The 42,070-nt window shown below is 42.8% G+C and carries 30 protein-coding genes; 21 read left to right on the forward strand and 9 right to left on the reverse strand.

The window, feature by feature from the left end; translation table 11 throughout:
- Nucleotides 1-204, forward strand: a 204-nt coding sequence (locus CLV98_RS21610; protein ID WP_146202321.1) for a transposase, incomplete at its 5' end; no start/stop codon positions are given.
- A gap of 444 nt (nt 205-648) precedes the next feature.
- Here the strand turns inward: CLV98_RS21610 and CLV98_RS21615 are convergent.
- On the reverse strand, nt 649-1,683 hold the full coding sequence (locus CLV98_RS21615) for a GntR family transcriptional regulator (protein WP_109677948.1): 1,035 nt from the start codon (nt 1,681-1,683) through the stop codon (nt 649-651).
- Nucleotides 1,684-1,881: 198 nt separating this feature from the next.
- On the opposite strand from CLV98_RS21615, the gene CLV98_RS21620 reads away from it, so the two are divergent.
- The 9 genes from CLV98_RS21620 (at nt 1,882) to CLV98_RS21660 (ending at nt 15,453) form a co-directional block, all read left to right on the forward strand.
- On the forward strand, nt 1,882-4,968 hold the full coding sequence (locus CLV98_RS21620; protein WP_229203522.1) for a SusC/RagA family TonB-linked outer membrane protein: 3,087 nt from the start codon (nt 1,882-1,884) through the stop codon (nt 4,966-4,968).
- A gap of 12 nt (nt 4,969-4,980) precedes the next feature.
- Complete coding sequence (locus CLV98_RS21625) at nt 4,981-6,726, forward strand: RagB/SusD family nutrient uptake outer membrane protein (protein ID WP_109677951.1); 1,746 nt, start codon at nt 4,981-4,983, stop codon at nt 6,724-6,726.
- Nucleotides 6,727-6,774: 48 nt separating this feature from the next.
- Nucleotides 6,775-8,331: a hypothetical protein gene (locus CLV98_RS21630; RefSeq protein ID WP_158281308.1), complete on the forward strand. Its 1,557-nt coding sequence runs from the start codon at nt 6,775-6,777 to the stop codon at nt 8,329-8,331.
- A 46-nt stretch (nt 8,332-8,377) separates the two neighbouring features.
- Entirely contained in the window at nt 8,378-9,667 is a 1,290-nt protein-coding gene (locus CLV98_RS21635; protein ID WP_109677955.1) for an MFS transporter, read from the forward strand.
- Complete coding sequence (locus CLV98_RS21640) at nt 9,651-10,964, forward strand: DUF4380 domain-containing protein (protein ID WP_158281309.1); 1,314 nt, start codon at nt 9,651-9,653, stop codon at nt 10,962-10,964. Before CLV98_RS21635 ends, CLV98_RS21640 begins: the two co-directional genes overlap by 17 nt.
- Nucleotides 10,952-11,704 carry an SDR family NAD(P)-dependent oxidoreductase gene (locus CLV98_RS21645; RefSeq protein ID WP_109677958.1) on the forward strand — a complete coding sequence of 251 codons (753 nt, stop codon included), beginning with the start codon at nt 10,952-10,954 and terminating at the stop codon, nt 11,702-11,704. The genes CLV98_RS21640 and CLV98_RS21645 overlap by 13 nt, the downstream gene beginning before the upstream one ends.
- Before the next feature lie 36 nt (nt 11,705-11,740).
- Entirely contained in the window at nt 11,741-12,658 is a 918-nt protein-coding gene (locus tag CLV98_RS21650) for a glycoside hydrolase family 16 protein (protein ID WP_109677961.1), read from the forward strand.
- A 17-nt stretch (nt 12,659-12,675) separates the two neighbouring features.
- Nucleotides 12,676-13,845 (forward strand): galactonate dehydratase, encoded by a 1,170-nt coding sequence (gene dgoD, locus CLV98_RS21655; RefSeq protein WP_109677963.1) that lies wholly within the window; start codon nt 12,676-12,678, stop codon nt 13,843-13,845.
- A 192-nt stretch (nt 13,846-14,037) separates the two neighbouring features.
- Nucleotides 14,038-15,453 carry a glycoside hydrolase family protein gene (locus CLV98_RS21660; protein WP_109677965.1) on the forward strand — a complete coding sequence of 472 codons (1,416 nt, stop codon included), beginning with the start codon at nt 14,038-14,040 and terminating at the stop codon, nt 15,451-15,453.
- Between the two features lie 136 nt (nt 15,454-15,589).
- Here the strand turns inward: CLV98_RS21660 and CLV98_RS21665 are convergent, their stop codons facing one another.
- The 8 genes from CLV98_RS21665 to CLV98_RS21705 all read right to left on the reverse strand — a co-directional run bounded on the left by CLV98_RS21665 (nt 15,590) and on the right by CLV98_RS21705 (nt 25,471).
- A complete protein-coding gene (locus CLV98_RS21665; protein WP_109677967.1) occupies nt 15,590-15,949 on the reverse strand; it encodes a helix-turn-helix domain-containing protein in 360 nt (119 codons plus the stop codon).
- Between the two features lie 3 nt (nt 15,950-15,952).
- A complete protein-coding gene (locus CLV98_RS21670; RefSeq protein WP_109677969.1) occupies nt 15,953-16,249 on the reverse strand; it encodes a type II toxin-antitoxin system HigB family toxin in 297 nt (98 codons plus the stop codon).
- 177 nt (nt 16,250-16,426) lie between these two features.
- On the reverse strand, nt 16,427-16,702 hold the full coding sequence (locus CLV98_RS24225) for a transposase (protein ID WP_109677971.1): 276 nt from the start codon (nt 16,700-16,702) through the stop codon (nt 16,427-16,429).
- 371 nt (nt 16,703-17,073) lie between these two features.
- A complete protein-coding gene (locus CLV98_RS21685) occupies nt 17,074-18,504 on the reverse strand; it encodes a sulfatase (protein WP_211320100.1) in 1,431 nt (476 codons plus the stop codon).
- A gap of 33 nt (nt 18,505-18,537) precedes the next feature.
- Nucleotides 18,538-20,055 (reverse strand): RagB/SusD family nutrient uptake outer membrane protein, encoded by a 1,518-nt coding sequence (locus CLV98_RS21690; RefSeq protein ID WP_109677973.1) that lies wholly within the window; start codon nt 20,053-20,055, stop codon nt 18,538-18,540.
- 22 nt (nt 20,056-20,077) lie between these two features.
- Nucleotides 20,078-23,377 (reverse strand): TonB-dependent receptor, encoded by a 3,300-nt coding sequence (locus tag CLV98_RS21695; protein ID WP_109677975.1) that lies wholly within the window; start codon nt 23,375-23,377, stop codon nt 20,078-20,080.
- Nucleotides 23,378-23,601: 224 nt separating this feature from the next.
- On the reverse strand, nt 23,602-24,687 hold the full coding sequence (locus tag CLV98_RS21700) for a FecR family protein (RefSeq protein ID WP_109677977.1): 1,086 nt from the start codon (nt 24,685-24,687) through the stop codon (nt 23,602-23,604).
- A 196-nt stretch (nt 24,688-24,883) separates the two neighbouring features.
- Complete coding sequence (locus tag CLV98_RS21705) at nt 24,884-25,471, reverse strand: RNA polymerase sigma factor (RefSeq protein ID WP_158281310.1); 588 nt, start codon at nt 25,469-25,471, stop codon at nt 24,884-24,886.
- Nucleotides 25,472-26,045: 574 nt separating this feature from the next.
- Between CLV98_RS21705 and CLV98_RS21710 the strand changes: the two genes are divergently transcribed.
- From CLV98_RS21710 to CLV98_RS21765, 11 genes are all read left to right on the forward strand, one after another.
- A complete protein-coding gene (locus CLV98_RS21710; protein ID WP_109677981.1) occupies nt 26,046-26,453 on the forward strand; it encodes an OsmC family protein in 408 nt (135 codons plus the stop codon).
- A 57-nt stretch (nt 26,454-26,510) separates the two neighbouring features.
- A complete protein-coding gene (gene nudK / locus CLV98_RS21715; RefSeq protein WP_109677984.1) occupies nt 26,511-27,089 on the forward strand; it encodes a GDP-mannose pyrophosphatase NudK in 579 nt (192 codons plus the stop codon).
- A gap of 168 nt (nt 27,090-27,257) precedes the next feature.
- Nucleotides 27,258-28,394 carry a carboxypeptidase regulatory-like domain-containing protein gene (locus tag CLV98_RS21720; protein ID WP_109677986.1) on the forward strand — a complete coding sequence of 379 codons (1,137 nt, stop codon included), beginning with the start codon at nt 27,258-27,260 and terminating at the stop codon, nt 28,392-28,394.
- Nucleotides 28,395-28,681: 287 nt separating this feature from the next.
- Complete coding sequence (locus tag CLV98_RS21725; protein WP_146202323.1) at nt 28,682-29,257, forward strand: hypothetical protein; 576 nt, start codon at nt 28,682-28,684, stop codon at nt 29,255-29,257.
- Nucleotides 29,258-29,414: 157 nt separating this feature from the next.
- Nucleotides 29,415-30,179 (forward strand): type I methionyl aminopeptidase, encoded by a 765-nt coding sequence (gene map, locus CLV98_RS21730; protein WP_109677990.1) that lies wholly within the window; start codon nt 29,415-29,417, stop codon nt 30,177-30,179.
- A 107-nt stretch (nt 30,180-30,286) separates the two neighbouring features.
- Nucleotides 30,287-30,826, forward strand: a complete 540-nt coding sequence (locus CLV98_RS21735) for a GNAT family N-acetyltransferase (protein ID WP_229203524.1) — start codon at nt 30,287-30,289, stop codon at nt 30,824-30,826.
- A 182-nt stretch (nt 30,827-31,008) separates the two neighbouring features.
- Nucleotides 31,009-32,043 (forward strand): serine hydrolase domain-containing protein, encoded by a 1,035-nt coding sequence (locus CLV98_RS21740; RefSeq protein WP_109677995.1) that lies wholly within the window; start codon nt 31,009-31,011, stop codon nt 32,041-32,043.
- Between the two features lie 1,887 nt (nt 32,044-33,930).
- Nucleotides 33,931-34,548, forward strand: coding sequence for a helix-turn-helix domain-containing protein (locus CLV98_RS21750; protein ID WP_109677999.1), 618 nt, complete (start codon nt 33,931-33,933; stop codon nt 34,546-34,548).
- Between the two features lie 1,446 nt (nt 34,549-35,994).
- Nucleotides 35,995-39,789: a cadherin-like domain-containing protein gene (locus CLV98_RS21755; RefSeq protein ID WP_109678001.1), complete on the forward strand. Its 3,795-nt coding sequence runs from the start codon at nt 35,995-35,997 to the stop codon at nt 39,787-39,789.
- A gap of 66 nt (nt 39,790-39,855) precedes the next feature.
- A complete protein-coding gene (locus tag CLV98_RS21760) occupies nt 39,856-40,932 on the forward strand; it encodes a T9SS type A sorting domain-containing protein (protein WP_109678003.1) in 1,077 nt (358 codons plus the stop codon).
- A 145-nt stretch (nt 40,933-41,077) separates the two neighbouring features.
- Nucleotides 41,078-41,743, forward strand: coding sequence for a LuxR C-terminal-related transcriptional regulator (locus tag CLV98_RS21765; protein WP_109678005.1), 666 nt, complete (start codon nt 41,078-41,080; stop codon nt 41,741-41,743).
- The last annotated feature ends 327 nt before the right edge of the window (nt 41,744-42,070 follow it).

Genomic DNA, 42,070 nt, shown 5'->3' on the forward strand with positions numbered 1-42,070 from the left:
GCAAGCGCGGAAGCTTCAGCACTCAAAGGATTTGCAAAAGGCATAAACCAGGATTATCAGGCAGTAAACCAAGCTGTCATTTCCACAATAAGCAATGGGCAAGTAGAAGGGCAAGTCAATAGACTCAAAACTATCAAAAGAAACATGTATGGAAGGGCGGGATTTGAACTTTTGAGAAAAATAGTATTGTCCAATTCTAGATAAATCCTTCACCAAAATTGACGAAGAACCAGTCATTGGCCCATTGATTTCCGTTATGACTGGCCCCCTATCATCCGTTTTCGCTGGCCCAGTATCGCCGTTATAGACAATTTGTTTTGAGTTCATTAATCAAGATAGCAACCGAAGGGGTACATCGATATAGTTTTTAGCAATTTTTTTTAATAGATTTATTAAGCGGTATGTTTTATGGGGTGTACTTTGGCACCCAGCTTCTATTTCAAAATCCACTGATAAGGCAAAGAGCAGGATATATAGTCAACCCGCCTGGGTTTTTGACTATATATCATGGTATGGAACAATAGGGAGTCTCACCCGGTAGTAGGGAGTTTAAAAGTAAAGCGGAGGCGCATGGTTGCGAGCAGTTACCATTCCCTCCCAACAAATATAAAAATCCTTTATTGTATAGCTGGAGCGCATAGGCTTGCGCTATAAGGTCTTTCTTACGATTAATCCAAAGGGGTTATTGATCTTGGTTAGTTTTCCGGTGATTACCATTTCGGCTGCTAGTTTACCCATTTCTTGGAAATCGGTGGAAAGTACGGTGAGCCCGTCCAGGATTATTTCGTTGATGGGGGCTTCATTATAGGAGATAATCCCGATATCTTGTCCGATTTTTAGATTTTTGGATTTGGCTTTCCGGATAAGCTCGATCAATTCGATATCCAACTGGCTATTAAGTACCAGATACACGTCCCCGGGGCTGATATCGATATGATTAATCAGCTGGTGCATCTCATGGTCCAGGGTGTGATCGGTACAAAATTTGGAGATTCCTTTTTGGATCATATGAGCATATAAACTCCCCGGAGCGGCAAGTACATGGATCTTATTGTATTTCTTGAGGTATTCCATACCCATCAATAGCCCCTTGTATACATCCTTTTCAAAGTCTTGGTAGACGGCCCCATAGTTGCCTCGAAGTTTGCCCATATGGCTATCCAGCAGAATCAACTTACGGTTGGGGACCTTTTTTAATAGTTTCAAAATGCGGTCCTGCACCTTCGGATCCTGAGAAAAGTGAGCCGTAATAATATAATAGTCGAATCGGCCTAGGTTTTCCTCTAATAGCGTTTCAAAAATATCGGGATCCTGGTTGTGCAGGTGGATGGTCATGTTGACCTGCTCCCCCACGTGCTCCGTAAATGAGCTATATAAGACGAACTTATAGGTGCTCAGCTTGTCGAAAAGCATTAATACCTTCGTTTTGTCGTCGCTTTCGTTGTGGGTGATATAAAAGCCCTTGCCATGAGCCGACTCCACCAGGCCCTTATCTCTTAATATAGAATATGCCTTTTTAACGGTTTCCTTAGAGATCGATAACTCCTGGCTCAGCTCATTCATGGAGGGTAGAAAGTCGCCATTTTGATAAGTACCCTCCTCTACAAGACTTTCGATACAACGAATAAGTTGCTTATATACTGGTACTTCTGTGAGTGTGTTGATTGAAATTTTTAGTGTCATATTGATGCTTAAAAAAAACTCTTAATGTAATGCTCTGATCCTTAGTTGTTTAGTCGATTTGTATAACAATTCAATGAAATTAAATAACATTCCTCTGGTTAATTCTATTTTTAATGTCTAGCTTTACACCACACTACACCACAGTTGTGGCGCTCTGGTGTAAAGAAATGTATAGTTAATAAATTTAACCCAAAGCATATGAAAAAAAGTATCCAATTGAAAGATTTGGGACCCAACGGCTCAAAGATGCTAAAGTTTCTTAAGGTTACAATAGTGTTTTTGTACTGTTTGAGTTTTTCCCAAGGGTTTGCGCAATCTACAGGGGTTTCCGGTACGGTGACCTATCCATCGGGAGAGGCCATTCCCGGTGTTACCGTTTTGATAAAGGGTACCGCAGTGGGTACCATTACCGATATTGATGGAAAATACAGTCTAGCGTCGGTCGATGCACAGGCCACGTTGGTGTTCTCCTTTGTAGGAATGAAAAATCAGGAGGTCCTACTAGCAGGGAAGTCTGTAGTGGACGTAAAGATGCAGGAAGAATCCAATAAATTAGAGGAGCTGGTAGTGGTCGGCTATGGTACGGTACAAAAGAAGGACCTTACGGGTGCTGTATCTTCCATAGGCGGGAAGGACGTGGCCGACAGACAGGCAGTACGGGTATCTCAAGCCCTCCAAGGGGCCATGGCTGGGGTGATGGTAACAAGAGGGAGTGGAGCCGCCGATGCTTCGTCGACTATCAAAGTGAGAGGGATAACCACCATTGGCGATAGCAGCCCGTTGGTCATTATTGACGGTATTCCCGGGACTCTTGACTGGGTCAACCCCAACGATGTGGAGAGTATCTCGGTGCTGAAAGACGCTGCTTCGGCTTCTATATATGGGTCTAGAGCCGCCTCAGGGGTGATTCTTGTAACGACCAAACGGTCTAAATCGGGCCAGTTGAGTCTGGATTATAATGCCGAATTCGGTGTGGAGAAACCCACCAGAGTGGCTCAATATGCCGGTGCGGTCGATTATATGAAGCTCACCAACGAACTAAAATGGAACGACAATAACAATACAGGTACTGAATATCCTGTATTTACTCAGGATGTGATCGAGAACTATTCTGCATTAAATGCCGAGAATCCCGACCTGTATCCTGAAACCGACTGGATGGACCTTATGCTAAAGAAACGTGCTCCACGGCAGAGCCATTCTCTGAGCCTGAGTGCAGGATCCGAAAAATTCCGGACCAAAGTATCCATGGTTTATGATAAAACCGAGGCCTTTTATACGGGCAAGAGTTATGATCGGGTGAATGTAAGTGCTAATTCGGACTTTACCATCAATCAGTTTTTGTCCCTTGAAGTGGATTTGAACGGCCTTTATTCCAAAAGCAAGAACCCATCTTCAGGTATATATCCAGCCATTGGGGTAGCGCCTATCTATGCTGCTACCTGGGCCGATGGACGCGTTGCAGAGGGTAAAACCGGTGTGAACCCCTATGCTAGGATGAATTATGGTGGATTCAACGATAATACCTCCAACGTCACTAGAGGGAAAGTAGCCTTGCATTTCCAACCGATTAAGGGCTTGAAATTGTCAGGGATATTTTCACCGCAAATGTATTCTTCTAAAGGGAAAGTCTTTAACAAACAGCTGGCGTATACGGATATGAGTGACCCGAACGTAACGGTCGGTTTTGTAGAAGGGCTCACCCAAACTTCCCTCAGTGAGTCTCGTAACGACAACTATAATATTACTACCCAATTCTTAGCCAATTATAATAAGAGCATCGGGAAGCATAATATCAACTTAATGGCTGGTAATGAGAACTATAAGTACTTCGCTGAGACCTTGAGTGCCTCTCGTAGTCAGTATGACCTTACTGCCTTTCCTTATCTTGACTTAGGTGACAGAAACTACCAGTACAATGGAGGGGGTGCCTATGAGAATGCCTATAATTCCTTCTTCGGACGGGTGATGTATAATTATGACAGCCGTTACTTCTTGCAAGTGAATGGCCGGTACGATGGGTCGTCGAGGTTCAACAAAGACTTTAGATGGGGCTTTTTCCCATCGGTCTCCGCGGGATGGGTCATTTCGGACGAAAAGTTTATTCAGCCTAATGCCGTGCTTTCTTTCCTAAAACTGAGAGCATCCTATGGTACGTTGGGTAATGAGCGGATTGGTAACTACCCTTACCAATCTACTATAGGCTTTAATAATGCGATATTCTATCAAGGAGGACAAACGGTATCGGCCCAAACGGCGGCCATTCAGAAATACGCCATCAGTGATATCTCTTGGGAAACGACCTCTTCAGTCGATTTCGGAATCGATGCTAATTTCTTAAACGACCGACTAAGCCTGACGGCCGATTATTATACCAAGACCACCCGCGACATGTTGCTCGCACTAGAAATTCCCGATTATATTGGTTTAGAGAACCCAGACCAGAATACCGGTAAGATGAACACCAAGGGATGGGAGATGGAACTTGGATGGAACGACAATATTAATGATCTAGGATACTCCGTTTCCTTTAATCTTTCCGATTCTAGGTCGACGATGGGCTACCTGGGTGGAACCCAATTCCTAGGGTCAAAAGTGAAATTTGATGGAAGTGAGTTTGACGAATGGTACGGGTACCGTTCCGAAGGGCTCTTCCAAACCCAGGACGAAGTAGACAACTCCCCAACGCTAAATGCGCAAGTAAAGCCTGGCGACGTTAAATATGCGGATATCAGCGGTCCTGACGGCATGCCAGATGGGAAAATCTCTGCCGAGTACGACCGTGTGTTATTAGGCGGATCACTACCTCGGTTCTTATACGGGGGTAACATACGACTTAACTACCATAATTTCGATTTTTCTTTGGTGGTACAAGGGATTGGTATGCAAAACGCCGAGGCAACGCAGTCGATGGTCATGCCTTTCCGTGCGGCCTATATAGAGGTTCCACAATCGATTATAGGGAATTATTGGAGTCATTATAACACGGACGAGCAGAACCTAAGAGCCAAATACCCAAGAGTGTCGAGCTTAGGGAATGGGAATAATTATTCTTTTTCGGATTACTGGCTGTTTAAGGGAGGTTATATGCGACTCAAAAACATAACCGTAGGCTATAATGTGCCCAGGGCCATCACCGAAAAAATTAAAATTAAGAATGCGAGAATCTATCTAAGTGGTTCTGACCTGTTTTCTATCGACAAATACCCTGCAGGGTGGGATCCTGAAGCTTCTTCCTATTGGATTCCTAAGTCGTTTATCGGTGGTATTTCTATCAAATTCTAGCATTAAAAATCTATGAAAATCAAAGCATTAATATATATACTCACAGGATTCTTCTTGTTTTCCTGTAACGATTTGGATCTGAATCCATTATCGGAGGGTTCTAGTGAAAGCTGGAATGCCAATGCCAGCGAATTGGACATGTCGGTCGCTTATTTATACGATATCGATTTTTGGGACGCGGAGCTTACCCGTACCAGCACCAGCACGAGTTTGTCGGGCTATGAGCTGGAATGGACCGACCGGTACACCGACGACTGGACGGCCAGGGCCTCGCTAAGCGATATTACCGGCGGAACCATCAATAGCCAGTCTAGCTTTGTAACCATTGCTTGGAAATATGCTTATACCTGCATCGCCGCCGCCAACCAGGTGATTGTTAGCCTAGATAAAGCTGCGGAGTCTGTTTCGGAAAGTAAGTTGAAGGAATATGAAGCCAAAGCACGGTTTGCACGGGCCGCCCAGTATGCCCGCTTGATATTCTTATATGGCGACGTACCCTATTATACCAACGTTTTAAGCATCGAAGAGGCTTTCTCTCTGTCTCGCACCGATAAGCAGACCATCCTGGAGGCCGTTTATGCGGATTATGATTTTGCAGCGGAGTACCTACCCATTACCTATGGTAGCAACGAACTCCTATTCCCTACTAAGGGGGCCGCTTTGGCTATGAAGTCCCGCATCGCCTTGTACATGGGCGATTGGTCGGTGGCCAGAGATGCCGCGAAGGCCTGTATGGACCTAGGTGTATATGAACTACACCCTGACTACAGTACCTTGTTTTTGTCCAAGACCAAAAATGCTACTGAAAACGTCTTCGCCATTCCTCGTTCGGTGGGGTTGGGGATTTACATTCCTAGAGGGGGACGTGCCAAAGAGCCTATTACCCGTATAGCCGGTGGTTTCTGCAATGGTGGTCCATCATGGGATCTCTTTTCGGCCTATCTATGTGAAGATGGCTTGCCTATCGATGAGTCGCCCTTGTACAATCCGCACGAACCATTCAAAAACCGTGACCCCCGTTGTACGGCTTCTATCGTCGAATTCCAAACCCCTTGGTTGGGCTTTATGTATCAGCCACATCCCGATTCGCTTACCGTACTGAATTTCAATACCGGTAAGTACCAAAGCAATGCCGACAGCCGTGGGGTGGGGCAGTATGCTTCTTATAATGCGCTAACTTGGAAAAAGAAATTGGATGAAGATTGGCTCGACTTGCTAACGGATCCTGACAATAGAATTATACGTTATGCGGATGTACTGATGATATATGCCGAAGCGAAAATTGAATTGGGCGAAACGGATCAGTCGGTGCTCGATGCTATGAATCAGGTGCGTGCTCGGGCTTACGGCGTGCCTTATACGGATACCTCGTCCTACCCGGCCATTACGGGTACCAATCAGGATGAGCTACGTAAAACCTTGAGAATCGAGAGACGTATGGAGTTTGCCTTCGAAGGACTGCGCTATGCCGACCTGATCAGGTGGAGACTGGCAGAGAAGGCCCTCAATACCCCCATTTATGGTATGTTGGAGCTGGACGATTTGCGCGAGCGGGTTGTTAAGCCTGGGTTGTGGTTCTTCCCTTCTACTCCTTCAATCGATGAGGATGGAGTGGCCGATTTCTCTGGAATGCATCAAGCCGGTCAGATAAATCTGTTAGTCGAACGTCAATTCGATCCTTCCAAACAGTACCTATGGCCTATCCCCGCCAATGAGATTCTGATCAACAAGAATTTGACACAAAATGCAGGATACTAGTCTTGCACCATGTATATTAAACCATCTACTTATCAAAATTTGGATTCGATGCACATCAGGAAAGTGTCTTTTAAATTAGTTCTCAGGATGCTGGGCTTTCTATTTTTCTTTGTTCCTACCGGGATTGTGGCCTATGGTCACGTCCCGGCAGGGCCTGGCCTTCCTGCACTACAGCGGGATACCACCACTATTAACCGGGTTGTTGACGTCGGCAGTACCAGCCGCAACTTCCCCAATCTGGTGGCTTACCGCAATACTTCGCTACAGAAAGCCCCAGCTCCCGTAATAGCAGAGGTGAGTGAAAAAGAATTGGGTAGACCCGAAATGACCCGTTGCTGGCTGAACCTAGACGAGATGTGGGATTACAGGACCGGCAAATACGACTTTAATTTTAAGATCGGAGTCGATAAGTATAAGGACGTTAAAGAAAAACATCGGGAGACTTGGGACTGGGAAATAGAAGCACCCATTAAATATTACGATTATCTAAAGTCCTTTAGCACGCGCAGCGATGAGATCATGCTCAACATTCGGCGCTATGAAAGGGATATATTAGATGGCACCCTGCCCATGACCATGCAGGATTGGAAAAAGGTGTTCAAGGAAGGGCTGAAGCATTACAAAATGCTGTATGCCAATATCCGCTACGTAGAGCTTGGCAATGAGTATGGCCACCGATTCTTTATGAAGGCTACTGATGAAGAGTATTACCAGTTCTACAGGCTAGGGTATGAGGCGGTCAATGAGGTGAATCAGGAGCTTGGGCTGGTGGGCAAGCAAAAAATACTGATAGGAGGTCCCGTGGTGACGGGAAGCTTCATCAAATCGCTTACCCGTTTCTTTGAACTGTATCAGCAAGACCCAACGGTAGGTAAGACGTTGGACTTTGTATCGTGGCACGAATATACCATTCCTGCCGTAGAGACGGCCTTTAGGGAAAAGCAAATTCGCAATCTGCTGAGCAAACATGGAATAGACGACCGGTTAGACCTCTTCGTTACCGAGCACAACCCCTATCATTATTCTGAAGACAAGCTCGAATATCACCATCAGAATGCCGCTGGACTCGTTAAGACACTTTATTTCTCGAGCCTTTACAGTCCCAACCTGAAAATAATGCCCTGGGTACTGTATCATAATTCCAAACTACAGACTCGTTTTATGTGGTTCGATGGGCCCAATGACCCGGAGACTACCTACGACCAAATCAAGATATTCCCTTCAGGGGTGTCTATGAAATGGTTGGCCATGCATCAAGGAAAGGAGATATTGGTCGACAACCTCGTAGATGGCACCGATCTGGTGATCGCCTCTCGGCAAAAAGATAAGGTTTTGGTGGAGGCCGTAAACTTTGGCTCTTCGAGACCCGTGATTTTAACTTTGAAAAATTTGAAGGAAAATTTTGGTTCCGAAAAAATATCTGTCAAAAAGTACCTCCTCGACAAGAAGCATAATAATGCACTGACGGACCCTAAGAGGACCACAAAAATCGATATTCTCGAAACTACGACCATCGACCTGAACACGGCCACCGAAGTGGTGTTAAGACAGGAGGCTGTCGAGACCGACGGTATCGTACTTTGGGAAATAGAAAAAACTAAATAGCTGGAGATTCAACTAATTTTTTGAAAACGGAACCCTAATACAATTTATGCAGGACTTATCCCCAACATCTCCAGAATCGAAAACCACCCAAGTGGATGCCAAACTACAACCCAACAAAGCCTATAAATGGGAGGTTTTGGGCTTGCTATGGGTCGCTTTTTTTATCAATCAAGCCGACCGCCAAGTCTTTAATGTAGTGTTGCCGCTTATCAAAGCCGACCTCGCACTTACCGACGTACAAGTAGGCTCTATAGCCACGGTCTTTAACCTAGTTTTTGCCTTGTTGGTACCCCTCTCAGGATATGTAGGGGATATTTACAGCCGGAAATGGATCATAGTGGTTAGCATACTGTTTTGGAGTGTGGCCACCATGCTTACTGGCCTCAGCAGTGGGGTAGTGATGCTGATCTTATTTCGTAGCGTAGCCACTGGGGGAGGAGAGGCCTTTTTTGGCCCGGCCAATTATGCCCTTTTGGCGAGCTACCACAAGAAGACCCGGGCCTTTGCCATGTCCATACACCAAACTTCTTATTACCTAGGCATCATTTTGAGTGGCTATGTAGCTGGGTATGTGGGCGAGCATTATGGATGGAGGAGCGCCTTTTATGTGTTCGGTGCCGTGGGGGTAATCCATGGGCTCATACTCATCTTTAGGCTCAAAGACAATAAGGTTTCGGACCAGCCGGTGGTTAAAAAGAAAGCCGATTTTCTGGTCGCCGTCAAGGTTCTGTTGGCTACGCCTACGGCCATTTTACTGACTGTGGCCTTCAGTGGATTGATATTCGTGCTGGTGGGCTACCTTACCTGGGCGCCTACTTATTTGTACGAAAAGTTCGGTATGAGCCTTTCGGAGGCGGGTTTTCATTCGATGTTCTATACCCATGCCTTCGCTTTTGTAGGCATTATATTGGCTGGGAAGTTCTCGGATCGGCTGGCCATCAAGGATCCAGGTAAGCGCCTCGTGATGCAGGCCGTAGGGCTGCTAGGCGCAGTACCCTTTATTATCGTTATGGGAAATGCCGAGTCCTTATTGATTATCTATATCGGCTTTGCCGGCTTCGGGTTCGCACGGGCATTCTTTGATGCCAATACCTATTCCGTCCTCTACGACGTCATTCCGGCCGAGTACCATTCTACGGTGTCCGGAATTATGATGATGACAGGATTTTCAGTAGGGTCCATTTCGCCTATGGCCTTAGGCTATCTGAAGCCTATTACGGGTCTGGCTTTCGGATTTACCCTGCTAGCAGCCGTGTGGGTGGTTTGTGGCATCGTACTGTTGGTGGCCTACCGTTATTACTTTAAAAAAGACTATGAAAATGCACACCAATCCTGATATGCTAGAAACTGCAGTACACCTGTATAAGGGATGGGAGGTCCATATACTAGAAAATAGATGGCTGAAACTATGCGTCCTACCAGCACTAGGTGGTAGGTTGATGCAAATAGAACTGGATGGCCATGAGTTTCTGTTCGTCAACAAGAAGCTAGAAGGTACCATGCCCAACGACGATGGTCTGGGTGAAAATGGTAGCTGGTTGAACTTCGGCGGAGAAAAGATCTGGCCTGCTCCGCAGGGCTGGGGGGCTACAGACCTATGGCCAGGCCCCCCCGATCCGGTGCTCGACAGCGGTGCCTATACCGTCAACGAAAAGTCGGATAACACTCCTGCTGCCTTAGACCTAACGAGCCTTTACGATGACCATACGGGACTGCAAATTGATAAAAAGATCATTCTGGCACCCAATCGATCGGAGATCACCGTTCAGGTGACCTTCAATAACAGGAGTGAAACAATAAGGGAATGGTCGATATGGCCTGTTATCCAGCTCAACACCCCCGAGGATTTTATGGGGGGGCGTTATTTTGTGACCTGTCCGGTCAATCCCATTAGCGATTTTCTGGATGGCTATAAGGTCATGCATGGGTTGGTTAATAACCCTCAAAATGGCATCGATGACCAGGGCAACTTTCTTGTCGAATACCAATATCTTACGGGAAAGGTAGGGCTCGATACCAATGCCAACTGGGTCGCTTTTTGTGATATCAAAAAGGGAAAAGTCTTTGTTACTACTTTCGAACACCAGCAAGACGCCAACTATCCAGAAGGCACATCGGTGCAGATCTGGACTCAGGGGCGAGGGATGATCTATTCGCGCAACAGAGTCTTGGAATATTCTAACGACCCCGAGCAAAACCCTCCCTACTTAGAAGTGGAATTGCTATCGCCCCTATACAAAATGCTTCCAGGTGAACAAGCTCACTTCGAATACAAAATGTCGATGTGTTCCATTCCTGCCCTGCAACAAATACATGCCGTCCATGAATATGGCGTGGTGGCAGTGCCCTTGAGGGCTGCCCTTTCTAAGGAAGGGGCGCTAACGGTGGTAGGTTCATTCGGTGTCTTTTGCCATGGGATAGCACGCTTGGTATTTAGGGATGGCGCCGGGGAGGAAATTTACATCAGCTCCCAGACTTTCTCTTGGAGAGCCGACCCCTTGGTGGGCTTGTCGGTGGCGTTAGAGACTACCGTCTCCATACCGGCAGAAGACGTCTGGGCTAGCCTGGAGTGGTACGATCAACAAGAGAATTTTATAGGAGCCCTTTATAAAACCAAAATATGCAAGAATTAAAAGATAAAATAGCGCTGGTAACAGGCGCAACCCGAGGATTGGGAAAGGGGATTGCTTTGGCACTGGCCAGGCAAGGGGCTACTATTATTGTCAATTATCCCCCTTTCGAATCGGAGCCTGTTACGGTGATCCAGGAGATCGTCGACCTGGGTGGACAGGCCAAGGCCATGATGGCGGATGTTAGCAATTATGAGCAGGTGCAACAGATGTTTCAGCGCATTAGTGCGGAATACGGCCAATTGGACATACTCGTCAATAATGCAGGAACGGCACAAGCCAAAGACATTTTTGAAATAGAAGAGGAAGATTGGCATCGGATCGTTGAAACCAATCTGTCGAGTGGATTTTATTGCAGCAAGATGGCCATGCAGATGATGCGAGAGCAACAGTCCGGGCGCATCGTGTTTATAAGTTCCATGGTAGCCCATCAGGGAGCCATTTTCGGTCATGTGCATTATTCTGCCAGCAAGAGTGGGCAGTTGGGCATGGTCAAAACCCTCGCCAGAACCGCTGCACGGCTTGGGATTACCGTCAATGCCGTGGCTCCTGGGATTATTGAAACGGAGCTGCTTTTTAAAACGCATGGAAAAGAGGAAGTAGGGAAATTGGCCGCCTCGGTACCCTTGGGGCTGGGAAGGCCCGACGACGTGGGCAATGCCGTGGCGTTTTTGTGTAGCTCCCAGGCACGCTATATTACCGGTGCTACCTTGGACGTGAACGGAGGAATGTATTTACGATAGAGTTCAAAGGAAATATAAACCCAAAAATCTAATACGATGATGCGATTAATTAAAAAAAGTTTGTTGCTAAGTGCAGTCATTGGATTGGCTACACTGGATGGGCATTCTCAAAATGAGCAGAACCAGACGGTCATGCCCGGTACGGCCCAAGGAGAAAGCCAGTTGCCTGAAGGCAAGAATTGGAAATTGGTATGGAGCGATGAATTTGATGGTGAAGAACTGGATAGGACCAAGTGGGATTACAGAATGCATATCATGCAAACACGCCATGAAACCTTTGCCAATGACGCGGCCAAGCTCGACGGCAAGGGAAACCTGCTACTGGGCCTTTACGAAAAAGATGGAAACTACTATTCTTCCCACTTACAAACGGGGAGCAACTATATGGATCGGCCGGGGAATCAGTACGGTAAATCTGCCTTAACTTGGCCCATTGCCGATCTGGAGCCTCCTAAGTTTACCCATAAATACGGTTATTATGAGATCCGTTGCAAGTTGCCTACACAGGAAGGTTGGTGGGCCGCTTTTTGGCTACAATCGCCGGTGATCGGCTCAACCCTCGATCCCCTCGATTCGGGCGTGGAAATCGATATTATGGAAAACTTCACCCGCGATGGCATCGTAAGCCAGAATATCCATTGGAATGGATACGGCACGAATCATGAGCATGAAGGTTCAGGGAAAATTAAACTTCGGCCTACCGACAACGACTTCCATACCTATGCCGTTCACTGGAGCCCTACCGGCTATGTGTTTTATATCGATGGCAAGGAATCGTGGCGTATTGCAGGGCCCGTTTCGCACCGCGAACAGTTTATATTGGTGTCTACCGAATGCAACGGCTACCGGGACGGAGGCCCTTCACCCATCTTGAAAAAAGCAAAGCTCCCCGATTATTTCGTTGTCGATTATGTACGGGTATACGATGAAATGCCCAATAAAACCAGCAAATAATATTTTAATTCAGGAATATGAAAATTACAGCCATCAAGACCTATATCTGCCATGCCTACCGCACCAACTGGGTGTTTGTGAAGGTATTTACGGATGTGGATGGCCTGCACGGGGTTGGCGAAGCCACTCTGGAATATAAGGAACATACCGTTGCCCAGGCCTGTCACGAGCTCGAAAGCCTGCTGATAGGCAAAGATCCGCACCGGATAGAGGAATTCTGGCATGCCGCCTACCGCGATGCCTATTGGCGTGGTGGTGCCGTATTGATGAGTGCTATTTCGGCTATAGAAATGGCCCTTTGGGATATTAAAGGCAAGGACCTCGGCGTGCCGGTGTACCAGTTGCTGGGGGGCAAAGTGCGGGACGCCATTGCCTGCTATGCCAACGGATGGTTCGCTCCTGCAAAAACACCGGATGAATTTGCCGAAAAAGCACGGGAGGCGGTGGCCCAAGGTTTCAGCGCCCTCAAATGGGACCCCTTTGGCTCCGCCTATCTACAAATAGGACGCCAAGAACTCAACGATGCCATGGCATGCGTGGGGGCAGTATACGACAGTATCAAGGACAAAGCCGATATCATTATTGAGGCCCATGGACGTTTCGACATACCCACGGCCGTGCGGATAGGGCAGGCCCTGGGCGATTTCGATATCCTGTGGTACGAAGAGCCCATCCCACCTCAAAACCTGGAGGGCTTGGCGGAAGTTAAAAGACGGATTTCCGTTCCTGTTTCCGCTGGAGAAAGGCTCTACAACCGCTGGGAGTTCCGTAGCCTTTTCGAGCAAAAAGCGGCGGATTTTATTCAACCCGACGTCAGCCATGCTGGTGGGATATCGGAAATAAAAAAGATTGCCGCCATGGCCGAAGCCTATCATATTCCGATATGCCCCCATAATCCTAGCGGGCCTGTGGCCAACGCCGCGACCTTGCAGCTTGCCGGCAACCTGCCCAATTTCTTTTTGCTCGAAACCATGAGTAGCGATGTGCCCTGGAGGCAAGAGATAGCCACCGAAGAAGTATCTTTTAAAGACGGTAAAATGCTGATTCCCGATAAGCCAGGTCTGGGCATCGATATCAACGAAGACGCCATCAAGAAATACCCTTATCAGGCCAAGGAGCTACGCCATTATAAGGGTACCCTGACGGACATTAGGCCTACCAATGCAAAAAGCTATTTTGAAAATTAGGCATTTCAAGATATGCGTTTAAGACGAAATCGATCCGAAAAACCGGATTGACAGAAGGACCTTAAGCCTATACGAGTATAATTGACCCGTATTCCGCTTAGAAAAAAACAGAATGTCCTATTACAGCGTCAGGCTTTGTAAGAAGACCGACACAGTTATAATGACTATTCCTAAACACCTTTAAATAATACCATGAAAAAGTACCTGTTTTGCCTTCTGATCGTCTTAACCATACCCTATGGTTTCGCTCAAACTACTGGATTTCTGGATGCCTCCACTTTCGGTTTTTCACCTGATGCCAGTGGCCTTGCCAATGTAAAGGCCCTGCAAAAGGCGGTCGATAGGGGAGGCACCATTATCGTGAGTCAGCCTGGCGTGTACCCTATGGCGGGTACCGTATATGTGGGTAGCAATACCACCCTCGACTTTGGGGACAATGTATTTCTTAAAAAAGTAAATGAAAAAGGCACCTTCACCCATGTATTTCTGAACAAAGGAGGGCTGACCAAGACCTACGACGAGCATATCACCATCAGAGGCCTCAGTATCATAGTGAACGGCCAGGACAAGGCCTTTACTGAAGTATATGGCCTGAGGGGTCAACTGGCATTTTTCTATACCAAAGACATTAAAATAGAGCGCTTTCGGTGCATGGATTTGGAACCCGCTCAGTTTTGCATTCATGTATGTACCTTCGAGGATTTGATTATCGACGACGTGATCATCAAAGGGAAGAAGGATGGGATTCACCTGGGAAGGGGCAAACGGTTTACCATCAAAAATGCCGTCTTCCAGACCTTCGACGACGCCATTGCCCTCAACGCCCACGACTATGCCACCTCCAACCCCGAGTTGGGCTGGATAGAAAATGGACTCATTGAAAACTGCCATGACCTGAATGCCGAAAATACCACCGGTTATTTTTGCAGGATTTTGGCCGGCGCATGGATCGACTGGAAGCCCGGCATGGAAGTACAGCAGTCCGATGCCGTCGTGTCCAACGGGAAGCTCTATCGGGTACAGAACAAGGCTGATGGTACCAACTATAAGTCCCTGACCCAACCCACCCACGACAAAGGAACGGTGACCCATGAAGGGATCAATTGGGGTGTGGTGCAGGACGATATTACCTATACCGCCGGGGTTCGCAACGTTACCTTTAGGAATGTATTTCTGGAAAAGCCTAGAATCGGTCTTTCCATCCATTTCGACACGGACAAATACAGCCGCTCCTACTACCCTGGTGCCGACATCCCCTTGCAAGAGCAGCTGACTTTCGACCAGATACGGGTGTTACACGACAAGCCCATCCCCTTTGTGGTGGTGGCTACGCCGGTCAATTATATCGCCATTACCAACTCCAGCATCCGCAATAATGGTATCAAATTCTATAGCAACAAGGCCATGTCCGATTACCTCAAAACGAATATATTGATTCAAGGTAGTTCCTTCGACGTGGACGGACCTATGGAACTCATCAAAAACGATGTTGCCGGGAAAGAGATTCACCTAAAGACCTTCGGCAATATGGCCCTTCATAAAAACTTTAAGGCCAAAATTGTAGGCGATACTAGCCAAATACAGGTTGAATCGGAATTGGTGGAGTAGCGGTACCCGCTTGCTGTATGGCCGGGAGGGATATTTATCCGACTCGGTTCCGCTGATATTTTAAAAGGGCCTTAATTGGGCCCTTTTTACTTTTAGAACCGCTGGGGTTCTACTTCCCAGGCTTTCACGTAAAGGGCTACACCCCTAATACGATAGAAGCTTCAATGTCCAATTTTCGACTTATTTCTCGAGCCACTTTTAAGGTCGGTTCGCTCTTTCCATTGAGATATTCGCTAATTCTCGAACTGCTGATGCCTAAATAATCAGAAAGTGCTTTTTGACTCAAGCCAAGCTCATGCATTCTCAGTTTGATGGCCTCTGGCAAAGTAGGGGGCAATACCGGAAAGTGAGCTTCTTCGTAATCCGCAACTAAATCGGAGAGGATATTCAATTCTATAAAGCCTTTCGCCTCAGGATTCTCTATATTTTCTGGGCTAGAGAGCAAATCTTCAATTCTTTCCAATATGACGTGATAGTCTTTTTCTGATTTGATCATGATTTAGATATTTCGAATGTCCTTAATTTTGTCGTATTCCTCGTGTGTTCCGATAAAACGTATATATACTTTGCTGGCTTTGAAGGAAATGATGGCAATCAGGCGATATGAATTCCCTTTGATATTGAAAACGAAGCGATTGTTTCCTACAAAATCTACTGAATTGAAATCCTTCTTGATATCGTTTATGGAACCCCATATTTTTTTACTGGTAACAGAATGCCAGAATCTTAAGGGCGTTTCTGAGTCAGGATGCTTTTCGGAAAATTCCTTTATTCGCTGGTAAGTAACAACACGCATCCTGTCGTAAGTTTTGATATTTGTAACAAAAATACAAAATATAAATCATTTGACATTCTTATGTATGAATTATTAGTCAGTACAAACGTATTTATAAATAGGAATCGTAGTTTTATTAGATACCTGAGTTCGATTATAAAGATTGGCTGATTTGATTGGTTTCTTGATTGTCGTGTCTTATGGAAGGTTTTTGGAGAAGAAGCAGGAGACAATAAGTCCAGCCAACACATTAGTCACTAATTTGGCGAATGACCCATGTCTGGAATGTTCAGTTTCACAAATGTTTTTAAGCTCATCGTTGATGGGTTCAATTATTGACCATTTTCTAAGCAGAATTTTTTCCGAAAAATCTAATAGGCAGTTCCTCATATTGGTGCGGATCCTGGCTATTACAATGAAGACCATCCATAAATAGCAGATTGGCAATTTCTTTGGAGAAAAAGCCTTTATCATTGTATAGTTTTCCAACAGTATCTTTTACACACTTAATACGATAGAAGCTTCAATATCCAATTTTCGACTTATTTCTCGAGCCACTTTTAAGGTCGGTTCGCTCTTTCCATTGAGCTATTTGCTAATTCTTGAACTGCTGATGCCTAAATAATTAGAGGTTGTTCCATACGCATAGCCGCATGATGTAGGTATTACGAATCGCCATGATCTTATCGGATTTCTGGTGAGTATCGGTTAAACGGATTTATGATTGGCAAATTCGCTCTTAGTTATTGTTTTATGCCCAAAATTCGAAATAAGAAAAGCTTGTTTGAATGATTAATTAATACCAGACAAAGTATATTTCACATACTCTGTCTGGATTAATTTGCTTAGTTACTTTGTTCTTCTTTTTGCTTGATAAAATAGGCGTTCATACTATACTCTGATGCTGCAGCCCATTTTTCGTTGACCTTGGGAAGAAAGGCCTTGAGCCGTTGTTTTATCTTAGTATATTTTTTGTTGCCGGCCTCATTATACCATTCGTTTGGATCGGTTTTAAGTAGGTATAGCTCTTCTGACCCGTCTTCATAATGAATGTAACGGTAATCTGAGGTGCAAATGGCATGGTTATTCCGGGCCCAGGTAGTAATGGTGGGGTATTCCCATTCGGTGTTTGGCGCCAACAGAAGTGGACTTAAACTTCGAGCCTCAAGGTTTTTATTTTGCAGTAAGTCGCATAAATCCGTTAGGGTAGGATATATTGAAAATAATTCAACAGGGACATCTATCTTAACATTATGAGGCAATCCAGGTCCAGAAAAAATAAGTGGAGCCGCCGTTGCACTATTCCATAGGCACATTTTGGCGAATGTCCCCTTCTGGCCCAATCTATATCCATGATCGGACCAAAGTACAACAATGGTATTGTCGGCATAAGGACTGTTTTCTAGTGCATTTAATACCTCCCCTACATAGTGGTCTACGAAGGATACGCTAGCCAAATAGCCGTGAAGAATGTCTTTCCACTGACCGGTCTCAATGGCCCAGTCGGTGGTGGGCATCATAGGGAGGTCGTCCACTTCCAGGGCAATCGCCGGTAGATCATCGCGATCACTTTTAAGATAGGGGGGCAAATGAATTTTGTCCTTGTCATAAAGGTCAAACCACTTTTGAGGGACATACCAAGGTACATGAGGACGCAAGAAGCCGACGGAAAGGAAAAATGGACGATCATAACTCCTATGAAGTCGTTCTACCGCCCATTGGGCAGATTTGTAATCGGGCATTTGTTCGTCCGTTTCAGGAAATGCGCCCCAATCCGTGGAGGTTTTCTTTTGATCCCAATGAAAATTCACCTTGGGTTTAGGGCCAAATCCAGGTACCCTGCCCCCACTTTCATCGAGTACTCCATCGGGGGCATGTTCATGGAAAATTTTCCCTACACCCATTGTATAATAGCCGGCGTCTTTAAAATACTGCTGCAAAAAAGTGGACTTTTGAGTTGCGGCGTTCACTTCTTTGATGGCATTGTCGTCGATCATACCATAAATGCCCGAGGTTGATGGCCTCACTCCAGTCATCACGGCTGTTCGAGACGGGCCGCACATCGGCGACTGGCATTGGGCATTTGTAAACAAGACTCCTTTATTAATGAGCTTGTCTAGGTTAGGCGTAATGGCATCGGGATGTCCCATACCACCAATGAAGTCGTTCAAGTCATCCACAGAAATCATCACGATATTGGGCTTGATCTGCTTTTGAGAGTAAACAGCCTGAGAACTCAAAAGTCCCAATAATAGCATACAGCGCAGTACAATCATAACTCTCTAATTTGTATTTAATTGGCCTTATTTTCAATAACCTGGATTTTGCTCCCAGCCATTTAATCTTATTTCGTTCAAAGGTAGGGGCAGTAAGTAATCGCGTTGTAAGTCCACATTCCGGGGTTCATAAGAGTCTGCCGAAGTAAATACTTCACTCAAGTTTTGCCAGCGCTGAATATCAAACCATCTTTTAAATTCGAAGGCGAGCTCCAAGCGGCGTTCTTCCCGTACCAAATGTATAAAATCTTCGTTGGCAATACCTGCTTGTACGTTTTCGGGGAAGCTATTATTGGAAGCACCATTGAAACGGGCCCTGGTTCGTATGAGGTTGATGTAACCAATGGCTTCATCGGTTGCACCCTCCGTTTCGGCGATGGCTTCTGCTGCCATTAAAAGTACGTCAGCATATCTGTAAATATGATAATCATTATCGGCCCTACGGTCATCACCAGCGTCCTGAGGCCCGGGATAGCGGTAGTATTTGGCAATATGGGGGCGGTTTACAGGGACTTGGGTAACGGCCTCAATAATTGATACTTTCTGGCCGTTAATCATAACACTGTCATCCATACTAACCGCCCTTCTATAGTCGCGTGCATCCCAACTTTGATATACCTTCAAGGTAGGTACCACCACGGAAAGGCTACGCGGTAAAAGACCCCTTGGTCTGGTCTGGGAAATGAGCCAGTCAAGATTTATATTCCCAGCCCCAAGAAGATTGTTCTGCCAATCTACCACAAAAATTGGTTCCTTTAGAGAACTGGCTAACTCACCTCGGAAAAGATTCTGATAGTCCTTTTCAAGGCTATAGTTGTACTTCCCACTCGCATTGGTAATTACATATCGGGCCTGGGTGGCAGCATCGGTGAAGTTTCTCTGAGTAAGGTATACGTCGGCCAAGACAGTTGCCGCAGTTCCCGAGGTAGCCCTGTTTCTTACATCTCCAGTGTGTTGACTTGGCAGGTGTAGTTTCGCATAGAGCAAGTCTTCCTCTACCGATTTGTAGATTTCTGCTACAGGGGTTCGAACAGCACCTTGTAGCTGAGTGGTGGTTTCGATAGGTGTATTTAAGTAAGGTACGTCACCGAAAAGTCTGATCAGGTTGAAATAGGAAAATGCCCGAATAAACCTTGCCTCGGCTTCTAGGCTATTCTTCTTTTCGGTTTCTCCATTCACCATCGGCAGGGCGGCCAGTGTGGTATTTGCTGCCGAGATAGCTCTAAAAAAGGCCTCCCAAACGCTCGCTGATATATAGTTTTGCGAATCCATATCGAACTCATCGATTTGCCGTCTTACCGCCTCGGTGCCCAAATCGCCAATAGCCGACATATCACTGCGGAGCATCAGCACTAATGGTAATTCCCGACCATATAGATCTTGAGAGACAAACTGACTGTATCCTCCAAATATACCAGCTTCCACATCACTTAAACTTTTGAAAAATGATTCAGGGGCTAGAAGTCCTTTGGGGTCTTCTTCCAAATTGGTGCAACCCGCCAGTAAACTAATGGTTAGGATGCTGCTTAAAAGTATTTTATTGATTTTCATATCTATTTCTTAAGAAGTGGTTTTAAAAAGTAATATTCAGGCCTAACGTGTATGATTTTACATTGGGATAGCTATCGTAATCTCCCCCTAAATTGACATTACCACTTCCCTTATAGGCTACCTCCGGGTCCACTCCTGAGTATTTTGTGAAAGTCAGGACGTTTTGGCCACTTATATAGATCCGAGCATTGCTTAAATGTACTCGGGAAAGTATGGACTTTGGAAAATTATAACTTAGCGCTATATTTTTCAGGCGCACATAAGAACCATTTTCTATAAATCTGGTTGAAGAATGATTCGTTCTGTCCGTTGTTGCCTTGGGAATATCGGTATCGGTATTGGTAGGAGTCCAGCGGTTCAATGCATCGGTAGAGGCATTGGTTATTCCATTTAACTGGCCCAATTCCATAGCCGTGAAGTTAAATAGATCGCCACCAATACTCGATTGGAAAAATATGTTAAGGTCGAAACCTTTGTAGGATAAATCGTTACTTAGGCCGAGCAGGTAGTCAGGATTAGGGTTGCCTATGATCGTGCGGTCATTGAGGGTAAGCACACCGTCGCCATCGAGGTCCCGGAACTTCTCACCTCCTGCAACCTGTTCGAACCCTGCGCCGGGTATGAAACTATCGCCTTCTTGATATACCCCGTCATATATAAACCCAAAAAAGCTTCCGACCGGCGATCCTTCCCGAAGAATAGACGTGTTCCCTGGCCTAAGTACGCCTGGTGCACCACCAAATTCCCTGTCAAGTCCACCTGGCAGGGACAATACCTTGTTCCTATTGACGGTAACGTTAAAATTGGTCGTCCATCTAAACTGGCCCACCAGATTTCGGGTGTTTATTGCAAATTCCACCCCTTTGTTTTCAATGTCTCCAAAATTCTCAGTTCTGCTGGTATAACCAGAGAAAGAAGTAATAGGTACAGTAAAGAGCAGGTCAGAGGTTTTCTTAATATAATAATCGGCTGACAGGTTAATTCTACTATCTAAGATATCAATATCGGTACCTATATTGAACTGTGCGGTTGTTTCCCAGGTCAAATCTTTATTGGCTATGGCAGTGGGTCTTACGGCGTTTAGGACGGTACTTCCACTTGAAAAAAGGACGGGTGAGATCCTTGAAAAAGATTGATACGGACCAATAGCTTGATTTCCAGTTAGCCCATAGCTAGTTCTAATTTTAACCGCTGTAATAATTTTATTTTGTGGAAAAAACGCTTCTTTTCCTAGATTCCATGCAAAGGCTCCTGATGGAAAAAATGACCATTTGTTGCCTTCACTAAACTGAGAGGCCCCATCATAACGGCCCGTAGCTGTAAAAATGTACCGATCTGAAAAGTTATAGTTTAAACGGGAATAATAAGATACAATCTCCGATGTAGTTGTATTTGAACTTGCTGGTTGCCAGTTGGAACCCGCATCTAAATTCCAAAAGCCAAATGCATCAGTTATAAATCCTTTATTTGTCGCAGAAAAAGTCTCATAATCAAATTTCTGATAGGAGTATCCCGCTACCAATGAAAGAGTATGTATCTTGTTGAGCGTCTTATTATAATTAAAATAATTTTCATTGAGAAGGTTCGATCTCCTAACGGTTGTAAGTCGCCCTGCGCCATTACTAGCAATGCCATCAGCTGATAGTCGATTGTCGTATTGTCCATTTCTACTGTTTATAAAACTGAATCCTAGGGTAGAGTTAAAATATAGACCATCTAATAGGTTATATTTTAATTGTAAATTGGATTGGACATTCTCAGTAATATTTTCAATATCTCGACCATCAATCACCGCTCTAGGGTTTTCATAGGGGGCCGTCCCTACATTGCTGGTGGTATAGACTCCATTTTCATCCAGGATCCCACGGTTGGGTTCAAATCTTTGGGCCGAGGCTATAACTCCAGCCGTATTAGCTCCGTTTGAATTTTGTGTATACACCCCATCTTGTTTTTCACGACGTAGAAACGTGCTGAAGTTAAGATTTAGCCGTTTTGTAGCGGCGATATCGATTTTAGAGTTTAATGAAATCCGATTATAATCCGAAGTTTGTATGATCCCTTTTTGATTGTAAAGTGCTCCCGATACGTAATATTTTACTTTGTCGGTACCTCCAGAAACGGACAATTGATTATTTAGAATCGCTCCTCGCCTGAAGATCAAATCTTGCCAGTCGGTTTCATTGCTCAGATCATTAGGGTCGTAATATAGCGTACCTCTCGATTCATTGATGTATTCGGCATAGTCTCTTGCCCCTAACACCGACTGTCGCCCTACTTCCTTTTGGATCGAATAGGAGCTTACAAAATTGATTTTGGGTTGACCTAACACTCCTGAGCGAGAAGTTACCATTACGACCCCGTTAGCGCCTCTAGAACCGTAAATGGCTGTTGCGGATGCGTCTTTTAATATTTCAATAGAAGCAATGTCTTCAGGTGGGGGCATTACACCGCCTACAATACCATCGACAACAAAGAGTGGGTCACTACTCGCGTTGATAGATGTGGCTCCTCTCACTCTAATCTTATATCCCGCTCCGGGTTCTCCATTTACCGCCTGAATTTGAACGCCTGGAGCCCGACCTTGCATGGCTTGCACCGCGTCCTGAGCAGGATACGCAGTCAGTTGTTTCTCTCCAACACTGGCAACCGAACCCGTAAGGTCACTTTTCTTTTGGGTTCCATACCCCACCACTACCACTTCCTCAAGGGTCTTATTGTCGGTTTCTAAAGTTACATCGAGGCGCGTTTGATGAAGCAGTGGAACTTCTTTTTGAATAAACCCTACATAACTAAAAATAAGTACCCCCTCTAGGTCAGGAATATTGAAGGAATACGCCCCGTTTATATCCGTAAGCGTTCCCCTCTGGGTGCCCTTTAAAATGATGCTCACCCCTGGTAAACCTTCCCCTTTTTCGTCGCTCACCGTACCCGTAACGGTGATGTCCTGGGGTTTTTGTTTTTGCTCCATGGCCCGGGCCTGGGAATTGGACTTGGTGCCCGTAGCTGTTTTTTTAAGTATTATAAACTCCCCATTGATATGATATTCAATATGATAGGGTGTTAGGAGTTCTTCTAAAACTTTCTCTAGGGTCTCGTCCTTTAGTTTTAACGATACCTTGGTTTCGGCCGGAAAAATCCCAGGTAAATACGTAAACTTAATATTGGATTTTTTTTCTATCGCTAACAGGGTTTTGTCAATTTCCTTGTTGAGTACCTGTATACTCAAACGGCGGTTTAACAGCTCCTGGGCCTTACCGTCCTTTGCAATGGCCAGGCTGGCCATGAGCAAAATAGTCAGAATGGGGATCCCTAATATTTTCATTATTAGTCTGGTTTTTGAACGACTATTGAAAAACTTTTCCATACTTTTACAGTTGTTTTATTTTAATAGATTTTAAAATAGGGCAATACATTCCCTGCTTCCTGTTATCAGGAATTTCGTTTTATTAGATGATTCGGGGATTTTGGGCTGGAAGCGCTGCCACGCTTCCAGCTCTTTTTACGCTGTTTACATGAAGGGTTATAGGGTTTAGGTTGTCAAAAATTTTAAAGATTACAATCTCCTCCCGAGATAATAATATCGGTTCCAAATACTTCATAAGTTGCCCCAACGGTTTGACAAATAAGGTCCAGTCTTCTAAAAAGAGTCAAGTCGCTCAAAGGGGCCGTAATTTTGCATTTCTTAAAAACTTCCTGATCGTATTGTATATTCACCCCATAGGTGTTTTCCAGACTCAGTAAGATTTCATGGACAGAAGTGTTTTTAAAATCAAAATTTAGTTTCTCTTTAGCTCCAATCAATTCTATGGGTTGTTCGACAAGGCCTTTGGTCAAGGTTTTCGTCTGCGTATCGAAAACCACCTGCTGGTTGGGAGTAAGAAAAATAGATGGATTGGCTTCAAACTTTCCAGCCTTGTCCGATGCGACGAAAACCTGTACTTTTCCTGAGGCTACCATTACATTGTTCTGTGGCGCATCTTTAGCGGCTGTCACATGGAAGCTCGTCCCGATGACCTTGACGACGATTCCCCCTGCGAATACCATAAATGGCTTTTTCATGTCTTTGGTCACCTCAAAATAACCTTTACCGTCCAGGTAGACTTTTCGAAACTCGTTGCTGAAATCGGTATATCGGATTACACTCCCCGGCTCAAGCAGGACCGTAGACCCATCCTGAAGTGTTACATTTCGTTGAGAGGAGGTATTATTTGTCTCTTCGGCCCATGCCGGGTCTAATTCCTGACTATGTGCTTCCATTTCGATAAGGGCAGGGGAAAAGAAGGATTGGACACTCCAGACCAATCCCACTGCTACTAGCAGGAAGGCAGCAGCAGCCATCCACCATTTTATAGGGCTAGGGGAATGACCAGCACTTTCTAAATCATATTGCTCGTTGGACAATTGGACTTCCTCCCAAATTTGGCTCTTTAGGCCTTCTTCTGGTAGTTCTTGGCTATGCTGTAATCCTAATAATATCGATTTGGCTACTATTATTTCATTCGATTTCTCAGGATACATGGTGATCAATTTCAGCCAATACGCATCGTCCTTAGGTCCCTGCGACAGTACCCAGTTCCTAAACCGATCATCTTGAAGAAAATCTTCAGTTGTATAGTTTCTATAATTTTCCAATGGACTAATTTTGGCTGACTTTTGTATTATACAATTATAAAGGATGCTTTAATTGAGTTGTCCCAAAGAATGATCATAAATTTTTAGAAAAATGAACAATTTTCACTCAAACGATCATCATCATGCCGATAGACATCTACTTTCCGAAGTGCTAGGGATGTTACCGGTGTAGGGGAGTCTAGTAGTAGGGAAGAAACTAATTTAACAGAATTAAGCTGATAATGGACTGATAGGAGAGTGATTTGAGGTGTTTGCGAAGCAGACTGAGGGAGTTTGTTAAGGTATTGCGCACGGTCTTATTGGAAATATGCATGATATCGGCTATCTCGCTGATGCTAAAGTTTTCATAGTACCGTAGGGTAATCGCTTCTAACTGACGCTTCGGTAATTTGGCCAGTACCTTCGCCAACCTCTGACTTAAGGCTGGGTCATCAAAAATATTCGGGACATCATCGAAGGCTTCTAGCTCTTGGATGAATAATGATTCCAGGTCTATTTTTTCAATATTCTTTTCTTTCTGTCCAATTCTATAAAAATCACGACGCAAACTTCGAAACAAATAGAACTTAATATTGTCGACAGGAGATAGTCTTAAACGGGTCCTCCACAGGGTTATAAACAAATCCTGGATGGTATCTTCGATTCTTGTTTCGTCTTGTAAAAACTTTTTACCATAGGCATAAAGGACATCAAAATACCGTTCATAAATCTGGGCGTATGCTGCCTTATCCCCTTTACAGAAGGCCGCCCATAATTCCGAATCTTGATGATATGGTAACTTCAATGGTATCGTATTTTATTTTTACCAGTTTATAAAAGTAGCTATTTTATAGAAAAATAACAGTTTTTGCTGTAAAACTCCTGTTTTTTGGTCGCCATAGTGTCTTTTAAAGTGTAAAATCTCCTAAATCACCCCTATGGTTTTTCCTTAGGGAATAAAAAAAGGCAACGTTGGAGTCTCAGGGATTTAAATCGAATGTGAAATATTTTATCATCTATTAGTGGGGGGGCGTATAGGGCTAAATGCTGGCGCTCAGCTATTATTTGATTGAAAAAATTTTTTTGAATTTTACTTACAACCTGTTAAAATTTTGATTGACGGCTTTCCCGATATTAAGTATTCAGAAAGTATTTACTGTTTGCATATTGCTTCATAGCGTACTGTATGGCAGGTTTAGTTTTGGAGCTGACAGAGCCGAATCAGTAATGTTCGCCGAACCATAGAAAAGTGATTGAGAAATTGTAACTTACAAAGTACATTATAAGGGCCACATTATTTTAGCAATGGTTAACTCGACTGCGATTTAAGGTACTGTGGTTACCAAGGACCTATTAATAACTCTTTTAAACCATCGACGATGAATTATCAAATAAAGGCTTCCTCTGTATCCAACAAGGATGCATCTGTTCATATTAAACAGTCGAATATAGATTTTGGTACCATTCCAAATTCGGCAGAAACCCTGCCCAATCCTGCCGAATTATTCTTGGGTTCCGTGGCTTCCTGCATTCTTAAAAATGTGGAGCGCTTTTCAAAGATGATGAAGTATACCTATACCAAAGCCACCATAGAGGTAAGCGCAACGCGACTTGAAAACCCACCAAGAATGGATCATATCAGCTATGCCTTAACCATCTATAGCAACGATGATAAGTTGAATATCACCCTGCTTCAAAAGAATATAGAAAAGCATGGCACCATATTTAATACCGTAAAACTGTCTGGATCTATTACTGGGACGATTCAAACGGTGAGGGAGGACTGAATCCATCCTATTCGATGTCGTTAACTGCCATATAAATAAACTTAAAACACAAAATTTATGATAGACAAAGTCAAGATTTTGAAAACAGAAGTGCTTTCCGATAATTGGTATGTACTCAGGAAAATAACCTATGAATACACGAAAAAGGACGGTACCAAACAGACCCAGAGCCGGGAAGCTTACGACAGAGGAAATGGAGCGACTATATTGCTATACAACAAGAGCCAAAGGACTGTTGTATTGACGAGACAATTCCGGCTACCCACCTTTGTGAACGGAAATGAAAGTGGAATGCTGATAGAGGCCTGTGCAGGACTATTGGATAAAGATAATGCCGAAGATTGTATCAAGAGGGAAACGGAAGAGGAAACGGGTTATAAAGTTACCGATGTACGCAAAATATTTGAAGCGTATATGTCCCCCGGTTCTGTTACAGAGATTGTTCATTTCTTTGTGGCAGAATATACCAAATCCATGAAAGTGAATGAAGGGGGTGGAGTGGATCACGAAGAGGAGAATATCGAAGTATTAGAAATGGAAATCGACCAGGCATTGGCTATGGTCGAATCTGGAGATATTAAGGATGGAAAGACTATTATGCTGCTTCAATATGCGAAACTTCATCAGTTGGTCTAACTCAGACAACGAAAACTAGCCGGGGCGATTAAGGTTAGATGGGATCGATTTGATATTTCAAAAAAACGTATGCTTGGTAATAACACCCTTCAGTAGGTTGGAAACATCTAGTATTAAGATTTGAAATTAAATAGGGCTTTGCATTGAAGTAAAACGAAATAAACGCATATGAAAAGAGGGTTGATCATTTTGGTGCTAGTTATCAGCCAGACAATAGGCTACTCTCAATATTTATCGGTGCCAGTGATGTCGGATCATAAGCCCGAAGCTGGAAGTAGAGTAAAAGTGATCCCCGAGGATTATCAGAAGACGGAGGTATATTATTCCTTGTATCTGCCCGAGAACTACAAGCCTGGGAATACCTACCCAGTTATTGTAGAATATACAGGTAACGAGTGGCCTCCTAGCGGCTCGACGGGGGAAGTCAAAGATGCGAACCTTGGGTACGCTATAGCTAAAAGGATCGGTGCCATATGGCTGGTATTGCCATATATTCAGCAGGGCAGATCGGTTACCAAATGGTGGGGGGATGAAGTGGAAACAGTCGATTTTGCTTTGAAGAATATCAGGGAGGTATGTGAAAACTATGGAGGAAATCCGGCAGAGATTTTTCTTTGTGGGTTTTCAAGAGGAGCAATCGGTGTGAACTACCTGGGGTTATACAACGACAAAATAGCAGAAGTCTGGTTAGGTTTCTTTACCCACGACCATTATGATGGCGTAAGAGAATGGAAAGGGACCGAATGGGGATCCCCCATAGCGAAATACAGACAAGCCGCCAAAGAACGGATGGGCCGATTGAGGGGAAGAAACTGTTTAATATCCCAAAATATTGAAGAAGGAGAGACGAGCTTTGAAACTAGAAACTATATTGAGGAAAACAGTTTTGATTCATTAGCTAATATTCGATACAACTGGTTTTCGATGAGGAAGGTGATACCCCATATACCCTCCGAAGCTGTGCCTCATAGCCATACCGATAAATGGCTGTTGTATGATTCTGAATATGCCGAGACCGTTTATAACTGGTTTCTAGAAACCATTCAATCCAAACCGAATACCTACTCCATATCGGGTGTTATTAGAAATTCAAAAGGTAAACCCTTAAAAGGCGTTGTTGTTGAAAGTAGCACCACCCATTTTGCCATAAGCAATAAAGATGGGGAATATCGACTGGAAGGTTTAACTGCAGGACCTAAGAAAGTTACCGTTTTTGATCGAGGAAATGGCTCGTTAAGACTTTCAAAGGAGGTTTATTTGGAAGCTCCGATTATTGGATTGGATTTCATGATAGGACATCGATAAATTCGTTTTTTCAGAATCCTCGATCGCTTTGGTCGGATAGGGGACTCAAAAATTAAAGCATGTGGAATCTATTGGGTACGCTGAAAGGGGAATTCAGATGTCGACTGAAAAGGGATGGTCAGTTAAATTTAAGAACGTAACTATTGGTTAACTTACGTATTATCCTATACCTTTAACTCTCGTACAATATCAGCCTAGCTTATAAGCGAAATAGCTAGCAGCGGATACGTGAATAATCGCATTCCGAGCCTTTAAGGAGCGAATGCTCTAATTTTAATATGATTAGTTTGAAAACAATTGAATTGAAAAGATTTGTCCTTACCGCCCTGATCTTGATGATGGGAGGCTGTATTTATGCTCAAGGACCCACAACCAACGCAGGGTCGTATCAACAAACGGATTACCCCATCAGAACCTTTAGGATTTACCCCATTCCAGATCCGCGCTACTTCCTGAAATTAAATACCCGCACGGGGCAGATATGGCCCATTGCCTTTGATGAAAAAGTAACAAAACAGTTGGAGGCTACTTCGAAAGGTGAACCGTTAGTGAATATACAGAACGAAGTCGACAATAGGTTTGCGCTTTACCCTACCCAGAATACCTGGGTTTATTTACTTCTTGACCAAATAAACGGGAAAATGTGGCAAATGGAGTGGCATATTAAAACAAAAAAGGCGGAAATGACCCCTTTAAACGGTTCATCACTAATCGACGAACAGCAAGAAGGTGATATTCGATTTATCTTACAGTCGACTCGAAATATGTGGCATTTCTTACTCTTGGACCAAATAAATGGAAATATGTGGCATATTGGCTGGTCACTGAAATCAAAGGGCCGTTCCATTACGCCAATTAATTAAAATTTAAACAGGCTCTTAGGAGAAAACAACACATCACATTATATTTAAGGCTTAGCGGGGCATGCGCCGGAAATCTAGCTTTTAGTGAAAGGCAGTCTTCCTCGACTCGTACCAAAAGCAAACAGGCCATGTCTACTTATTAAACTATATCAGTAATATGTCAATATCAAAAGAAGCAGAGCTAATCGGAATGAAAAAGGTAAGTGACGTGGTGGCTCATACCTTAAAAGAAATGAGCGATTATGCCAAGCCTGGCATGACCACCAAAGAGCTTGATGATTTTGGTGCCCGTATTTTAAAAGAATCCGGCGCAAACTCCGCTCCATTGATGACCTATAAGTTTCCCGGCTGCGCGTGCATCAGTGTCAATAAGGAGTTCTGCCATGGGATTCCTTCTGAAAGGACCGTGCTGAAAGAAGGAGATCTGATTAATATAGACGTTTCTGCTGAATTGGATGGTTTTTGGTCGGATAATGGAAACTCATTTGTTCTTGGAAAAGACATCCATCAACATCAAAAATTGGTGGATGCCTCAAAAGAAATATTACAGAAGGCTATCAGTAAAATCAAGGGAGGGGTGAAAATAGCCGACATAGGTCAGCTTATGGAGACAGAAGCTAAAAAGAGAGGCTATAAAGTGATTAAAAATCTAGGTGGACACGGAATAGGAAGGAGCCTCCATGAGCAGCCAGATGAATTGCTCAATTATAAAAATAAATTTGACCATAGACGCTTTAAAAAGAACACGGTCGTAGCCATTGAGACTTTTATCTCCACCACCTCATCCTATACCGTGGAGCTTAACGACGGCTGGACCATGGTGGGCAATAAAGGTGGGTTTATGGCACAACACGAACATACTATTGTAGTTACTGATGGCCAACCGTTGATATTAACAGCGATGAATGGCATTTGGAACTGATACTAGCATGTGTTTTCCATAAACGTTTGAAAAAGAGTGTTTAATATATGGAAATGCGGTTGAAGTAGCATCAAGAATTAAACCAACATTCCAAAGGAATACCAATAGTGATAACCGATTTTAAGATTCAAGAACTCGAGAACCAACTGGTCAGACTGGTTCCATTAATAGGTATTGACTTTGAGAAGATTTACAAAGTCGCTTCCGATCCTTCTATTTGGGAACAGCATCCTGCCAGTGACCGGTACCAAAAAGAAAAATTTGAAAGCTATTTTAACAATGCCCCTTGCAAACAGTGGGCCTACGTCGCTCTGGACCGTCAGACTGGGGAGGTCATTGGCTCTACCCGATACTACGACTATAAGCCTGCCGAGAAAAGCCTGGCCATCGGGTATACCTTTTTGGCTCGGGAATACTGGGGTGGGGCGTATAATCAATCCATAAAAACCGCACTTTTAGACTATGCATTTCAGGCCGTAGACCGGGTGTATTTCCATATCGCTCCTGCCAATATCCGCTCTCAAAAGGCCACCAACAAAATCGGTGCCCAAAAAGTGGGTGATTACCACCTGGAATTTAATGGTCAAAAGTTGCTGCATTTTGAGTATGCCATAGAAAAAGAGGATTGGGGCCTTAGAAGCGAATAATACCAAAAAATAGGGCTATAAATCATTGTTGGGAGCGCGGTAGCAAGGTAGCCACTTGAGATTCTGTCTGCTAATAGGATTGACTTAGTGGTCGAAAGACCGTATATTGTCTTATCACCGCTATAGGTCTTTTGTTTTTTCCTAATCGTCGGTATGATTTGTACATCCTACAGAATTTAAGAATGGCTCAACCAAAGTCCAAACGTGTTATCAAGATCATCTTGTTTTTAGGCACGCTGATTTCCATGTTTTATGTCCCCTGGCCCATCGTGATCGCCTGGATAAAGCCGCTCCCAAGCACCATTCAGGAGCAAGTCGATGCCGTGGCCGATTATGGGTTTGACGGTATCATTGTGTATGTCGATCAAAAGGGTGAAAAGCCTGCGTTTTATACGGCAGGCTATAAAAACAAAGAAAGCAAGACTCCTGCCGATCCGAAGTCATTATTTAAAATCGCCAGCGTTAATAAGCTGTTTACCGCCGTGGCCATAGCCAAATTGACCAGAGACGGACGGTTGTCCTTGGACAAAACCCTGGGCGATTACTTCCCCGAGCTATCAGGAAGAATAGCGCATGCCGATCAGATTACCATTCGGATGATGGTGCAACATCGTAGTGGTATTCCCAATTATACCGACACGCCCGATTATTGGGTGCACCCAAAAGACAGTGATGAAGAACGGCTAGCATTGGTGCTGGACCTGCCCGCCAAGTTTGAGCCCGATACCGATTATGCCTACAGCAATACCAATTACCTATTGCTGGCTCAACTCATAGCTCGCATAACGGGGGATTCGGAGTTTGCCTATATCCAAAAAGAAATTTTAGATCCTCTAAGCCTGAAACATACCTATGCTTCCGTTCATGAGGTTAATATGGATGATGTGATGAGCGGGTATTACGTGGGCTATCCCCACGATCTGAAGACCCAGGATGTGGGGATGCTCGCTACCGCCGACGACCTAGGCAAGTTTATCAGGGCGCTCAACGATGGCTCCGTTTTCAAGGATCGGAAAGAACAGGATATCTACTCCTCCATCTATGAATTTGGCCATACAGGACTGGTGCCTGGCTATCAGACCATTGCGAAATATGACCAGGACCTGGATGCCGTGGTCATTCAATTTACCAATACCGTCAATTTCCAGGGCTATAACTGGAATATGTCGGAAGTGATGTACAGTAGAATCTTGAAAATACTTAGGAAAAAGGAGTAGGTATTTATCTGGAATATCGATTCATATAATACTATTAATACCGATGCATGCTCTTCAACTCTTCTTTTGATTAACTTTTAGCAAAAGAAGAAAATCCCAAATTTTGTCTCGCTCATTACGAATCGTCTTGTACTGTTTAGCCCTTTTCTCTGCTATCTTAAAATACGTGAAGATACTAGCTAGGTTGAGGTTGCTGGAGCGCCAATAATTTAGACGGATTAATTTATTCTTCAAAAACTGAAAGTCATATTTCGTAAGCCACACTGTGCTGGCTGTAAAGCATTAGAATAACTTTAAAAATACTTGGCTAGTTAATATTTATTTTTAGTTAACTGATAGGTTTAATCAATTACTTATTAAACGGTTTGAAAATTCATGATTTATTAAATTTTTTTTCAATCAGTTCCTGTATATTTGAAAATGTTAAATTAAGGGGATACTTAAATTTAATTAACTATCCGTCGATTAGATATCTCCCTGATTTTAAAAACAGGGAGATATAGGCCTGTGAACATTATGGTAAAATATCCTTTAATAATTTACTATATACAGAATGCTGTAATAAATCAATGTTTTGCAGGATTGTTCTGTTATTTGATTGCAAAGTTCCTTGGTATAATTTAAACTTGACAAATTATTGGCAATCTATAGAGCATTGAATTTAGTAAAATGTCTCAATGGAGTGTATTTATATTAGACAAGAAATAATGGGGTGGTTACTAAATTATTGTGAGTAATTAAGAGTTTCTTACTAAGTTCGTTATGGTTTAAATTTCCTTCACAATAAAATAGGATAATATATTTTGAGATTTCTTTTTGTACAATGCAACAGATGGTAAATTATTGAGTAATGTTTGGTAGGGGGGGGGGACTATGTCAAGCATGCCTGTAACCACAACCTGTATGTCATTTGTCTAAAGATAAATATAGAATTTGTAGAGACTATTAGCCAGGTCTATTAATTGTGAGTATTTAAAAATATTTTTTTATGAATTAAGGTGTAGATTATCTTTTACTATTTTGGTGGATGTACGAAGAAATTTAATACTACAATTTATAACCATAAGAAGCTGTGATTTACAAAGATGTTTAGAAATATGTGATTATATTGTAAACCAGTGGTCCATTTGTAATTCAGGATTAAAAAAGGGAGGGTTTGTTCAAATTATGATTAGTAATCTTTCTTCTGGGAAATCAGTTGAGGAGTCAATTGGTAGCCACCGTTACTTTTTATATTCATCAATGAATTGATATAGGAATGTTTTAAAACTTCTTCGTTTACGGATGATTGATCATGGATTTCGCATTCTTAAGAGAAGTCCAAGAGGGACAAATTTTGGATTTTATTATTTGTTCTAGATATTTAGAGGGCAAGGATTAACCTTGTACATGTTACCTTACAACAGGGTAAGGTTAAGCATCATTCTATTTAAGAAATTCATCATTCCATGTATCCGTTCCAGTTTATTTAGTAAGTAAACTAATTGCAGGATATTGTGCTGACCATGTAAAGTGAAATTTATATCCTAGACTATTCTGGCTGAAGCTGGTTTAGGCCGAAGAGACTCAAATGAAGGCGATAAGGACCAAGATATCTTAGTCAATCTGATGGCTTATAAGGGCTATAGAAAAAGTAATGGATAAGAAATTATAACTGATAAATGGGCTCCTTGTTTAAAGTATATAGAATTAGACTAATGTAAATTAAGTTAAGGAAGTTTCTGGTCAGTGAGATGACGTGGAAGCATTATGGCTTTGTAGGTTAAATGAAAATACTAAATAGGCATTCAATTCATTGTCTGTTACGGAATACGCATTCTTTTGCGGAAGTAAAATAAGCCAAGGCTCTATTTTGCTTCCGCAAGAGTAAGTTTTAATTTTATTTTTATGGATAATATTTTAGAAGAAACTGCTGGGGTTATATTATTTATAATATTGTTATACTTCATCATAATTTATCTATTTTATTGGAAGAGGCAGAAAAAAAAATCCGTTCAGAATGAAAAATGGGATATAATGAGTCCAACCAATTTGGGCAACCCAGCACAAATGGAAAATGAAGATCAAATTTCTAATATTGATGAAGAATGCACGCGGACGTTAACGGCTGAGGTGGAGGAAAATAGATTAATACCAATACAAAAGGAAAAATTGCTATTAATGAAACTGGATGAGTTCGAACAGTCAGGAATTTTTCTTGAGAATAACTTTTCCTTAGCCATAATGGCCACTTGGATGGGGATAAATACCAAGTATCTCTCTTATTTGATTAGAAATCATAGGGATACAACTTTCAATAACTATATTAATCAGCTACGAATTGAGTACATTGTAGGCATGCTTAAAGTCGATGCTAAGTGCCGTCAATACAAAATCAGTGTCTTAGCAAGTATGTCGGGTTTTTCTTCTCATAGTCATTTTGCAACTGTATTTAGAGCTCAAACGGGAGAATCCCCCTCCTCTTTCATCGGTAAACTTGTTGAGGAAGAAGCTGATTGGCAATAAATTCATGTATAGCTTTAAATAACGCTATCATAGAAGACTATTATCGCTTTTTTAACAAATAGTCATTTCTCCAAAGGACCTCTAATTTATCTACTATTTGCTTGTCCGGACATTTCAACTTTCAGTATTTAACAACAGGGTGCTCTACGCATAATGGCAACCGTTATGTGTTTGGGTAGTCTCATTCTGGAATTATTCTAATGGATTGAGTTGTTGCTCGTACTTCTAATACCGGAGAAAACGTTTTCAGATAAATGAATTCTTGTACTTCCTAGGTAAGGGTATATTTTTTGAATGCATCAGGGCCTGATCTAATTAATTTTAATTGGCGTATAATGTTAACAGTATGTCACTGTTTTTCATAAAATGTTGACTATCGTTCAATAAAGTAGCTGATTATTCAGCTCGTACTGGAAGTATTTAAAGAAAGTTTAACACAAGGCATGGATTTAGAACAACAGAATTATATTAGGAAAGGGATTCATTTGGTATTTAATATGGAGACAATTCCCCTACAAATGATGCAGGAGTCCAACACGGCTTTAGTTTATAACCCTTACTCTCTTCGTTAAGGCATTTCATTCATTTACAGTAGGTTATAGTCCTGAATTCGCAAGGATTCCCATATACCACCATTGTAATGTGTCACCTTCTTACTTTGTATTTCACAGGGTTGACTTTTTAAGGACTACCTGAATTGGACTAATCAGGTTTGGAATATGAATGAGCCGATGGATCTTTCAAGACGAACTTTCATTATGAATTCGTTCTCATAGAACTGGCATCCGTGCATATGCCTCTTATCTCTACCTTCTATCAGGCTTGAAATTTGGATTTGATACAATTTGAGTAAATTGGATAAAGTCTAATAAAGGTAATAATAATTCAATAGTGTGGTTGGAAGGAATAATTTAGTATTAGTTTATGCTAAAAATTCAGTTGTTAATAATCTGTAATTAGCCTAATAGCATCAAGGTTGTCCTGGACTTTATGGATGGTTCGGTTGGAATAATTATAAGATAAAATAGTATCAATGTAGTTGTTCTTTTATATAACTTCAAATTAGTTGGCTGTTCTATATTAGGAGATTGTGTTCCAATAATCACTATAGTACTAATGCTTCTTTTTTTGTGGAAAAGATCGAATAGATTTGAAAAAGTTCTATCAAAATTCGAGAAAATTGATACACAATCGTTTGAAAACGAACGGCCTATAGGAGACCTTTGAAGTGATACTAGGAGCCAAATTTAACACGATGCATCACTTAAATATTTTCTAGCCTTTAATCCTATTGAATTCCATACAACCTGATTCTTTTACTCGACGTAGGCTCCTAGTATTACTATTTGCACGGTCTTGACAGTGTTTGAGCATAACCTTGGGCTTGGCATTAATTAAGAATGTGACAAATATCATTGAACTAATTTTTAACCAAAACACAAGTCTATGCAAAATTTCATTACTTTATTAGGTGCACATTCCAATTTTAAAGCCCAACTTAAAATTTGGATTATGACCTGTGCTCTTCTCACAGTCATGTGGGGAACTGTTCAGGCCCAAGTTACCATTCCGGCTGGTTCATTTATAATTAAAATGAACGTAAATACGGCAGATTCTCAAAAGGGTCTCAAACCCTATGGGATGATTCATGAGTTAACAAAATTCTATAACGTACCGGTTCTATGGGTAGTTAGAGAAGGTAAAACCAAAGATGCCGTGGATTACACCATCAATGGAGTTAGCTATTCAGGTGGGTTATATGTCATTTCAGCCGAGTATATGACCACGGCGGTTCAGCAGGCCATTACGCAGTGGACAGCAAGTGCAAATACAACCAACGGAGGTAATGGGTACAAAAGGGGCTTTGTAGTAGGAAATTTTATACCTGCTGCCTTTACTTTTACTGGAGCTAAGACCTTAAGTATTCATCATGGACCACTATGGACGCTCGACAATGACAACGGGGACATAGCGGAAGCATTTTTATTAAATGCCGGAATCCCTGCCAGTGGATATAACTGGAGTTTGCCTAGTACCTTAGGGGCTTGTAATGACATTTTTGTAATGCCGCATGCGGAGCCGAAATGGAGTACTCATGGTAACCTTTTTACCTGGAATTCTACTTATAAGGGTGCCATATGGACCGGTTGCCGAGCAGGGAGTGCTCTTTCCAATACCTACAATCCTTCTAATACCAGTCAGCAGATGAATTTTCTGGTCAACAAAAGGACCACCTCTGGTACTGGTATTGTTCTTCCTGTTGCAAATTCTACCAATTACGCTCAGAATTCTTTGTTATTATGGGATGACCACAGTGATGGGACCACACCATTTACCACCAATGCCGCGATTACCTCACCACAGACGGGTACCTATGTAGGTCCGGATGATTGGGTGTCACAATTTCTTGGAACTTCTGATGCAGCTCATACCAATGGTAGTGAAAGGGTTTACTTACCAGTGCTTGGTAACAGTTGGAGAAGTCAGGCTAGAATCATCACATTTGATCCAACGCATTCTGATGTTCCCTCCAATTCTCCTGGCACTGCGGCTTTAATGGTATATGGACGAGGGCTCGGAGAAGATACTCGGGGTTGGGTGATGTATGAAGCTGGACATAATATCAATGTAAATAATGCTTCCGGTGTTGCAGCGATGAGGGCTTTTTTTAATTGGAGTTTTATGGCTTCCCAAGACAAAACCCCAGTAGTTGAACCGCTTACCCTATCGGGTAATGCTACTACAGTATTTTCTGGTAGTCCTGTAGCATTGTCCGTTTCCAGTACTTCTCCAGCTGGTTCTTCCTTGAGTTATTCTTGGACGGCCTTTTCGGTAAGTACCCTGCAATCCGTAGGTAGTTTTTCGGTTAATAATAGTGCCAGTGCTAATAATACTGTCTTTACTCCACCTACCGTGGGTAGCCCAACGGATATAGTGATTAAGGTAACTGTCACGGATGCTTGTAGTAGAAAGTCTATGACGCAAAGTATAGTTACGGTAACTAATACAGCTAATATATTAGGTAGTATATGGCATGATCCCAATGGAAATGCAGTACATGATGTGTCCGAAAAACCGGTAAGTGGAAATAATAATCTAAACGATGCAGGCAACTCAGAAGTGACAGGTGGGAGCGTTTATGCCAATTTGGTGAATTCTAATAATGTGGTGGTGAATTCTGTCAGAGTGAATCAATATGGAAATTTTACCTTTACCAATGTGACGTCTAACTCAGTCTATAAAATTATACTTACTACGACTGAGCAAACTATTTCTTCCATTCTTCCTGAAGCCAGTGCATCCCTTCCGAGTGGATGGGTGGCCACGGGTACTAATTTTGGTTCCACTGCTAATCCTGCGAACCGAACCAATGTACTATCAATTGGTACCCTTACAGGTAATGTAACAGGTGCAGACTTTGGAATAGAACAAATGCCTACGGCATTGAATAGCCTGGCTGCAGCTATCACTAATCCGGGGGGGACTATTCAAGCTCCAGTACCAGCTTCACTCTTTGCCGCCACAGATCCTGAGGATGCTCCTAGTGGGTATGCTAATAATCTTTCAGGAAGAGAGGTGGTTTTATATCCAGCAACCAATGGCACGCTATATTATAATGGCACTGCCGTTAATTCAGCCCTTACTATTCCAAATTTTGATCCGGACAAAGTGACCATCGACCCGGTTGGAACAAGTGTCTTGAACTCTGTAGAAACGACCTTCGAATTCTCTGTAAAAGACAATGCAAGCGTTACCTCGGCTAAGGCTACCGTCACGGTTCCATTTCGGGCCGTTCTGGTAGCGATAGATGATATAAATCAGACGCCTCAAGATATGGCTGTGGATGGAAATGTGCTGACCAACGATGTAGGCGAAAGCCTTCTTGTAACTGGAGCGTCTCAGGCGTCAACAATTCCTGTTAATACTCTCACTCAAGTGTCGGGTATCAATAGTAATGGTACTGTAGTTAACAATGCCGGTTCTATAATCTTGAATACCAACGGTACCTACACCTTTACACCTGTGTCGGGCTTTAGTGGTACAATTAATCCAATTACCTACAGTATCGCAAATAGTTTAGGGGGGACGGATACGGCCATTTTAGATATTGTCGTGATTCCTCCTAGCTCTACAGGTAATGAACCACCGATTGCCCAAGACGACAACGTACGGACTAAATTAAACACACAATTTACTTCGAATGTGTTGTCCAACGATAGTGATCCCGATGGCGATCCACTAACGGTAATATCGGCTACCGTACCTCTGGGTTTTACGGTGCAGGTTTCTGGAGTTGATACGGAGGGGAACGCAGTCTCAAATGCGGGTACTATATTCCTAGGTGATAATGGTTCCTATGTTTTTACGCCATCAACTGGATTTGTTGGAGCGATCAACCCCATCAATTACGTCATATCGGATGGCAATGGTGGTATGGACAATGCTGATCTGAATATCTTGGTGATGCCTGATGAAACGAACGCAACTTACGCCAATGACGATGCCAATTCAGCACCGAAAAGTCAAACGATGACAGGCAATATAAAAACCAATGATCTGGATCCTGAAGGCCATCAAACGACTATTACAGAGGCTAACTCAGCTGGGATTAATATCCCTATTGGGAACGTATCTACTTCAATTCCAGGCGTTGGTCAGCTTACGATACTTGCTGACGGTAACTATACCTTTGTGCCTGAGCCCGAGTATGTAGGTACCATTCCTGTAACCTATACAATATGTGACAACGGAACTCCACAGGCCTGTGATCAAGCAACCCTATATTTGACTTCGTTAGATATGGTCATTCCAGATTTGACGCCTATAATTACCATGGAGCCAAACCAAATTGCCGGAACAGGTCAGTTTATTAACCGGATTCGGATATTGAATTTGAATTATGCATCAGGCGGACCCACTTCGGGAGAAGTTATAACGGTCAGAATCCTCAAAAATGCTAAATGGACCTTTACTTGGGATGGTGCTTCCGTGTCCAACAGTCTTGGCTCCTTAAACAACCCGATTTGGACCTATTCCGATTCTGGTGTATATCATACTTGGACCACTAATGAGGTGCTGTTGAAAGGTAGCTCAAGGTATATCGGATTCACTGCTACCCTTACCTCTGGAAGTTCCATTGGAGCGGCACCAATTACGGTCCAAATAAGATATCCAAGTGGGGGAGAAGTCAATGATCAAAATAACACCGATGTAGAAACCATCAATTATTCAGGCCTTTAAAAGTAAAAGCTGACCGAGAATGCTCATCTCGGTCAGCTATACAAAAACTTTAATTTTCTTAATTTTATGAAAAAGTCAATCTTGTCTCTATTGGCATTGCTTAGTTTCGGTGTCTTAAGTTCTTATGCAGATACCAATCCATTTGTGACCAATCCCGATGTAAGCCCCGCGCCCATCCTTGGTTCTAGTCCATATGCAACCATTACCTTTTATTTCGGTAATAGTGGTAGTGATATTATACCGATCCTAGATATAGATGGTAATCCGGACCCAATTACGGTTCGGGTTAGTTTAGCAAAAGGAACATATGACAACGTTAATTATCCGGATCCTATAAGTGCGGTTGGGGGGTCTTATAAAAAATATTTTAGCTGGGCATATAATCCTGCTACTGAGACCTACACTGGAACTCAAATTTTAGATTTACCGGCTGATGATGCAGGACCAATCACCATCGGTTATAAGGTTACTGTTGCAACGGGTCCTGGAAACGCCAATAATGGTTTTAACGTTAACTTAGCGCCTAGTGGGAACGCACCTAATGGTCCTGGATCCAACCTAACCGACGATGATAATGCCTACGAATATACCTATGTCAGTGGTTCTCTTCCAGTAACGTTGGCTCAGTTCGATGTTACTAAGGAAGGTAGTACAGCGTTATTATATTGGGAGACCACTGATGAGCTCAATAGCGACTATTTTCAAGTGGAGCATAGTGCAAATGTTCAGAATTGGAATTCAATTGGTGTAGTGAACTCTTTCGGTGAAAGTACTCAACTCAGGACCTACCAATTTACCCATCGAGAGGCTCAGTCCGGTCTTAATTACTATCGATTGAAAATGGTAGACAAGGATGGTACCTTTGCCTATAGCCGCATCCGTTCAGTGGATTTCGATGATACGAATAATTCCATCACCGTTTTCCCCAATCCAGCCTCAGATCGGTTGCGCATTGGAAATGTTGCGTCAAAGAAAATTAATGATGTGAAAGTTTATAATCAATTGGGCCAAAGTTTAATTCATATTACTGAAGTTCCCGACGAAGGTATTGATGTTAGTAAACTTCCAACTGGTATCTATATGTTAACGCTTAAAACTATAGACGGTCTCGTAAGCCATCATAAAATGACCTTAGTGAAATAAATTATGGCCTTTGGCGGTCACTATACACACACACATTATTTGTTTAAAGGAATCTCACCTGTGTGGGTTTTACATCTTCCCTTGGCCCACTTGGATAATAGGTGGGCCATAGGTTGATGAAATTAATTTCTTGAACACCATCAACATGCGCACAATGACGATTATTTTAGTTGACAAACAACCGATAACAAGACTAGGCCTTAGACTTCTCTTTAGAGGTCTATTCAAACAAGCGAATATTATGGAGTTTGAATGTTTGAATCAAGTAAAGGACCTGTGCTCAACTACTTCTCAAACTATTTTGGTACTAGGGTTTTACAATTCCGATAAAACTCCTCATATCCGGTATATTATTTCGGCAGTTCAGAAGTTTCCTTTGGCCAGTATTATAGTTTATGATGATAATTCAGATGATCCTTTGGTTTTTAAATACTTCCAGATTGGAATTAGTGGGTATTTGGCCAAACAATCTAGCCTTCATGAATTGAGTTATTGCATAAATGATGTGGTGTCGGGAAAGAAATATATTCCAGTTAATATTTTACTTCATGATCATAAAAATGATCTAAAAAATAATCCGTTCCAACGAGTCATTCCTAGTCAAAAGTTGTCGTTTCAAGAATATGAAATTGCCACTTATCTTGGTAAAGGTATGCGAAATGCTTGGATAGCTCGTAAGTTGCAGATTAAACCCACTACAGTTAGCTATTACAAATACAAAATATTTAAAAAACTTAATGTTTCTAATATTCTTAAGTTAGGCGAACTGATGGAAAGTGATTCTTATTCGTACAAAGAAAAAATAACCTAAAGATAAGGTGTGATTACTATCCTTAAGTAGGACCTAGTGGGCTAAATTGACTTTTCTTTGGCCTTTTAAGGCATTTCACACTAAACCTGGCTACTTGGTCATCAAGGGTAAATGATTCACTGGTTTTTAGCGGTATTTTACAGTTTGTTGATGCCCAAAACTAGATTGTAACTAGAAGATAAGCCATGAATGTGCTTTTAATATTGATTAGGATCCCTATGATACTCCCTCTTTATAGGACCAAAATATTATTTTTTTTCTTTTTCAACTGCCTATTCAGTTTATTCTTTGGTTCTGTCAAGGCTTCCGACCTCTGGGAGGAATTTA

It is taken from the genome of Dyadobacter jejuensis, assembly GCF_003149085.1.
GTDB classification, from domain to species: domain Bacteria; phylum Bacteroidota; class Bacteroidia; order Cytophagales; family Spirosomataceae; genus Dyadobacter; species Dyadobacter jejuensis.

Coding starts and splice junctions, on each gene's coding strand:
- CLV98_RS21615 (WP_109677948.1), bottom strand. CDS start 1,683: ATGACACTAAAAATTTCAATCAACACACTCACAGAAGTACCAGTATAT.
- CLV98_RS21620 (WP_229203522.1), top strand. CDS start 1,882: ATGAAAAAAAGTATCCAATTGAAAGATTTGGGACCCAACGGCTCAAAG.
- CLV98_RS21625 (WP_109677951.1), top strand. CDS start 4,981: ATGAAAATCAAAGCATTAATATATATACTCACAGGATTCTTCTTGTTT.
- CLV98_RS21630 (WP_158281308.1), top strand. CDS start 6,775: ATGCACATCAGGAAAGTGTCTTTTAAATTAGTTCTCAGGATGCTGGGC.
- CLV98_RS21635 (WP_109677955.1), top strand. CDS start 8,378: ATGCAGGACTTATCCCCAACATCTCCAGAATCGAAAACCACCCAAGTG.
- CLV98_RS21640 (WP_158281309.1), top strand. CDS start 9,651: ATGCACACCAATCCTGATATGCTAGAAACTGCAGTACACCTGTATAAG.
- CLV98_RS21645 (WP_109677958.1), top strand. CDS start 10,952: ATGCAAGAATTAAAAGATAAAATAGCGCTGGTAACAGGCGCAACCCGA.
- CLV98_RS21650 (WP_109677961.1), top strand. CDS start 11,741: ATGATGCGATTAATTAAAAAAAGTTTGTTGCTAAGTGCAGTCATTGGA.
- dgoD (WP_109677963.1), top strand. CDS start 12,676: ATGAAAATTACAGCCATCAAGACCTATATCTGCCATGCCTACCGCACC.
- CLV98_RS21660 (WP_109677965.1), top strand. CDS start 14,038: ATGAAAAAGTACCTGTTTTGCCTTCTGATCGTCTTAACCATACCCTAT.
- CLV98_RS21665 (WP_109677967.1), bottom strand. CDS start 15,949: ATGATCAAATCAGAAAAAGACTATCACGTCATATTGGAAAGAATTGAA.
- CLV98_RS21670 (WP_109677969.1), bottom strand. CDS start 16,249: ATGCGTGTTGTTACTTACCAGCGAATAAAGGAATTTTCCGAAAAGCAT.
- CLV98_RS24225 (WP_109677971.1), bottom strand. CDS start 16,702: ATGATAAAGGCTTTTTCTCCAAAGAAATTGCCAATCTGCTATTTATGG.
- CLV98_RS21685 (WP_211320100.1), bottom strand. CDS start 18,504: ATGATTGTACTGCGCTGTATGCTATTATTGGGACTTTTGAGTTCTCAG.
- CLV98_RS21690 (WP_109677973.1), bottom strand. CDS start 20,055: ATGAAAATCAATAAAATACTTTTAAGCAGCATCCTAACCATTAGTTTA.
- CLV98_RS21695 (WP_109677975.1), bottom strand. CDS start 23,377: ATGAAAATATTAGGGATCCCCATTCTGACTATTTTGCTCATGGCCAGC.
- CLV98_RS21710 (WP_109677981.1), top strand. CDS start 26,046: ATGAATTATCAAATAAAGGCTTCCTCTGTATCCAACAAGGATGCATCT.
- nudK (WP_109677984.1), top strand. CDS start 26,511: ATGATAGACAAAGTCAAGATTTTGAAAACAGAAGTGCTTTCCGATAAT.
- CLV98_RS21720 (WP_109677986.1), top strand. CDS start 27,258: ATGAAAAGAGGGTTGATCATTTTGGTGCTAGTTATCAGCCAGACAATA.
- map (WP_109677990.1), top strand. CDS start 29,415: ATGTCAATATCAAAAGAAGCAGAGCTAATCGGAATGAAAAAGGTAAGT.
- CLV98_RS21740 (WP_109677995.1), top strand. CDS start 31,009: ATGGCTCAACCAAAGTCCAAACGTGTTATCAAGATCATCTTGTTTTTA.
- CLV98_RS21750 (WP_109677999.1), top strand. CDS start 33,931: ATGGATAATATTTTAGAAGAAACTGCTGGGGTTATATTATTTATAATA.
- CLV98_RS21755 (WP_109678001.1), top strand. CDS start 35,995: ATGCAAAATTTCATTACTTTATTAGGTGCACATTCCAATTTTAAAGCC.
- CLV98_RS21760 (WP_109678003.1), top strand. CDS start 39,856: ATGAAAAAGTCAATCTTGTCTCTATTGGCATTGCTTAGTTTCGGTGTC.
- CLV98_RS21765 (WP_109678005.1), top strand. CDS start 41,078: ATGCGCACAATGACGATTATTTTAGTTGACAAACAACCGATAACAAGA.